This is a genomic window from Bacillus cereus group sp. BfR-BA-01383, assembly GCF_022663495.1.
Classification (GTDB): domain Bacteria; phylum Bacillota; class Bacilli; order Bacillales; family Bacillaceae_G; genus Bacillus_A; species Bacillus_A cereus_AU.
In genome coordinates, this window is the sequence record NZ_JAKUFP010000009.1 from 115,344 (window position 1) to 173,014 (window position 57,671).

Consider the following 57,671-nt stretch of genomic DNA (forward strand, 5'->3'; position numbering starts at 1 on the left):
ACTTCATTTCTACTGTAATTTGAAAAGTATCATTCTCTACTTTTGACCTTCCAAATCCCGTCATACTACAAATCATCTTTATCACATCCAAGCCATGAAATAACTCAATGAAAAAGGTAATAGAGACAAGGCTCTACTACCTTCTGTAAATTATATCACATTTTCATTTCATTGACTATTTGAAGTTTAATCCCTTCTTATATAATACTGGCTTTTTCTTCTTCCCTTTTTTCCCTGTTAATAAAGATCCTACTAGTAAGAAAGTCGGAATTGATGACAACCCTCCAATTAACAACCAATCTCTTGCTTGTATTGGCATTGTGCTAAAAATCGGTTGTAACGGTGGATAATATATAACCACTAGCATTAACAGTAAAGAAATGATAACCGCTCCAACTAAATACACGTTCCCAAATGGATTGCGGTGGAAGACAGAATGTTCACTACGACAATCAAACACATGAATAAGTTGAGCAAGCACCAACGTCGCAAATGCTACAGTTTGCGCATATTTCAGTTCATTTGGATGTTGATTATATGCAATAATAAACGCCACTAAAGTCACTGCCCCAATGAGAAATCCTCGGCTAATAATTTTCCACGCAAGTCCTCTAGCGAATACTCCTTCTTTCGGATGGCGCGGCGTTCTCTTCATCACATCTCCCTCAGCTTTATCCAAGCCCAATGCCATCGCTGGTAAACCGTCAGTAACTAAATTCACCCATAGAATTTGAATTGGAACCATCGGCAGCGGTAATGCAAGTAACATTGCAAATAGCATTACTAAAATTTCTCCAACGTTTGACGCTAGTAAGTATCGAATAAACTTACGTATGTTCTCGTATATATTTCTGCCTTCTTTAATTGCTGATTTTATCGTCGCAAAATTATCGTCTAGCAAAACAAGTGAAGAAGCTTCTTTCGCAACATCTGTCCCTGTAATTCCCATCGCTATCCCGATATCTGCTGTTTTTATGGCCGGGGCATCGTTCACTCCATCACCTGTCATCGCTACTATATGCCCTTTATTTTGCAGCGCCTTAACAATTTTCAATTTATGTTCAGGTGATACGCGAGCAAATACATACGTATCTTCTACAATATTTTCTAGTTCCCCGACATCCATATTCGCAAGTTCTACTCCTTCAACAACGCGTCCACCAGTCGGTAAAACCCCTAATTGTTCCGCAATTGCCATTGCTGTCACTTTATGATCTCCTGTAATCATCACTGTTCGAATACCAGCTTCTTTACACTCTTTTACCGCCTGTTCTACCTCTGGTCTTGGCGGATCAATCATTCCTTGTATCCCGACTAACATAAAATCTTTTTCAACGTCTCTTTCATGCTCAATAGAGTCAGTTGCTTTTAATGGCTTAAATGCAACTGCAATTGTTCGAAGTGCTTGACTCCCTAAACTATGAATAGCCGCCTGTACTTCTTTTCTATACAACTCACTTAATGGTTGCTGCTTATCCGCCCATAAGATCGTTTGACTCATTTGCAAAAGGACATCTGGTGCTCCTTTTGTCACAACAAACTTTTTCCCCTCTCGATCTCGCACAATTACACTCATCATTTTTCGGGTCGAATCGAATGGAAATTCACGAATAATTTCAAATTTCCCTTTCAGTGCCTCACGCGTAATCCCCGCTTTCATTGCTGCAGCTACAAGCGCTCCTTCTGTCGGATCTCCATCTAACACATACGCCTTTTTCTTTTGAATAATATTTGCATTGTTACATAATGAACCAAATGTAAGTAATTGATAAAGTGCTTTTGTCTTAGCTGGATCCACTTCTTTTTCACCTTTCATAAAAGATCCATTAGGTTCGTATCCTTGACCTGTCACTTTCCATAACTCTCCACCTGACCACATATGTGTTACCATCATTTTGTTTTGCGTCATTGTTCCCGTTTTATCAGAACATATAACAGAAGCGCAGCCTAACGTTTCTACAGCTGGTAACTTCCTTACAATCGCTCTCTTTTTTATCATACGCTGTACACCAAGCGATAAAGCTACTGTAACGATTGCTGGTAATCCTTCTGGAATAGCAGCAACAGCTAGCGACACGCCTGCTAAAAACATATGGTATACTTCATTCCCTTGATACACACCGGCTAATACAACGAGCGCTGTCAAAATAAGAGCCACAATAATTAATATTTTTCCGAGTTGCTCTAACCTTCTTTGTAGTGGTGTTTCCATTTGCTCTGCATTTTGTAACATATTTGCAATTTGGCCCATCGCTGTATTCATACCAGTTGCCACAACGACCCCTGTTCCAGATCCTCGCGTAATCATCGTACCCATAAAAGCCATATTTTTTTGATCACCAATTGAAACGTCTTGCCCCTGCAATACTTCTACCTTCTTTTGCACAGGTACTGACTCTCCTGTCAAAGCAGACTCTTCAATATATAAACTAGATGCCTCAACGAGACGTACATCAGCCCCAATACGATCGCCACTGGAAAATTTAATAACATCACCTAAAACAAGCGCTTTAGATGGTGCCTTTACCCACTTTCCATTCCGCAGTACAGTAACTTGCGGGGCGGCTAGCTCTTTTAAGGCTTCCAATGATTTTTCGGCTTTTCTTTCTTGAAAAAAACCGAGAATACCATTGATAATAACAATGGCAACAATAGCGATAGAATCAATATATTCACCTAAAAAAGCAGAAACAATTGTTGCGCCAAACAAAACGAGTACCATAAAATCTTTAAATTGCGCTAAAAATACCATTAGTGCAGAAGGCCTTTTTGCTTCATCTAATTCATTTGTACCAAATTTCTTGATTCGCCCTTCTGCTTCTTTCTCCGTAAGTCCAACCTTCACATTCGTATTCGTTCTTTCTTCCACTTCATGTGCCCGCATTCCATACCAGTTCATCCTACTATCGACCTCCTGATTCCAGACATACTCTATTGAAAGCTTATTCAGCCTCGTCCAAAAAAATGCTATAATTAACTTTTAGTTAGAAAGGAGTGTTCATTTATGGCATTCGATGGATTATTTACAAGAGCGATTACACATGAAATTGCAAATTCTCTTTACACGGGAAGAATTTCAAAAATATATCAACCTTCAAAATACGAAATTTTATTACATATTCGAGCAAACGGAAAGAACCAAAAACTGATTCTCTCCGCTCACCCGACATATGCGCGGTTACACTTAACAAATCAAAATTACGATTCACCTGCACTTCCGCCAATGTTCTGTATGCTTCTCCGTAAGCATTTAGAAGGTGGGTTCATTGAAAAAATAGAACAAATCGATTTAGAACGCATTATTCAAATCACAGTGCGCAGCAGAAATGAAATTGGTGACGAATCACAAAAAACATTAGTAATTGAAATAATGGGACGACATAGTAACATCATTTTAGTAGATACAAAAACAAATAATATTTTAGATAGCTTAAAACACGTTTCTTTAGCAGTAAACCGACATCGAACTGTATACGCTGGAGCCGAATATATTGCACCGCCAGCACAACATAAAATTAACCCACTTCAGATTGAAACAGATGCTGAATTTATTAGACCTCTAGACTTTCTATCTGGAAACATGGATAAACAGCTTGTCGGCACTTTTACAGGAATATCACCGTTATTTGCAAAAGAAGTTGTGAAAAGAGCAGGTATGGTAAATGAAAAAGCTTTATCTGAAGCATTTTTCTCCATACAAAAACCATTACTAACTCATACATATACACCAACGATGATTACTGCAAACGGGAAAGAATTCTTTTATCTTTTCTCACTTACACACTTACACGGAGAAGAAAAAACTTTCTCATCTGTTAGTGAATTGTTAGACCGTTTCTTTTTCGGAAAAGCAGAGCGCGACCGTGTAAAGCAGCAAGCTCATGATTTAGAACGCTTCATGCAAAACGAAAAAAACAAAAATGAGAAAAAACTCATCAAACTAGAAAAAACATTACAAGATGCTGGAAAAGCAGATAAATATCAACTATTTGGAGAACTACTTACAGCCAATATGTATGCTTTAAAAAAAGGTGATAAAGATATTGAGGTCGTTAATTATTACGATGAAAATGGCGGAACTGTAAAAATCACATTAGATCCTTTAAAAACACCATCTGAAAATGCGCAACGTTACTTCCAAAAGTACCAAAAAGCAAAAAATTCGGTTGTAGTTGTAGAAGAACAAATCGAAAAAACAGATGAAGAAATCCTTTATTTTGATAGCTTACTTCAACAAATGGAAGCTGCTTCTTCAAAAGATATTGAGGAAATTCGTGAGGAGCTAGCTGAAGAAGGTTATATGCGGAATCGTAAGACGAAAAACGCAAAGAAAAAGCCTACAAAACCAGTATTGGATAAATATTTAGCTAGTGACGGTACAGAGATTTTCGTTGGTAAAAACAATAAGCAAAATGATTATTTAACAACGAAATTTGCCCGTCGTGATGAAATTTGGTTACATACGAAAGACATACCTGGTTCTCACGTTGTCATTCGTTCTTTAGAACCTGCTGAAGAAACTTTACTGGAAGCTGCAAAAATTGCTGCGTATTACAGCAAAGCAAAAGAGTCTAGCTCTGTACCTGTTGATTTCACGAAAATACGTCATGTCAAAAAACCGAGTGGTGCAAAACTTGGTTTTGTTACGTACGACAATCAGCAAACTGTATATGTAACACCGGATGCTGATACTGTAATGAAATTAAAAGCATAAACATTAAAAAATGCGTTGCTTGCAAGCGACGCATTTTTTTATTATTTTCTAGTTCATATATCCATTCACTAATTCATAACATCTTTCTTTTGTCATCTTATATTTTTCATCTGCAGCTTCGATATATCTCATCGTTCCATTATTTTCATCCGTAGCAATTGCTTTAACTCTAATTTCCTTTTCTAACTTCAATATTGTCAAAAAATTTGACAACGCTACTTCATATTTGTATAAATTTTTTTACAGTGTGTAAAGAAAGTGAGTCTTGAGTGGATGTTTTTTCATTCTCCCACTGCTAATTGAAGGAATATGTATTTCACGAGTAGCCCACCGTCCACAAATAATGGGCTAAATTGCTTATTTTCTCTAAAACATATGTAATTCTCACTATCTTTTCTCTAAAGATATTTTTTGGCACGCTATTTGCTTTATTCAATACTGTGAATAGGGGGAGGAATTAACATGACTTTACAAATTAATAAAATCCAAAAACAACTACAAAACTATGGGATTGACGGGTTACTCATTACAAAGAAAGAAAATCGCCAATATGCAACAGACTTTACAGGTAGTGCTGGCGTCGTCTTAATCTCTGCGGATACAGCTGTTTTTATAACTGATTTCCGCTATGTAGATCAAGCAAAATCACAAATAAAAGAAGCTGAAATCATTATGCATAATGGGAATTTAGAAAAAGAAGTTGCAAATCAAGTATCAAAATTAAATATCCAAAAACTTGGCATTGAAGAAAACAATATAACTCTGCAACAATTTAAGAAACTACAAAAATATATACATACGGAAATGGTTCCAGTTTGCGAAATCATTGAAAATATTCGCCTTATTAAAGACACACCCGAAATAGAAACAATGAAAATTGCAGCTACTATCGCTGACGATGCATTTCACCACATCCTTACATTTCTAAAACCAGGAATAAGCGAAAATGATGTAAGAGATGAATTAGAATTTTTCATGCGAAAAAAAGGCGCTACATCTTCATCATTCCAAATCATTGTAGCTTCTGGCGTTCGTTCGTCACTTCCTCATGGAGTTGCATCTGATAAAATAATCGAGCATGGCGATATCGTTACATTAGATTTCGGTGCACTTTACAATGGTTATTGTTCCGATATAACACGTACTATAGCAATCGGCGAGCCATCAGAGGAATTCAAAAAAATATACAATGTTGTACGAGAAGCATTAAAACGCGGAACGGAAGCAATTAAGCCTGGAGAAACTGCGAAAAGTATCGATGATGTAACGAGAAATTACATTACAGAACATGGATATGGTCAATATTTTGGTCACTCTACGGGGCACGGTCTTGGTTTAGAAATACACGAACCTCTTCGCCTATCCCAAGAAAGTAAAGCTACTTTAGAAGAAGGTATGGTTGTTACAGTAGAACCAGGTATTTACATACCAAACTGGGGCGGTTGTAGAATTGAAGACGATATCGTCATTACAAAAGACGGATATGAAGTTATTACAAAATCAAATAGAGAGCTAATTGTTATTCCTTGTTAAAATTATGAACTTTTTAACAGGAATTTCCCTTCGCACATAGAATTCCTACTCTGGAGTATTCGTCTAAAGAGGGGGAATTTTAATTGAACTTTGTAATCGATAAAATAGATGGTTTACAAGTTGAATTTTCAAAACTTGTTTCCATGATGAATTACGCTCGTTACACAACGATGCAAGCGGTGGAAGGTTTAACAATTGAAGAACTTGATTATTTATATGATGATGAAGCAAATTCAATCGGCATGCTATTGTACCATATGGCTGCTGTTGAATTTTACTACCAGATTCATACTTTTGAAGACCGTGAACCAACAGACGCCGAATTAGAGCGGTGGTTACCTGGCGTCGAGCTAGGGAATCTTGGACGTGAGAAAATAAAAGGAAACTCTATGGAATTTTACATCAATACATTGCAAGAAGTACGTTCCAAAACGATTGAAACTTTTCAATCGTTACCTGATGAATGGCTATTTAAAACGACAGATTTTTGGTATGACAAACCAGCTAACAATTATTTCAAATGGTTCCACGTATTTGAAGATGAGATCAATCACCGCGGACAAATTCGTTTGATTAAGAAGATGCAAAAAGCTCATGCAGTGAAATAAGGAAGTGCCACCGAATAAGGTGGCATTTTCTTTTATTCATTTACAGTACATGAAATTTCATTTTTATTCTTTTTCCTATACTCACATACTTTCACCGCTTTCATACAATGAACTACACGAACGCCTAAAGGATGTGAATGTTATGGGAGTTGAATTAACGCTTTTACATGCTCTCTATGTTCTTTGTTTACTGACTATCATTACCTTCTTTATTCTTCGAAAAGATACGACGATTATTTGTATCGTTTTTATCTTTTTGTTAGCACTAACCGCAACAAGTTCTATCCCTCTTGCCATTAGCGGTATTTTTCAAAGTTTCATTTACGCCATTACTGAATTATTACCAACTATATTAATCATCTTCATTATCGTATCAATGAGCAATCTACTCGTTCATACCGGCATAAATGATACGATGATTTCACCGTTTACAAAGATGATTCGTACCCCTACCCTCGCCTACTGGATTATCGGTCTTTTAATGATGACAATTTCTTTCTTCTTTTGGCCCTCTCCTGCTGTCGCCTTAATGGGAGCTATTTTATTACCAGTCGCTGTACGCGTCGGCCTTCCTCCGATTGGAGTCGCAATTGCTATGAACTTATTTGGACACGGCATCGCCTTATCTGGCGACTTCGTTATTCAAGGTGCTCCGAAATTAACAGCGGACGCTGCTGGTCTCCCTGTTTCCAGTGTCGTATCTGCAAGTGTTCCCCTCGTTATTGTTATGGGCGTTGTTACAACTTCTGTCGCTTTTTTCTTCTTACGAAAAGAATTTCATACAGGATTATCGTTGCAAAATTCCTCTTCATCAACTGAACCATCTAAAACTACTATTTTTTTATCTCCTCGCATAAAGAAATGGCTCGCTATATGTATCCCTATCGTATATATCATTGATATCCTTTGTATGATGCAGTTTAAACTACAAGGAAGCGATGCTACAGCGCTTATCGGCGGAACGACAGTTATTATGATTATTATCATTTCTCTCATCGCCTACAAAGGAAATGGCCTAAATAAAACGACCGATTATTTTATAGAAGGGCTCCAATTTGGATTTAAAATTTTTGGTCCAGTTATTCCGATTGCAGCACTTTTTTATTTAGGGGATAGTGGATTTGTAAAAATTATTGGAGACTATTTACCGAAAGGTTCACATGGAATCATAAACGACTTAGGAATCGCATTATCTCAAACGGTTCCTTTAAATCAATATGTATCAGCTGGGACATTAACTATCGTTGGTGTTATAACAGGCTTGGATGGATCTGGTTTTTCAGGTATATCACTCGCTGGTTCAATTGCCAATCTTTTCGGAACAGCACTTGGCCATGGAACAGCTACATTAACAGCACTCGGGCAAATTGCAGCTATATGGACCGGGGGCGGAACCTTAATTCCTTGGGCGCTTATTCCTGCCGCTGCTATTTGTAAAGTAGATCCATTTGAACTTGCACGCCGAAACTTTTTACCAGTTGTAATTGGTTTAATTGTCACCACGATCGTTGCGATGTTTATCCTATAACGTAAGCAAATATTCTCTTGCTTACGTTTTTTTATTGTACAATTCATCATAATGTACTGACTTTCAAAAGGGATTAGTTATTACTTAGCGAAATTATATTAGGAGAGTAATTCTTTTAAAACGTTTACGAAAAACAGATTACTGCAATTAGAAAAGGGGACATAACTATGAATGAATTGATTTTCGTCTTATTAATTTGTCCATTACTTACCTTTATCGTTTCTGTTATTGGAACACGTAGAACGAAAACATATTACGTAATGCCGATTGTAACGTTTGCTAGTTTTTTAATAATAGGTGTTTTCGCCTTTACTTCAAAATTTTTCTTTTGGGTTGGTATGTATAGTATCTTCTCATTTATTGTTTCTTATATGACTCTCTTGTTTGTGAGAGGATATGAAGTTGTAGAAAGTAATAAGTAGTTGTTAATAAGGGGATTTTAATATGATTTTCTTTGATATTGATGGAACTTTACTTGAATTTATATAAAAAAACGACCGCGTTCCCCCGCGGTCGTCTTTTTTCGTGTTACGCTGTGATCCAAGCTTCGTTAGCTGGATTTTTACGCCACTCTTGTAATTTTTTCGTTTCAGCTTGTCCGATCATACCTTTTTCTGCTGCAACTTCAGTTAATGCGCTGTAGTCACTTAAAGAATATGACGCTACGTTTGCTGCTTCTAGTTTCTCTTTTCCTGACTCAAGCTCGTATGTGAAGATTGATACGATTCCTAATACTTCACAGCCAGCTTCGCGAAGTGCTTCTACACATGTAATTGCACTACCACCAGTTGAAATTAAGTCTTCTACTACTACTACTTTTTGACCTTCTTCAGCTTTTCCTTCGATTTGGTTCCCTTTACCGTGACCTTTTGCTTTACTACGTACGTAGCACATTGGTAAATCCATACGATCGCTTACCCATGCAGCGTGAGCAATACCAGCAGTTGCTGTTCCTGCAATAACTTCTACAGCTGGGAAGTGCTCTTTAATTAACTCTTCTAATCCAGCTGCAATCGCTTGGCGTACTTTTGGATAAGATAAAGTTAAACGATTATCACAATAAATTGGTGATTTCATACCAGAAGACCACGTGAATGGATCATTCGGTTGTAAAAATACTGCTCCAATTTCTAATAAATGCGATGCGATTTCTTTTTTCATACTGTTACACCTTCCCACTGTTGTTTTACTGTTTTATACGCTTCAAGCGGATTTTCTGCTTTTGTAATACTACGTCCAACTACGATATAGCTTGAGCCAAGTTCCCTCGCACGTTTCGGTGTTGCTACGCGCACTTGATCATTTACATCATCACTAGCAAGACGAATCCCCGGTGTTACTGTTACAAATTCATTTCCGCATACTTCACGTAATTTTGGAACTTCAAGTGTTGAACAAACAACGCCATCAAGTCCACTTTCTTTCGTTAATTTTGCATAATGAGCAACCGCTTCTTCTAACGTTTTCTCAATGCCGATCTCTTTTTTCATCATAGCTTCCGAAGTGCTTGTTAGTTGTGTAACTGCAATACAAATCGGTCTCTCTTTTCCTTCTTGCTTACCTTCCTCTAATCCCTCAATCGCAGCTTTCATCATGCTACTTCCCCCAGCAGCATGAACATTTACCATATCAACCTCTAGACTAGCTAGGCTACGCATAGCGCTTTTTACTGTATTCGGAATATCATGAAGTTTTAAATCTAGAAAGATTTTATGTCCTTTTTCTTTTAAGTACGTAATAATTGCAGGGCCTTCTTTGTAAAATAACTCCATACCAACTTTGACAAATAACTCTTCCCCTTCAAAGTGGTGTAAAAATTGTTCTACATCTTGTTTCCCTGGAAAATCTAGTGCAACGATTAACGACTGTGACATGTTTGCTTCCAGCTCCTTCCTTGACATTCCGAAATGTGATCAAATCCTAATTCATCTAGTAATGCTGGTAATTCTTCAATAATTGTCGGACATACGAACGGATCGATAAAGTTCGCTGTACCTACTGCAACTGCACTTGCACCAGCGTAGAAGAATTCAATTACATCTTCAGCTGTTTCAATACCACCCATTCCAATAATCGGAATGTTAACCGCTTGGCTTACCTCATGTACCATACGAATTGCTACTGGCTTAATCGCAGGACCTGATAGTCCGCCTGTACGGTTTGCTAAAATTGGTTTAGCTGTTTTTAAATCTAGACGCATACCAAGCAATGTATTAATCATCGTTAAACCGTCTGCACCTGCATTTTCAATCGCTTTTGCAATTTCCACAATGTTTGCCACGTTCGGTGACAACTTTACATATACAGGCACTTCAGAAACCTCTTTTACTCGCTTCGTTAAATCAGCAGCAATTTCAGGATTTGTACCAAAGGCGATACCACCTGTTTTTACGTTTGGACAAGAAATATTTAATTCTAGTGCATGGACATTAGGCGCTTTAGAAATTTCCTTTGCAACTGCTACGTAATCCTCAGCTTGTGAACCTGCAACGTTTGCAATAATCGGAAGGTCAAATTGCTCGAGAAAAGGTAATTCAGAATTCATTACTTTTTCTAGCCCTGGGTTTTGAAGTCCGATGGCATTTAACATGCCGCCTGGTGTTTCAGCAACACGAGGCGTCGGATTTCCATAGCGTGGTTGTTCTGTCGTCGCTTTAATCATGATTGATCCTAGTACACTTAAATCGTAAAACTGTGCATATTCACGACCAAATCCAAAGCATCCAGATGCCGGTATAATTGGATTTTTTAATGATAATCCTGGTAATTCAACTTGCAATCTGTTCATAGTACAACCTCCCCGATTGGAAATACTGGTCCGTCGCTACACACCTTCTTGTAAGAATGTCCACTTGGATCTTCTTGCAAGTGGCATACACATGCGAAACAAGCTCCAATACCACAACCCATACGTTCTTCTAATGAAATATAGGCTTTTTTCTCTTTGTAACGTCCTTCTAATGCACGAAGCATCGCTAACGGGCCACATGAATAAAGAATGTCAAAGTCAATTCCGTAATTATCAATTACATCTGTGACAAATCCTTGTGTACCGTGTGTACCATCTACTGTCGCAACATACGTATCACCAAGTTCTGCGAATTTTTCTTCATAGAAAACAACATCTTTCGTTTGAAAACCTAAGATGTGAATCACACGTACACCTTTTGCAACGAGGCGCTGTGATAATTCATAAAGTGGTGGTACACCAATTCCCCCGCCTACTAATAAAGCTGTTTGTCCAGCTTCCGCTTCTTCTACAGGAAAACCGTGTCCTAGTGGTCCTAGTACATCTACCATTTCACCTTGTTTTCTAGTTGCTAATGTTTTTGTCCCTTGTCCTTCCGCACGATATAGCATTGTAAATTCGTTCTTCTCTTGATCTACATTACAAATACTAATTGGGCGGCGCAGAAGGGGCGCAATGCCCTCTGCTACCTTAATGTGTACAAACTGTCCTGGTTCGTTCATTTGCTGTACTAACGTTCCTTGAAGCACTAATTCGTAAATGTTTTTTGCGATTTCTTTTTGGTTAACGACGATCATATTTTGCTTTTGCATCATGCATGTACCACCTCGTGACGCTTTGTTTGCGTAATTTCTTTCATTGAATGAGCTGAGAATGTCATAGATTCTAATACTCGTAAGATTGCTCTCGTTGTATCAAGTGATGTTAAGCAAGCCACACCATTTTCTACTGATTCACGGCGAATGCGGAAACCATCACGCGCTGGCTGTTTTCCTTTTGTTAATGTATTGATTACAAACTGTGCTTTTCCTTGACGGATAATATCAAGTAAGTTGTATTCTTCAGAATCAATTTTGTTTACAACTTGCACTGGAATATTTTGCTCTGCTAACGATTGTGCTGTTCCAGCTGTTGCTAATAAGTTGTAGCCGATTTCGTGGAAACGTTTTGCAATTTCCATCGCCTCTTCTTTATCTTTATCCGCTACAGTAATGATTACTGATCCGTGCGTTGGAATATTAATTCCAGAAGCAACTAGCCCTTTGTATAATGCTTTTTCAAGTGTTAAGTCTTTACCCATTACTTCCCCTGTCGATTTCATTTCAGGTCCTAATGTTGTATCAACTGAGCGTAATTTCGCAAATGAGAATACCGGCGCTTTTACATATACTTCTTTCTCTTCTGGGTGATAGCCAGTTCCGTATCCTTGCTCTACTAAATCTTGACCTAAAATAACTTTCGTTGCGACATTCGCCATCGGTACACCTGTAATTTTACTTAAGAATGGTACTGTACGGCTCGCACGTGGATTTACTTCAATTACATACACTTGCTCTTCGAATACTACAAACTGGATATTTAGTAATCCAACAATGTTTAAACCTTTTCCAAGTGCAATTGTATGTTCAATAATTTGTTCTTTTAGTTTTTCAGATAAGCTTTGTGGTGGATATACTCCAATTGAGTCACCAGAGTGAACTCCAGCACGTTCAATATGTTCCATAATACCTGGAATGAATACATTTTCACCATCTGAAATTGCATCTACTTCAATTTCTTTACCAACCATGTAACGGTCGATTAATACTGGGTGATCTGCGTGAACTTTAACCGCGTTCTTCATGTAGTGCAGCAGTTCTTCTTGACGATATACGATTTCCATCGCACGTCCACCAAGTACGTAAGATGGTCTTACTAATACTGGGTAACCAATTTTATCAGCGATTGCTACCGCTTGCTCTACAGTTGTTGCTGTTTTACCAACTGGTTGCGGGATACCAAGCTTTGTTAGAGCTGCTTCGAACTTATCACGATCTTCTGCACGGTCTAAATCTTCAAGTGATGTTCCTAAGATTTTCACACCGTGTTCTTCTAATTTAGCTGCTAAGTTAATTGCCGTTTGTCCACCGAATTGGACGATAACACCTTCTGGTTTTTCTAAATCGATAATGTGCATTACATCTTCGATTGTTAATGGTTCAAAGTATAATTTGTCAGAAATACTGAAGTCTGTTGAAACTGTTTCTGGGTTGTTATTAACAATGATTGCCTCATATCCAGCTTCTTTAATTGCCCATACAGAGTGAACTGTTGCGTAGTCAAACTCCACACCTTGACCGATACGGATTGGACCAGACCCTAGTACAACCACACTCTTACGATCTGTTATAACCGATTCATTCTCGTCACCATATGTGCTGTAGTAGTATGGTGTTGCAGATTCAAACTCTGCCGCACAAGTATCTACCATTTTATAAACAGGAGTCATATTGCTTTCTTTACGCATATCGTAAATTTCACGCTCTGTTTTGTTCCAAGCATTGGCGATGTAATGATCACTGAAGCCCATTTCTTTCGCAGATTGTAACACTTCCATATTTCCTACATTTTCTTTTACTTCGCGTTCCATGTTTACGATGTTTTCAACTTTTTGTAGGAAGAAGAAGTCCATTTCACACCATGAATTAATTTCTTCTTTCGTTACACCTTGACGGATTGCTTCTGCTACAATAAACAATCTCTCATCATCAGCTTTTATAATGCGTTTTTTCATTGTCTCTTTATCAAGCTCTTTTAAGTGATCTAATTCTAAGTGATAGATACCTAGTTCTAAAGAACGAACCGCTTTTAATAATGATTGCTCTAAGTTACGTCCGATTGACATAACTTCACCAGTTGCCTTCATTTGTGTACCAAGTGTTCTGTTTGCTGATTCAAACTTATCAAATGGCCAACGTGGAATTTTTGAAACAACATAGTCTAATGCTGGCTCGAAGCAAGCGTATGTTTTTTGTGTTACTGGATTTATAATTTCATCTAATGTTAAACCGACTGCAATTTTTGCCGCTAGCTTCGCAATTGGATATCCAGTTGCTTTAGATGCTAGTGCAGATGAACGACTTACACGCGGGTTTACTTCGATTACATAGTATTGGAAGCTATGTGGATCAAGTGCAAGCTGAACGTTACATCCACCTTCAATTCCTAATGCGCGAATAATTCGTAATGAAGTGTTTCGTAACATCTGATACTCACGGTCACTTAATGTTTGGCTCGGTGCTACAACGATAGAATCACCTGTGTGAACCCCAACTGGATCGATATTTTCCATGTTACATACTACAATCGCGTTATCATTCGAATCACGCATTACTTCATATTCAATTTCCTTACAACCAGCAATGCTCTTTTCTAATAAACATTGTGTTACTGGACTATGTTTTAATCCACCTGATACGATTTCAATTAGTTCTTCTTCATTACTACAGATTCCGCCACCTGTTCCCCCCATTGTAAATGCTGGGCGAACAATAACTGGATAACCAATTTCTTTTACAAATTCATATGCTTCTTCTAGCGTATGAATAATCGTACTAGATGGAATTGGTTCATTTAATTCCTGCATTAATGTACGGAATAAATCACGATCCTCAGCTTGCTCGATTGCTGATAACTTTGTTCCTAAAATTTCAACTCCGCACTCTTCAAGTATGCCTGATTTCGCAAGTTCAACAGCCATATTTAAGCCAGTTTGACCACCTAATGTTGGTAGAATTGCATCTGGACGTTCTTTACGAATGATACGGCTTACGAATTCTAATGTTAATGGTTCTATATATACTTTATCTGCTGTCGCAGTATCTGTCATAATTGTTGCTGGGTTAGAGTTAACAAGGATTACTTTGTAACCTTCTTCTCTAAGAGATTGACAAGCTTGTGTACCAGAGTAGTCAAACTCTGCTGCTTGCCCAATTACAATTGGTCCTGATCCGATTACTAAAATTGTGTTAATGTCTAGGCGTTTTGGCATAACTCTTCCCCTTCTTTCTTGAAGTTTTCAATCATTTCTAAGAAATCTTCGAATAAATCATTTGCATCTTCTGGTCCTGCTGAAGCTTCTGGGTGGTATTGCACTGTAAATGCTGGGAACTTCGTATGACGAAGACCTTCTACCGTTCCATCATTTAAAGCAACATGTGTAATTTCAAGCTCTGTATTTTCAACTGATTCTTCTTCTACTGCATAACCATGGTTTTGAGAAGTAATTGCTACTTTTCCAGTTGCAAGATTTTTCACTGGATGATTTAAACCACGGTGACCGAATTTTAACTTACTTGTATTTGCACCAGATGCTAGAGCGAACAATTGATGTCCTAAGCAAATTCCGAATAAAGGAACTTTACCGATGATGCCTTTTAACATTTCAATTGCTTCTGGTACATCTTTTGGATCCCCAGGTCCATTACTTAACATAATTCCATCTGGGCTAAGGCGTAAAATCTCTTCTGCTGTTGTATTGTAAGGTACTACAATTACATCACAGTCACGCTTATTTAATTCTCGTAAAATACCATGTTTCATTCCGAAGTCTACAAGTACAACGCGATGACCACGGCCTGGACTTGGATATGGATCTTTTGTTGATACGCGTTTTACATGATCTGTAAAGACAGTTGCTTTCAATTGGCTAACGATGTCCTCTACATCCACATCCATGTTACAAAGACGTCCGCGTAATGTACCGTATTGACGGATTTTTCTCGTTAATTTTCTCGTATCAATTCCTGCCAATCCTGGGATGTTTCTTTCTTTTAAATAATCATTTAACGAAATTTCATTACGGAAGTTTGATGGGTGATGACAAATTTCGTTTACAATTAAACCATTTACAGACGGGTGAATTGATTCAAAATCGTCACGGTTAATGCCGTAGTTTCCGATTAATGGGTACGTAAATGTTACGATTTGACCGCAATATGATGGATCAGATAATGTTTCTTGATATCCAGTCATTCCTGTTGTAAATACAACCTCACCTGACTTTTCGATTTCTCCTCCGAAACCTTTTCCAATTAATACTGTTCCATCTTCTAAGATAAGTTGTCTTTTCATACTAATGCACTCTCCTTTTGCCATGCGATCTTACCACCAACGATTGTCATTACCGGCCATCCTTGGCATTTCCAACCTGCGAATGGTGTATTTTTTCCTTTTGATAAGAATGTTGTTGGGTCAATCTCTTCTTCTTGTTCTAAATCAATGATTGTAATATCAGCTGCTCTACCTTCTTTCAGGCGACCTGCTTCTAAGCCGAATGTATCAGCTGGCTTTTCTGTTAAATATTGAATTAACTGCTCTAGTGTAATAATTCCTTTTTTCACAAGGTTTGTGTATAGAAGTGGGAATGCTGTTTCGAAACCAGTAATTCCGAATGGCGCTCTTTCAATTCCTTGTGCTTTCTCTTCCGCTGTATGCGGTGCATGATCAGTTGCGATCATATCGATTGTTCCATCTAGCAACCCTTCAATTAACGCTGCGTGATCTTCTTTTCCACGAAGCGGTGGGTTCATTTTGAAGTTTGGATCAGCTGATGGGATATCATCTTCACATAACACTAAGTGATGCGGTGTTACTTCTGCTGTTACTTTAATTCCAGCTCGTTTTGCATCACGGATTACACGTACAGATCCTTTCGTACTTACGTGACATACGTGATAGTGACAATCTGCCGCTTCAGCAAGCAAGATATCCCTTGCAATATGTACAGATTCACATACTGATGGGATACCGTTTAATCCGTGTTTCTCAGAAAACTTCCCTTCATGTACACAACCTTTATTAATAAGTGTATTTTCTTCACAGTGTGCAACTACTGCCATATTCAGTTTCGCTGCACGCTTCATAGCAGCTAACATCATGCTTGCATCTTGTACGCCTACACCGTCATCAGTGAAAGCAAATGCTCCAAGTTCTTTTAACGTTTCGAAATCTGTCATTTCAGAACCTGCTTGGCGTACTGTAATTGCTCCGTATGGTAGTACGTTGACATGCGCTTTTTCTTGAATACGTTTTTGCAGGTCTTCCATATGTTCTCTGCAATCTGGCACTGGACGTGTGTTTGGCATTGCGCAAATTGTTGTAAATCCACCTTTTGCTGCTGCAAGTGTACCTGTTTCAATTGTTTCTTTATGTTCACCACCTGGTTCACGAAGATGTACGTGTACATCTACTAATCCAGGTGCGATTAACTTTCCGTTCACATCGATTACTTCAGCATTATCTGCCGTAATATTTTCTGCTACTTTCGCAATTTTACCGTCTTGTACGAGAAGATCTGTTGCTACGATTTTTCCTTCTTCATTCATATAACGACCATTTTTAAACAAGTAATTCATGTTTCATTCCTCCTAATACATTTGGTAAGGCGCGTTTTAGTACAGCCATTCTTACGTAAACTCCATTTTCCATTTGTTTGAATATGCGTGAACGCTCACACTCAACAAGCACACTTGCAATTTCAACATCACGGTTTACAGGAGCTGGATGCATAATAATGCTTCCTTTTTTCATACGCTTTTCTCTTTCTACTGTTAATCCATGTTTCTCATGATATTCTTTCATAATGTCTGTTTCATAATGATCATGGCGCTCATGTTGTACACGAAGTAACATCATTACATCCACTTCTGGAACAAGTTCATCTAAGTCTTTGTAAGTTCCAAATGCGTTCTCTTCATCTTTCCATTCTTCTGGGCTCGCAAAGTAAATTGTTGCACCAAGTTTCGTTAACGCTTCTGCATTAGAACGTGCTACACGGCTATGACGAACATCTCCAACTATCGCAATCTTCAATCCTTCAAAACTTCCAAACTCTTGTTTAATCGTTAAAAGGTCTAGTAAACATTGCGTTGGATGATTTCCACATCCATCACCTGCGTTTAAAATTGGGATATTTACCTGATCTTTTAGCTCATCGAAGTAACGATCCTGCTCATGGCGAATGACCACTGCTTTTGTTCCGATTGATTCTAGTGTTCTTATCGTGTCGTATAACGTTTCTCCTTTTTGTACGCTAGATGAATCTGCTGAAAAGTTTAACACGTCAAGTCCTAATCTCTTCTCAGCAACTTCGAAGCTAAATCTCGTTCTCGTACTATTTTCAAAGAACAAGTTTGCTACAAATGTTTGCTCTGTTGTTTTTCTCTCTTTTCCATTCGCAAAATCTTCTGCGTCTTTTAGGATTTCTGAAATTTCTTGCTCCGATAATTCACTCATCGTTAACAAATGGCTCATCGTCATCCCTCATCTTTCTGATTTTTATGATAGCACTTATGAATTTTTATAACAACATTTGTATAAAAATACCCTAGTCATGTAAGACTAGGGTGCAAGGAAGAAGCCACCCTTTTCTGTCTCACAGGACTGATTTAAAAGGTTGTTTTTATGAAGCAATCTGCTTAGATTGTTTTGTATTTTTTACTTGTTTTGTTTCTGGTAGTAGTAGATTTAACAGTACACCTACAATTGCTGCTAGTGCCATTCCTTCTACTTGGAACGATTCTCCTACTTTAAGTACCGCTCCACCAATGCCGATTACTAGTATTACTGATGCAATCATTAAGTTGCGTTTGTCGCTTAAGTCTGTTTTATCGTCTACCATCATGCGTAACCCACTTGATGCGATTACACCGAATAGTAAGATTGATACACCGCCCATAACTGGTGTTGGTATGGAGTGGATCAGTGCGGAAATCTTACCGACAAACCCGAATATGATTGCGAATACTGCTGAACCGATGAATAAGTATACACTGTACGCTCTCGTAATCGCTAGTACACCGATGTTTTCACCGTATGTTGTATTCGGTGGTCCACCTATTAGTGAGGCGATTAATGTTGCTACCCCATCACCGAAGATCGAACGGTGTAAACCTGGTTTTTCAATTAAATCCCTTTTAATAACATTTCCAAGTACAATTTGATGTCCGATATGTTCTGATATTGTCACTAGTGCAACTGGTACCATTAAGAGCACAATCTTCCATGAAAACTCCGGTGTGTATGTTACAAACGGTACTGTAAAATCTGGTACAACAAACCATTTTGCCTCAGCTACCGGCTTTAAATCTACTAGTCCTTGGAAGTAAGCAAAGATGTAACCTCCGATGATTCCAAGTAAAACTGGTATGATGCTGAAGAATCCTCTTCCAAATATGGAACAAATGATTGTAATTGCTAATGTTACTAATGCTACTGAAAAGTGTGTAAAACTGTACTTACCATCCGCACCGTTCATCGCCATGTCTACTGCTGTATGTGCTAAAGCTAAACCGATTACCATTACGACTGGACCAACTACGATTGGCGGAAGTAATTTCATAATCCACGCTGATCCAGACTTCTTAATTCCGAGTGAGATTAAGATGTACACAAGTCCTGCAAGTAAACCACCAAGCATTGCTGCTCCCGGTCCACCTGCTGTTTTCGCTGTTATAATCGGTGCGATAAAGGCGAATGATGATCCTAGATAGGCAGGTACTTGACCTTTCGTTATAAGAAGAAACGCTAACGTTCCTAATCCGCTTGATATTAATGCTACTGATGGATTCAATCCTGTTAAAAACGGAACAAGCACTGTTGATCCAAACATCGCGAACAAATGTTGTATACTTAAAAATAACCATTTTCCCGGTTTCGGTACTTCATTAACGTCTAACACTGGCTTTTGTTCCATTGTTACATCCTCCTTCAGTTTTAATGTTTGCAATAAAAAAACTCTTTGTGCCTGTGCACAAAGAGTCCTACACTTTCGTATGCCAAATTTGACATATGAAAGCCAAGACCCTTTGGCAGCCTCACAGGACTACATTTAAAAGGGCTTTACTTATCGTATATGCTTACTCGATCTTGTTGATCTGTCTCTTGCAAATCAACTTCGATACGCTCTTCACTCGATGTTGGAATGTTCTTTCCGACATAATCAGCGCGAATTGGTAGTTCACGATGACCTCTATCAACAAGAACAGCCAATTGGATTTGTGATGGTCTACCTAAATCCATAAGAGCATCCATTGCTGCTCGAACTGTTCTTCCTGTATACAATACATCATCCACAAGGATAACTTTTTTCTTCGTAATATCTACAGGAATATCAGAACCTTTTACAAGTGGTTCTTTGTTTTTTGATTGTAGTGTTAAATCATCACGATATAACGTAATATCTAACTCGCCTACTTCCATTTCTTTTCCTTCAATTTGACCAATTCGTTCTGCCAAACGTTGTGCAATAAAAATTCCACGTGTTTTAATTCCGACAAGAACACAATTATCGACACCTTTATTTCGTTCCACGATTTCATGACTAATTCGTGTTAAAGCGCGGCGAATCATTTGGTCATCTAAAACGACAGCTTTCTCTTGCATGCTCTACACCTCCAAGCTTTTTTCTTGCGTGAGAGGAATGGTATAAAAAAAGTCCTCTCAGCGTGTGCGAGAGGACTTTTGAAAAAAGGGTACAGCATACCCTAAGTATTTCAAACCGTTACCTTCTCAACCTCACGGGGCTGTGTTAAAGGATCATTATTTAACTGTTGTCAGTATCTCAGTTTTCTTATGATTTGTCAATACTATTTTCGTAAAATATTTAATGCATCTTCAAACACTTCTGGAATAGGTGCTTCAAACTGAATATATTCACCAGTACGAGGATGATCAAATCCTAAAATACCTGCGTGAAGTGCTTGTCCATTCATATCCAATGTTTTCTTCGGACCATACTTTGGATCCCCTGCAAGTGGATAGCCAATATATTTCATATGAACACGAATTTGGTGCGTACGTCCCGTTTCTAAGCGACATTCTACAAGTGTAAAGTCTTTAAAACGTTCTAACACTTGGAAGTGCGTAACAGCATTCTTACCATTTTCATCAACTGTCATACTTTGACGTTCTTTCTTATCGCGACCAATTGGAGCATCGATAGTTCCCTTATCATGCGGAATCACGCCGTGTACAATCGCTTTATAGCGTCTCGTTACTGTTTTTGCTACAAGTTGATTTACAAGTGATTCATGTGCCATATCATTTTTTGCAACCATTAGTAGTCCAGATGTATCTTTATCAATACGATGCACGATACCTGGACGCATTACACCGTTAATACCTGATAGATCTGTACAATGATGCATAAGTCCGTTTACAAGCGTACCGCTTGTATGCCCTGGGGCTGGATGTACAACCATACCACGTGGCTTATTTACAACGAGTACGTCTGCATCTTCATAATAAATTTCTAAATTCATATCTTCTGGTTGAATATCTAACTCTTCTGGTTCAGGAATTGTTACTGTAATTTCATCATTTGCTTTTACTTTATAATTCCCTTTAACCACTTTCCCATTTACTGTTACAACAGCATCTTTAATCCATTGCTGCACTTGTGAACGTGACCATTCACTGTTTATTTCTGCAACGAATTTATCAATTCGCTCGCTTTTTTGTTCTTCTGCAACTGTTACTTGTACTACTTCACTCATTCAATTACTCCTTCGTTTTCTTTCCTTCTAATACTGTTTGAATAATAATTAATACAACTCCAATACATAATGCTGAGTCAGCTATATTGAATACTGGATAGTTGTACGAGAAAATATACACGTGAATGAAATCCACTACTTCTTGTCTAAATACACGATCAATAAAATTGCCAATTGCTCCGCCTAAAATGAGACCTAATGAAATACCTAGAAGTTTGTCCGTTTTTGCATATTTTTTCATATAAAATACGATAAATACTACGAAAACAACTGTAATAATGTAGAAGAACCACATTTTATTTTCTAAAATACCCCAGGCAGCTCCTCTATTTCGATGTGATGTTATGTATAATACATTATCGATAATCGGAATGCTCGTACCCAATTCCATGTTCTTTACAATTAGCCACTTCGATATTTGATCGATGGCAATGACAAATAACGCTATTACATAATATATCATTTTCATTTCCCCCATAAAGACAGTGTACCTCAAAATTTTAGCATAGCTGCTATCTTTTCACAATGAACCTTTATAGAAGAATAAAATAAATTAAAAAAAGGTAATATAATATCGTTGTGCGTATTCATACATTTATACATTTACCTTTTCATAAAAAAATTCATGAATCGTACGAGCAGTCGGCATTGTTTTCATTTGTTTTGTAGGAATCGCTCTTCCCGTTTCTTCACAAATACCATACATATCTATTTCCATTTTAAACAATGCACGTTCTACATCTTTTAAATCCTCTTTTATATCATGTAATAGCATTTTTTTCTTTATTTCTTCCTTAACTTCATATCCAAGCTCTTGGCTGAACTCTGTATCATATTTGTGCATGACTTCTTTAGCTAGTCTCTCTTGCAACTCTTTTCTCATCAATTGCAATTCTTCTTTTATTTCCATGTAAATTTCATTCACGTGTACATTCCTCCCAGCTGCAATGTACAATTAGTGTGTCCGAAATTCTCATGCTTACCTCACACACATTTTTCCTTCATAGGAAAGAGAGTAGAAATTATTTCAATATACCGTTAATAATAAAAAACTGACTGCACCTTACGCGCAGTCAGTTTTTTATTATTTTACATAGTTTTCTTTAACAACTGTTGCACAACGCTCACATAATGTTTCATGTTCTGCATCTTTACCAATTGTTTCTGAAACAACCCAACAACGTTCACATGTCTCACCTGTCGCCTGTGCTACAACTACAGCTGTATGCTCATACTTCGGTGCTTCTGTTGGCGCTTCTTCAATTGTACCACCAAGTTTATACTCTGAAACGATAAATAGCTGTTTTAAATCTTCACTAATAGACTCTAACATAGCCTTCATTTCTACAGTCGGATATAGCGTAATGCTTGCGTTTAATGACTTACCAATTACTTTCTCATTACGAGCTACTTCTAACGCTTTTAAAACGTCATCACGCAGTGTCATAAATGCGTCCCATTTCACTTTTAATGCTTCTGCACCATCTACTTCTACAGCGTCTGGCATATTAGTTAACTGTACGCTTTCTTCTTCTGCACCAGGAACATATGGCCATACTTCATCAGCTGTATGCGGTAAGATTGGCGTTACAAGTTTCGTTAATGCAACAAGAACATCATATAATACTGTTTGAATCGCGCGGCGATCTTCGTGATTTGCACCTTCAATGTATAAAATGTCTTTTGCAAAGTCTAAGTAGAATGAACTTAAATCAATTGTACAGAAGTTATGAATTGCATGATATACAGCAGCAAAGTCATATGTTTCATATGATTCTTTTACTTTTGTAATTAAGTCATTTAATTTCACTAACATGTAACGATCTACTTCACGAAGTTCAGCTACCGCTACTGTATTTTCACTTGGATTAAAGTCATCTAAGTTTCCTAATAAGAAACGGAACGTGTTACGGATTTTACGATACACTTCTGCTACTTGTTTTAAAATATCATCTGAAATACGTACATCAGATTGATAATCAACAGAAGATACCCATAAACGTAAAATGTCTCCGCCTAATTGATCCATAATTTTCTTCGGTACGACGATGTTTCCAATCGACTTACTCATTTTACGCCCTTCACCATCTAGTACGAAACCATGGCTTAGTACGCCTTTATATGGAGCTTTACCTGTTACAGCAACCGCTGTTGATAATGAAGAGTTAAACCAACCACGATACTGGTCAGATCCTTCTAAATATAAATCAGCTGGACGTTGTAAGTCTTCACGCTCTTCTAATACCGCTTGGTGAGAAGAACCTGAATCGAACCATACATCCATGATGTCAGTTTCTTTACGGAATTCACCATTTGGGCTACCTGGATGTGTAAATCCTTTTGGTAATAGATCATTCGCTTCACGCTCGAACCATACGTTAGAACCGTGTTCGCGGAATAAATCTGCTACATGGTTAATTGTTTCATCGGTAATAATTGGATCACCATTCTCAGCATAGAATACAGGAATTGGTACACCCCATGCACGCTGACGAGAAATACACCAGTCACCACGGTCACGAACCATATTGTGAAGACGAGTTTCTCCCCATGCTGGTACCCATTTCGTTTCTTCAACAGCTTGTAATAACTCTTTACGGAACGCTTCGATAGATGCAAACCACTGTGCTGTTGCACGGAAAATAATTGGTTTTTTCGTTCTCCAATCATGTGGGTATGAATGCGTAATAAATGTTAATTTTAGTAACGCGCCTACCTCTTCTAATTTTTCCGTAATTGGCTTGTTAGCTTTATCATAGAATAAGCCTTCAAATCCAGGTGCTTCATTTGTTAATACACCTTTATCGTCAACTGGGCAAAGTACTTCTAAGCCGTACTTTTTACCAACAACAAAGTCATCTTCCCCGTGTCCAGGTGCTGTATGAACACAACCAGTACCTGCATCTGTTGTTACGTGCTCTCCTAGCATAACTAATGAGTCACGATCGTAGAATGGGTGTTTTGCAACTGTATACTCAAGTTCACTACCTTTTACCGTTTTCACAACTTCAGCATTTTCCCATTCTAACGTTTTTGCAACTGTCTCAAACAGCTCAGAAGCGATGATGTATTTCTCATCATTTACTTTTACAATGCTATATTCAAGCTCTGGGTGAACAGAAATACCTAAGTTTGCAGGTAATGTCCAAGGTGTTGTTGTCCAAATGATAAATTTCTCATCACCTTCTAATACGTTCTTTCCGTCTTTTACAGGGAATGCTACGTAAATAGATGCTGATTTTTTATCTTGATATTCAATTTCAGCTTCTGCTAAAGCTGATTCACTCGTTGGAGACCAGTAAACTGGCTTTTGCCCTTTATAGATATAACCTTTTTTCGCCATATCACCAAACACTTTAATTTGTTGTGCTTCATAAGCTGGCTCTAAAGTAATATATGGATTATCCCAATCTGCACGTACACCTAGACGCTTAAATTGTTCACGTTGACGTTCTACTTGCTCATATGCATACTCTGCACATAACTTACGGAACTCAGCAACTGTCATTTCTTTACGTTTTACACCTTTATTTGTTAAAGCTTGTTCAATTGGTAAACCGTGCGTATCCCAACCTGGTACATACGGTGCACTGAAACCAGTCATTGATTTATAGCGAACAATAAAGTCTTTCAATACTTTATTTAATGCATGTCCCATATGAATGTCACCATTCGCATATGGAGGTCCATCATGCAATACAAATAAAGGACGACCTTTTGTATGTTCTTGTACTTTTTCATAAATGTTCATTTCAGCCCATTTTTCTTGCATTGCAGGCTCACGTTTTGGTAAATTCCCACGCATTGGGAACTCTGTTTTTGGCATTAGTAATGTATTTTTGTACTCCATGCTCAATTCCTCCTTACATGTATAAAAGAAAGACCTAAAAAACGGAATAAAAAAGAGACTTTCTCATCCCAAAAAGGGACGAGAAAGTCTCCCGCGGTACCACCCTAGTAGATCCTATACATATGTATAAAATCCTCTTTATATTCTTAACGCGAATATACGCCTACGCTTACTCCATTCGTTCAGCGCGGAACTCCAGGGTGATATTCCCATATCTCCTTATCCTGAGCTTACACCATCCTCAGTTCGCTATATAAGGTATGAAAAGGTACTTATCCCTATCTTCGTTTTTCTTAATAAATATGTTGTTTAAAATTATATGTAATAATGAGAAAAACGTCAAGCTTACACTGTTTCTTCTTTTTTCAACAGCTCATCTACTTCGTCTTCTAACTCAATTAACTTATCCCAATCATCGTTGTTTAACATTTCAAGCTGTGTTTCTAAAAGCATACGGAAACGAGTTCGGAATACTTTTGCTTGTTTCTTTAGCTCTTCAATATCAAAAGCAACTTTTCTTGATTTTACTAAAGCTTCGTTAATGATACGATCTGCATTCTTTTCAGCTTCACGTACAATTAATTTCGCTTCTTTTTGCGCATTACGTTTTACTTCTTCCGCTGCTTCTTGTGCAACAACGATAGATTTGTTTAACGTATCTTCAATATTAGAGAAATGATCTAACTTTCCTTCTAATTGCGCAACTTTTTCTTCTAAAGCTTTTTTCTCACGAATGACTAATTCATAATCTTTGATAATTTGATCAAGAAACTCATTTACTTGATCTTCATCATAGCCACGGAATCCGCGACCAAATTCTTTGTTATGAATGTCTAATGGTGTTAACGGCACAACGCCACCTCCAAGTAGTTATCTAAATTTCCTCTTTCAATTATATCTTTTCTTCGACAAAATAGGAGGATTTCCTTCTAAAAAACCAATCATTTTAGTATACCATACAAAATTCTCCATTTGTCGCGTTTTGTTCTACCTTCTACAGAAAATAATTTACTTCGTCCATACCCTCTCACTGAAAAAACATCTCCTGGATAACATTCATAAGAAGTTTGTTCCACTGTTTTCCAATTGACTTTTACTAAACCATTTTTTATTAAAGGTTGTATTTTCTGTCTGGATATATGTAACATTTCAGCTAACATAACATCTAAACGAAGTGAAGAAACCGTTCCAGATTTCTCTCCCCACGTTTCATTAATCTGGAGAATTTGTTCTCCTTGTACTGATGATAAGGAGACTTTTACTTTCCCTATTGATTGTAAGTTCATCTCAATATACGATACGATTTCTTTTTCAACTACAATTTGGGCACGATTTTCTTGAAGCAAAATATCACCACATTTTTCTCTCGTCAAACCAAGTGACATAAATGTACCTAATATTTGCCTATGCTCTAGCGTATAAAACTTGGAAGGATAGTCAATTTCTAATACTTCTAGTTGAAATTCTTCATCATTTAATTCTAGATAGTCTGGATAAATGAGTGCTCTTTTACGCTCCGCGTGAGGCGTTGCACCATCGAATTGCACAGCAACATCTCCTTGTCCTATTACCATAGAGACAATTTGTTGCTGTCTTGGATCAAGGAAATCTGTTAATTTCACTTGATGGTACTCCGCCGTTCGCTTCCACTCTAACGCTTTATCCACAAAGACCTCTTCATCAGGTCTGAAATGTTCGTAAATGCTCATGTATTTAACCTCTTACTATAAGAAATAGCCGAACAAACTGAACAAACCAATTTTAGCAAGTTTTAACGCAAAAATCGCAACGAGTGGAGAAATATCAATCATACCAAGCGGCGGAATAAATCTGCGGAATGGTTCTAAATACGGTTCACAAATACGCGCCAGGAAATCTCCAAAAGATGATTCCTTTGCACCAGGAAACCATGATAGGAGAATATAAATAATAAGTGCCCACGAGTAAATCTCGAAAGCATAATTTAACACCATTAAAACTGTTGTCATGGCGTATTACCACCTCTTTATATTTGTTTCTTCTTCTTCACCGAATAACTCTGAAATTGCACCAACAATATCTACATTTTCAGGTGTACACATAAATGTTTTCGGTCCTATTTTTTGAATATCCCCGCCTATAGCGTATACAGTACCACTTAAAAAGTCAACGATACGTACCGCTTGATCAGTAGACATTCTTTGCAAATTAATTACAACAGCTCGTCTACCTTTTAAATGGTCCGCAATACCTTGTGCTTCCGAATATGTGCGTGGTTCTAATAAAACAACTTTTGAAGATTGCTTTGCCGTTTCAATGCTCACAACATTTTGTTTCGTTTGCGCTTTTGGAAACGTAACATCTTGTTGTTCTGGCGGATCTTGCTGTTTCTTCATGTCTGTTTGCTCCTTTTCATAGCTATATTGAGCTGCTTCTTTTTCTTCTGGTGTATCAAAAAAGAAGTATTTTACTTTTGACCAACTCATAATAAGATTCTCCTTCCTTTTACGCTTTTCCTACTAAAATCGTTCCCAAACGAATATATGTAGCACCTTCTTCAATTGCAATCGTGTAGTCGTTAGACATCCCCATTGATAATTCTTTACATGGCGCATGTAACAATTCTAGTTCCTTTATCTTTTCTTGTAGCATACGCAGCTCCTTAAAACAGCGCCTGATTTCTTCCTCTTCTTCTGTAAACGGAGCCATCGTCATTAATCCTACCACTTCAATCTTATCCAATTCTTGCAAACTTTGAATAAAAGAAACAGTTTCTTCTATTGCCAACCCTTGCTTCGATTCTTCAGATGATGTTTTCACTTGAATAAAGCATTTAATTTTCTTATCAGCACGTTTCTGAATTTCTTTCGCCAGGGAAAGGCGATCTAAAGAATGTAAATAATCAATTTCATTAATGATTTCTTTTACTTTTCTCGTTTGTAATGAGCCAATAAAATGCCAATTAACTTTTGAGCCGAAATGCTCATATTTCTGTAAGAAACCTTCATTTCTATTTTCACCTAAATCGATAATTCCAGCTTCAATTACTTCGTTTGTCTTTTCAATCCCTACAGTTTTTGTAACTGCAATAAGTTTAATATCTTGCAACGAACGTCCAGATCGTGTGCAAGATTCTTTAATAGCTTCGTTTACAATTACTAAATTTTCTTGTACTGTCACTTGCTTCCTTCCTCCTTAAAACCTATGAAACTCAACATTCTCCCTGTCTTCCCTTGATCACGACGATGAGAGAAAAATAGTTGTTCTTCACAGCTTGTACAAAGAGATGACATTACAATATGTTCTTCTTTTATGCCTGCTTGTACACATAATATACGATTAATTTCTTTTAAATTAATTGCGTACTGCCCATCAGAAATTTTTTTATACGGGACAGAACCGTTTACTACTTGCTGCGCCGCTGTTAATACTCTATCATCAACAACATAACAACAAGATCCTATTGCCGGCCCTATTGCAACATGAATTTCATCACTTGAAATCCCTTCTGCATTCCACTTTTGAATCATTTCATTTGCAATTTCTTTTACGGTCCCTTTCCACCCAGCATGCGCAAGTCCTATCATACCATGTGATGGTGCATAAAAATAGAGTGGAACACAATCCGCGTAACAAGACGTTAAAAGAACATCGTTATTCGTCGTATAAATGCCATCTGTTTTTGAAATGCCATCCTCATATGAATAGACGCCACTTCCTTTTTCTTGTTGTCCTACTTTTTCAACATGGTGATCATGAACTTGTTCAGAGCAAATCCAGTTTTCCAATGGTTTTTGTAACTTATTTGCTAAAATGCGTCTGTTTTCATGAACGTTCTCCACGATATCATTCACATGTAATCCTAAATTCATCGCATGAAAGGAGCCCGTACTTATCCCACCATCTTTTGTCGTAAATCCAGCAGTAATGTTTCCAAGTTCTTTCCACGCTTGTAAATACAGTATACCGTCTACATATTTAAATGGTTCTCTCATAAAGCGGCTGCTACTAAAAACATAGACAAATGTATATTCTTAGAGTATTCCTGCTTCTACGTGTCCTGTCTCGCCAATCACTCGCTACTACAGTTTGCTGTAACACTCCACAGGCGTAAATTCCGATGTAGCCCACCGTACATATATACAATCTATTTACGTTAGTATTGTATATTCTTTTGCTTGTAAAAGATTGATCGCTGCGTTCAAATCTCTATCCATTACATTGCCACATTCACATTTATAAACTCGATCAGATAGTTTTAAATCTGCTTTTTTTTGGCTACAACATGAGCACAACTTTGACGATGGATAAAACCGGTCTACTTGACGTAGTTCAATTCCATATTCCTCACATTTCGTCAAAAGCCACATTTTAAAAGCATAAAAAGACTGCTTGGCAATTGTTTTAGATAGATGTTTATTCTTCAGCATACCTTTCACATTCAAATCTTCCACTGTAATAAACGTTGGCTTGGTTTTCACCACATTCGTTACAATAGACTTTACATACTCTAGTCGAATATTCGCTAATCGAACGTGCAGCTTTTGCACCCTAAGAACATTTTTATCTATATTCGCTCTTTTATTAGTAACAGATTTCCCACCCCTCTTTTTTAGGTTTTCAAATTTACGCGCTAAAGAGCGTTGTTCACGTTTTAACCGTTTTTCTATCTTTTTTACTTTGACTGTTTTATTTATATTTTTGTGAGTTTTTCCATCGCTACGTACAGCGAAATCCTTCAGCCCTAAATCAATCCCTAGACCTATTTTATTCAGCATTGGTTTTACCCTTACTTCTTCTCTTTCACAAAGTACAGATACAAAATATCTTCCTGCTCTTTGATATACTGTGCCACTTTTTACAGTTGCATTTTTAGGGATATATCCATATTCTTTTAACCTTATCCAACCAATTGTGGGGATTTTTACTCTATGCCTTTCTACTGTCCAATCTGTTTTGTTGTTTTTAGGAAAATAGCACTTCACATCTTGCTTCTTCTTTTTCTTATATCGTGGAAATTTAGATAGACCCTTAAAAAATTGCTTAAAAGCTTTATCCCCATTCATAATCGCTTGTTTTACAGCTTTACTTGATACTCCTTTTATCCACTGATCACATTCTTTTGTATAGACATTGTTTAACCATTTAGAAAAGTCATACCCACCTAGAAACTTTCCTTCGGCTTCATACAGCTCTTTGTTTTTAGAGATATACAGGTTGTAAACATACCTACACACACCAATCGTCTGATTTATTTGGGTTATTTGTTCTTTTGTCGGATGGATTTCTATTAGATATGCTCTTTTCATAAATCTTCATCCTTCGATATTATCTTTTTGTATTTCCTTAACCCGTAAACTCTACAACTGAATACATGAACGATAATAATAAGTCTTGAATAAACTCTTCCTGTGGAGATAGTTTTTCATTATTTGTGTATATTTTATATAACTGTATTTAGCTCCTTTTAATTAAATTAACAGAAAAAAGCATGGTACTTCCTGTCTATTTTACCATACTTTTATTTTTTCATAGTACCAACAGAAAAAAAAGAGGAATTTGTAATATTCTTTATGAAATTGTCGGTGTTTGTATTGATTCTGTTACAGAATTAACAGGATTTACTCTTACAAGTATGACATCTTCTCCAATTTTCATGATTTCCTCCCAAGGAATTACAATTTCTATGTCTTTTCCAAAAATCCCTAGCATACGTGCCTGTTTGGAAATAATAATAGCCCCAATCTTACCGGTATTCATATCAATTTCAATATCTCCAATATTCCCTAGCCTTTTTCCATCTGAAATATTTATAACATCCTTCATCTGTAACTCTGAAATTCGTATCACTTTCATCCTCTCCCTTATATGGTGAATTGGAAGTACACAGATCACTGCTTCTCACATGAATAGGACTCATCCTCTACTAAAATCCATATTATTTTTCATTATATGAACACTGCATACCTACTATGAGTGCAAATAAAAAGGCCTCACCATAACTGGTGAGAACCTTATCCTTGAATCGTTTTATTCATTTGTTTAATAGCTGATTTCTCTAAACGTGATACTTGCGCTTGAGAAATTCCAATTTCTTCAGCAACTTCCATTTGTGTCTTTCCTTGAAAGAAACGTTTTCGAATAATCATTTTCTCTCGATCATTTAAACGCTTCATCCCTTCTTTTAGCGCTAATTCTTCAACCCACTGCTCGTCCTTTTGTTTTTCATCACTTAACTGATCCATAACAAAGATAGGGTCTCCCCCATCGTTATAAATCGGCTCAAATAATGAAACTGGATCTTGAATCGCATCTAAAGCAAAAACAATTTCTTCATGAGTCACTTCAAGAACTTTTGCAATATCCATTGCTGTCGGTTCTTTCGAGTTTTCTGCAATCAACTTTTCTCTTACTTGCAACGCTTTATACGCAATATCTCGTAATGATCGAGATACGCGAATTGGATTATTATCACGCAAATATCTGCGTATTTCCCCAATAATCATCGGCACAGCATACGTTGAAAATTTTACATTTTGGCCCAAATCAAAGTTATCAATGGATTTCATAAGTCCGATGCAACCAACTTGAAATAAATCGTCAACATATTCTCCTCTGTTATTAAATCTTTGGATGACGCTCAGTACAAGACGTAAGTTTCCATTCACTAATTTCTCTCTTGCGCTTATCTCTCCACTTTGCATTTCACGAAATAATTTACGCATCTCTTCATTTTTTAGTACTGGAAGTTTAGCTGTATCAACACCGCAAATTTCTACTTTGTTTCTCGTCAAAGTGTTCCCTCCTATCGGGAGTTGCTGTACAGTGTAAAGTATTTCCTTTGAAGGGGATTTTATGCATGCGGTTTTCTCTTCATTTTTCATTTTAGTTATCTATCCTAATACAGCTAAATAGAATAAGACCAGCCTAGATAACGGCTGGTCTTATTCTTTACACCATTTTATTAAATTCTTTTCGTAATCTTTTTATGATTCTTTTTTCTAAACGCGAAATGTATGACTGTGAAATCCCAAGCATATCCGCCACATCTTTTTGCGTCTTTTCCTCTTCCCCAGCAAGCCCAAACCTAAGTTCCATAATTTGTTTTTCACGATCATTTAATTGGTGCAATGCCTTCATTAGAAGATGACGATCCACAGTGGCTTCCAGATCTTTTGTAATAATATCATCATCCGTACCTAATACATCTGATAATAACAATTCATTCCCATCCCAATCAATGTTAAGCGGTTCATCAAAAGAAACTTCTGAACGATTTTTATTATTTCGACGCAAATGCATTAAAATCTCATTTTCTATACAACGAGATGCATAAGTTGCTAATTTTATTTTCTTTTCTGGATTAAATGTATTGACCGCTTTAATAAGACCAATTGTTCCTATGCTAATCAAATCTTCAATATTTATCCCTGTATTTTCAAACTTTCTTGCTATATATACAACTAGCCGTAAGTTACGTTCAATCAGTAATGACCTTGCCGCTTGATCTCCTTTTGGCAATTTATTCAAAAGAACTTCCTCTTCTTCTTTCGTTAATGGTGGTGGCAACGCTTCACTTCCACCAATGTAATAAATTTCATCGGTCTTAATTCCTAATTTCAGCAATACTTTATACCAAAGGTATACTAAATAAAATTTTAATTTCATCATATTATCCCACCCTCTCATAATTAAGCAATTACCATCTTTTGTGAAATTAACATTTTCGGATGCACAATGCATTGGTACTCTCCGTTGGTAGACAATTGTTGTGTATTTAAACCAATTAATACTTTGTTTACAACAATAGAACTGCCTTCATGATCAACTTGCACACTGTCTGGCTTAATTGCCCATAAAAATTGATTATCGACTCCAACTGCTCGGAAAGGAATTAAGCGTAATTTTGTCGCCCATCCAGAATCATTTTCTGGTATTTGAGGAATTTCTGTTTTGGAATAAATTTGTTCTGTTAACCAAACCGGTAAACAATACTCTAATGATGAAATATGCATAATCATAACTGGTGTTTTTGTTAACGGATCGTAAAGCTGATTCCCACTATCAATTAAGCCTGCTAGTTCTAGTTCTTCTTCCCCTACTCGAATCTTCACTTTCACAATTTGATCATAGTGTATTTTCGTAACCTCTACGCTTTCAATACGCTTTTTAGAAAAATAATAAATCACTGGAAAACCAAAAATAACAAACAACCAACTAATTGGATCACCGTAAGAAATTGATTGAGATTGAACCAATCCATTTACCATTTCATTCGTTTGCAAAAAGAAATGAGTTCCAATTAATCCTCCGCCAACCATAAAGGTTACAAAGTAAAACGTAAAAACAGTCTGTGTATAATTTCTAAACGTTGTAAACCCAAATGCTGTATACACAATAAGTAACGAGTACAGTAATTTCATAATTGGATGTGTCATCATAGAAGCAAAAGGAGTAAAGGCAAAAATAACAATGGTTGAACCTATAAATGCCCCTAACACAAGCCTCCATCTCTTGATCTTCTTTTTTAACACGGTAGCCGTTAATAAAAGTAAAAGAAAATCAATGCAGGCGTTTAACAACCAAACAATGTCGGCGTAAACAACCAAACAATTCACCTCTTTTTTTAAGTTGAGACTAGTATAATGCATATCCAATAGGAAAGTGTGTCAATTTGCGGAGGTGTTTTTTTGTTATTTTGTGATTTCTAGACATAATCTGTCGGTAAAAAATAAAAGTATAGTTTCATAGAGTGATATAATTTTTTTTATCAACAGATCGACTGAACTATATGTAACCAAAGTTAAATATCCTTTACTACACCTATAAAGCGAAACTTTAATCAGTGTCCCACTGATTATTTGCCTTCACCAATCGGGCTTTTATGGGCAATTATCTCCCACCTAATTTCCTCGCAATCGCCGAATTTTGAGGTGAGAGTCTTACTGCCCGCAAATAGCGGGATAAATTGAAATATGCGAAATAAAAAAAAGACCTACTTAGTAGATCTTTTCCATTTAGAAAACAAAAAAAGGAGCATGAAAGCTCCTTTTTTTATCGTCTACGACGGTTACGTAAAAATGCTGGAATATCGATATCATCTGAATCTGAATGACGCTCATGTACAACCGGCTCTTCACGCTTCATTTCACGTTTTACCTCACGTTGTTTTGAAGGTTGAGCTACTGGTTGTTGTGTATGATTCGCAGTCGGACGGATAATTGGTTTTGGTGGCTGCGTCGCAGCGCTATCATCAAAACCAGTTGCAATTACAGTTACAACGATATCATCTTTTAATCCTTCATTAATAACAGAACCAAAAATCATATTTACTTCTGGATCCGAAGCTGAAGCCACAATGTCTGCTGCTTCTTGTACTTCGTATAAGCTTAAGTTAGCTCCACCCGTAATGTTCATAATAACACCTTGAGCTCCATCAATAGATGTTTCTAGTAATGGACTAGAAATCGCTTTTTTCGCAGCCTCAGCAGCACGATTTTCCCCATTACCAGAACCGATACCCATTAAAGCAGAGCCTCTATTAGACATGATTGTCTTTACGTCTGCAAAGTCTAAGTTAATTAAACCTGGTGTTGCAATTAAATCAGAAATACCTTGAACACCTTGACGTAATACGTTATCTGCTTCACGGAACGCTTCTAACATCGGCGTATTTTTATCAACAATCTCTAGTAAACGATCGTTTGGAATTACAATTAACGTATCTACATTTTCTTTAAATGCCGCAATACCAGATGCTGCTTGCGTTGCACGCTTACGTCCTTCAAATGTAAATGGACGTGTTACAACACCAACTGTTAACGCACCTAATTCTTTTGCAACTTGAGCAACAACCGGAGCTGCACCAGTTCCAGTTCCGCCGCCCATACCAGCTGTTACAAAGACCATATCCGCACCACGAAGTGCTTCCTGGATCTGCTCTTTACTTTCTTCCGCAGCTTTTTTCCCTACTTCAGGGTTTGCGCCTGCACCAAGTCCACGCGTTAATTTTCCACCAATTTGCATTTTCGTTTCAGCTTTTGATAGATTTAATGCTTGTGCATCAGTATTCACAGCGATAAAGTCTACACCTTGTACACCGTGTTCAATCATACGGTTTACAGCATTGTTTCCGCCGCCGCCGACACCGATAACTTTTATATTCGCTAATTGATCTTGAGTAGTATCAAACTCTAACATGTCGAAATCCCCCTAGAACCTCATTTTTCGTGTCCAATTTTAATCCCATAAATAACGGAATACACGTTTTACTTTTGACATCATACGGTCATCATTTTGATTATTATTGTTTTGATTACGAGTTTTTTGTTTCGCAGGTTGCTGTTGTACCGGCATTGGTGCTGGTACTGGTTCAAAATGCTCTTGCTTTTCCTGCACGTTTTTCCCACGTAATTTAGCTTTTTGATAAGAGTGTTTAATTAAACCTACTCCAATTGTATATTGTGGCTCACGCACACCAATATAATCAGGAGTTGCTATACGAACATTTTCATGTAAAATATCATATGCAAGATCAAGAACACCTGGCATAGAAGCAATTCCGCCAGTCAGTACATAGCCAGAAGCAACTTGCTTTATTCCCAACTTACGTACTTCTTCCTGAACAAACATTAAAATTTCCTCTACACGAGCCTCTATAATATCCGATAATTCCAATTGCGAATACTGTTCTGTTTGATCACTTCCCATAATAGGAACCGTAAACATTTCTTCTTCAGATGCTGTATCATAAAAAGCATGTCCATATTTCAACTTAATTTGATCTGCATTTTCTGTTGAAGTTTTCAACCCAATCGCAATATCCTTCGTTATATGGTCTCCACCTAATGGCAATACGCTTGTCGCTTGTAACTCTCCATCTTTAAAAATAGATAAGGTTGTAGAGCCACCCCCAATATCAACAAGGGCCACTCCTCTATTTTTTTCATCTGAAGATATAGCAACTGTTGCAGCTGCTAAAGGTTGAAGACAAATATCTACAATTTCAAGACCTGCTTTTTCTACACAACGAAGTAGGTTATGTAGTAAAGTTCTCGAGCCTGTAATAAGTGTACCTTCCATTTCTAATCTTACACCGATCATCCCGCGTGGATCGTTAATCTCGTCAAGACCGTCTACAATGAACTGTCGAGGTACCACATCAATAAATTCACGTTCAGGAGCAATTGACACAACTTGTGCTGCATCTAGAACGCGTAAGACATCTTCATTTCCGATTTCACGATCTTCATTTGAAACAGCGACTACTCCGTGACAAGGAAGCAGCTGTACCTGGTTTGCATTGACACCTACTACAACTTGCTCAATGTGGATTCCCACCATGCGCTCAGCTTGTTCAATTGCTTTTTTAATTGATCGAACAGTCTCATCTATATCGACTATCGATCCCTTCTTTAAACCATTTGATTTTACATTTCCAACACCAATTATGTTTAAGCTGTCATTAACCATTTCACCAATGATGACTTTAACATTGGATGTACCGATGTCAAGACTAACATATATTTCATTGCTGTTCATTCTTTGGCACCTCCTTCTTTATTTATACCATACAACTCAATATATGGAACAACAATCGCAACTTTACTATTTATAAGAAAAATATTCAACGTCTTTATACGTTTCCCTTTTTTAACCCTATATTTTTCTTATTTTTATTTAACATTCGTTTAAGAATATCGCAGTAAACTATGAATAACTGCTTATCTTGAAATAATTCTATTTCAAGTGTAAAGATTACCGCCAAGTATAAGTCTACACTAAGATGTACTCATAGAAAAGTGAAACTTGTACCAATCCGAGTATGAATCTAAGAATTTCTACATATTTTTCATCAAATGAACCATTCTTGTAAATTCATATGCAGACAACAGAACGTTCGTTTCGTTTTTTTCTATAAATAACGTAGTAAAAACTATCGTTCTATTCTTTTTTTTCCTCCGCTCCTAACTCTTTCGTATATGCCCCTACTTCTAAGTCAATTAATACCTTCTTACCTGGCTCAATTGTTTTTAAAATAAGAGGATAAGCTTCCATACGCTTTGCAAAATTTTGAATCGTAGTGCTCACTTCATACCCTTCATTCATATATAAAGTAAGATGGTCTTCATTCGCATTCGTCGGTGAATAACGAATCTCAGAAATAGACCTTAAAATAGTCGGTGTTAATTTTTCTAACTCCGCAATTAACTCCTTCATTTTCTCCTCTTTAAACGGTTCAAAAATTGGTGCTGCAACAGGAAGTTTTCCGTTCGGGAGTACTTCAAGTGTTTTCCCATTTTCTAATAACGGTTGTAATTTTCCATCTTTGTTTATATAACCAATGGTTAAATATTCTTCAATATGAACATCAATTTTGTTTGGGAAACGTTTTTTTACATTTACTGCTTTAATTTCTTTTCGTTTCGTTAAGTTTTCTTCTGCTTTGTGTGCTGTTACTCGGAAATAACTCGTATCATATGTCACACCTGATTCCTTCATCACTTGTTCATCTGTCATATAATGATTTCCAAACACACTTATCTTTTTTATATTACTAAGCGGAGACCGAAAATAAATTAAAAAGAGTACTAATAAAAATAAAATTGATATGTATAAAATCAACCGATGATTAACATTTTTTTTGTTTTTTTTCTTTTGATTTTTCAACTTTGGTACACGATCTTGTAGTTTAATCACTTTACTATTTTTCATGTACGATCCCCCTATGTAACATAAAAAACGGCATGTTCCTCATGCCGTTCTTATCTTCTTATTATAACATAAATGATAATGAGCGGAACGAATAACCGTTATCTTCCAATGATTTCTACTTCTGTATGCATATCTACGCCAAATTTATCCTTAATTGTGTGTTTTATCAATGCAATTAAGGATAATACATCTTGCGCTGAAGCTCCACCAGTATTAATAATAAAATTCCCATGCATTTCAGAAATTTGAGCTCCACCTATTCGATAACCACGAAGCCCTGCTTTCTCTATTAAATGCCCTGCAAAGTATGGGGTTGGATTCCGAAATACACTTCCTGCACAAGGATGATTCCACGGCTGTGTTTCACGACGGTAATCTTTATTCTTTTGCATGTTTCTTACAATTTCCCCACGCTCTCCTACCTGCAATTGAAACTCAGCTTCCAAAACAATACCAGGACGTTTCGTTTGCAATACAGATGTACGATAAGAAAACTCCATTTCTCTATTCATTAACCACTCAATTGTTCCGTTTTCAAACAGAATAAGAGCCTTTGATAATATGTTTGATATATCTGATTTATGTGCTCCTGCATTCATATACACTGCGCCACCAACACTTCCTGGAATACCACTTGCAAATTCCAGTCCAGCTAATCCTTGGCGACTAAGTAAAGTTGACAATTTAATAAGGGGATATCCACCACCAACTCTTACTCTATGGTTTTCGACCTCTAAGTGGTCTAATCCTTCTCCTAAACGAATAACAACACCTTCTATACCTTGATCTGATACAAGAAGATTTGAACCCCGACCAATTACAGTCCACTTTGTTTTATATTTCTTTACTAACTGCAATGTTTTCTCAATACCGGTAACATGCTTTGGCACAATTAAAATATCAGCTGGTCCACCTATTTTCATAGTAGTGTAACGCGCTAACGGTTCGTTAACTAACACTCGACCAACATTCGCTTTTATAAGCTCATTTACTAATTGTTCCATAAACGATCTCCCCCATATAAAGTCTCCTTATTACAGTAGTATGCAGGGCGTTCACCTAACGTTATTTTTTTACAAGCTTATTCATTACTTCATACAGCTTATTTGCTGCATCCGGAATACCTAGTTGCTTAGCAGCTAGCTTCATATTTTGTAATGTTTGTGCATCTAATAAAATCTCATCAATATCACGAATTAGCGTTTCAGATGTTAAATCGTTTTCAAGTAACATTTTTGCTGCTCCTTTATCAACAACTGAACGTGCATTCTTTTCCTGATGGTTATTTGTTACGTACGGACTCGGAATTAACACACTTGGCTTACCTAACGCTGTTAATTCTGCAAGGGTTGTAGCCCCTGCTCTTGAAACAACAAGATCTACACCAGTCAGTACCTCTGGCATATTATGAATAAAAGGTTTAATAATAACATTATTCGGATTCCCTTTTTGTTTCACGGCTTCCATAACTTTATCATAATGTACTTCACCTGTTACATATAATACTTCGTAACTTTTATTCCCAAATTGTTCAATCGCTTCTACAAAAGCATCGTTAAGCGGTCTAGCCCCGCGGCTCCCCCCGAAAATAAGTACGGATTTTTTAGGAAGAGATAAACCTACTGAACGTTTTCCTTTCATTCCATTTTGATCCATTACCTCAGATGCACGTGGGTTACCTGTCATAACCACTTTTGACTGCGGAAAATGTTCTGCAGCTGCTTCAAAACAAACAGCAACCTTATCAACATAACGACTTAAAAATTTGTTCGTTACACCTGGTACACTATTTTGTTCATGTACAATAGTTGGAATACCTAATTTCGCTGCAGCATACACAACCGGTCCACATACATATCCACCCGTTCCAATTACAATATCCGGATTAAAACGACGAATATATCGTTTACTATCTTGTACACCCTTTAGGAAACGCATTACAGTTTTCACATTATCTAACGATATTTTCCGTTTAAATCCACTTATGACAATAGATTGAAACGGTATACCTGCTTTTGGAACGATAGTACTCTCTAAACCATTTTCCGTACCAATATATAAAAATCTTGCTTCCGGATTTAATTTTTTTATTTCTCTAATTAAAGCAAGGGCCGGATAAATATGCCCTCCAGTGCCTCCACCACTTACTAATACACGCACTACTAACTCCTCCGCTTCTCTTTTCTTATTTCAATCGTATTTATTTCTATATACATATTGTATTTTCACACACATACGAAAAACCCTGTCTTATAAACAGGGTTTAGTAGCGAGAATGGCGACTTATATTTAATAATACACCTACTGCCATTAACATTAATGTCAAACTTGATCCACCATAACTTAAAAACGGCAAAGTAATACCCGTAACAGGCATCAGTCCTGTTACAACACCAACATTAATCATTACTTGAATCGCAATCATCGCCACAATACCTACTGCTAAAAACGTACCATATAAATCTGGCGCTCCTAATGCTATGCGAATCCCGCGCCATAATAATAGACTAAATAATAATAACACAAATGAACCACCAATAAAACCTAATTCCTCTGATAAGATTGCAAATATAAAGTCTGTTTGTGGTTCAGGTAAATAAAGAAACTTTTGTCTACTTTGTCCAAGTCCAAGCCCGAATAATCCACCAGGCCCAATTGCGAGTAATGATTGGATAATTTGAAATCCACTTCCAAGTGGATCCGACCACGGATCTAAATAGGATGTAATGCGTTTCATTCGATACGGTGCTGATGCAATTAACCCTACAAACCCCGCTACGCCAACCAAACCAAACATTGCAAAGTGAAAGACCCTTGCTCCCGAAATAAATATCATAATGATACACGTCCCAACCATTACCGTTCCTGTACCAAGGTCTGGCTGTAACATAATCATCCCAAAAGCAAGAAACACAAAACTAAGAGCCGGTAATAAACCACGTTTAAAAGATGTAATTAATTTTTGCCGTTCCGCTAAAAATTTTGCCAAGAAAATAATCATCGCAAACTTCATAAACTCTGACGGTTGAATCGAAAATGCCCCGATTCCGATCCAACTTCTCGCTCCCCCACGAACAAGACCTACTCCAGGAATAAGAACGAGAATAAGAAGAATGAAGCAAACTAGCAAAATTACTTTTGAATACGTACGCCACACCCAATAATCAATTTTCATAATAAAAAACATAGCCACTACACCAAGACCTGCAAACAGTAATTGTCTTTTTGCAAAAAAGAATGAATCCCCCATTTTATAAGAGGCCCAAACCGCACTCGCACTATAAACCATAATCATTCCGATTGTCAACAACGAGAGTGTAACGATGATGAGAATAAAATCAGGCGTTTTCTTCATTACCCATAAACACCACCTCTTTGGACAGACACTTTTGCCCTATGTAACAAAACATCAGTAGGTGTTAGCCTACTGATGTTTTGATTTACTTTATATAAGTTTATGCACAGCTTGTATAAAAATGTCTCCTCTTTCTTCAAATGTTTTAAATTGATCCCAGCTTGCACATGCTGGAGAAAGAAGAATAACATCGCCGTCTGTAGAATGAGCATAAGCTTTCACTACTGCTTCATCTAGAGTATCGACACTTTCAATTATATCTAATCCCGCTTTTTCTGCCGCTCTTACTAATTTTGGTGCTGTTTGTCCAAATGTTACAATCGCTTTTACATTTTTGAAATATGGAATTAAATCATCGAACTCATTTCCACGATCAAGCCCACCTGCTAATAGTACAATCGGCTGTGTAAACGCAGATAAAGCTTTCTCAGTCGCTAACATATTCGTCGCTTTTGAGTCATTATAAAACTTACGGTTGTTAATAGTTGTTACATATTCTAAACGATGTTTTACACCTGTAAAACGTTTTAACACAACCGTAATTGCTTCATTAGAAACACCTAATAATTTCGCAATACTCATTGCAGCTAAAATATTTTCTAAATTATGCTGACCAGGTAAAACGATATCGCTTACTTCAACAACCTTTTCGCCTTTAAAATAAAGAGCATTATTTTTTATATACGCACCATCTTCAATTTCTTTCGTTGTCGAAAATAGTACTTTTTGACCTTTACTATAAGCAGATAAAGCCATCACATCTGCATCATCTGCATTCATTACACTATAATCGTTGTCTGTTTGGTTTTTAAAAATATTTGCTTTTGCTAAACCATATTCCTTCTTCGTCCCATGATAATCTAAGTGGGCCTCAAATAAGTTTAAAAACGCAGCAATTTTAGGTTGGAACGATTCTACTCCCATCAGTTGGAATGATGAAAGTTCTGTAACTACAACTTCATTTTCTTTTGCAGCCTGTGCCACTTCACAAGCTACTGTCCCTATGTTTCCTGCAATAACCGGATGCTTTTGTCCTTCTTTTAACATTTCAAATGTAAGCATTGTCGTTGTCGTTTTACCGTTAGACCCCGTGATCCCAACAAATGGCGCTTCTGAAATACGATATGCCAATTCTACTTCCGTAACAATTGGAATTTGCTTTTCTTTCGCAGCGACTAATATTGGATTAGAATACGGAATTCCTGGATTTTTTACAACAAGAGAAATATTTCTCTCTAACAATTCTAAAGGATGACCACCACATACAACGTCCATTCCTTTTGCTTGCAATTCTGCAGCAAGCACATTTTCTGCTAAAGGCTTTCCGTCATTTACAATAACATTTGCACCTAATTTTTGTAACAAGGTAGCTGCTGCATAACCACTTTTTGCAATGCCTAATACAAGAATATTTTTATTTTGAAATTCAGTTACAGTTTTCAATTACATCCACACCCCGATATAAATTCCTAAAACAGCTAATAAAAATCCTACAGACCAAAACGTTACAACGACGCGCCACTCTGACCAACCACATAATTCATAATGATGATGTAATGGACTCATTTTAAAGACACGTTTTCCTGTTGTTTTAAACGAAATAACTTGAATAATAACAGATAAAGTTTCCGCTACGAATACACCACCAATAACAACAAGTAGCAATTCTTGTTTTAATAAAATTGCCACAGCTGCGATTGCACCGCCTAAAGCTAAGGAACCTGTATCTCCCATAAATACTTTTGCCGGATTCGCATTGAATACTAAAAATCCAAGTACAGCTCCTACAACTGCCATACAGAATATCGCTACTCCAAATTGCTCTTGTGCTACAGCGATTATACTAAATGCTCCAAATGCAATAGCAGCTGTTCCTGATAATAAACCATCTAAACCATCTGTTAAGTTAACCGCATTTGATCCACCAATAAGCATAAATAATACAAGAACAAAATATGCCCAGCCTAATTCAAATTTAACATCCGTCCCCGGAATCATGATATATGTGTGAAATGCTTGCCCTTTTCCAATTAAAAAGAACGCAATAGCAATTACAAGCTGACCAATCAATTTTTGTTTTGATGTTAAACCAAGATTTCTTTTCTTTACTACTTTTATGTAGTCATCTAAAAATCCGATCAATCCGTATCCAAATGTAACTAATAATAACAATGATACTTCTGCACCTAAATGGTTAAATTTAATCGCCATAATAAGCGTAGTCACCATCATAGATACATATATGACAATACCACCCATCGTTGGTGTCCCTGATTTCTTTTGGTGTGACTTCGGTCCTTCGTCACGAATACTCTGTCCGAACTTTAACTTTCGTAAAAATGGAATAAATAATGGCGAAAGGGCAACAGAAATTAAGAATGCTACCCCAGCCGTTACTAATAAACCTTGTTCAAGCACATGTAGTCCTCCTCTCATGCTGTTACACTTCGTTGTTTAAACGCTCCGTAATTGCTTCTTTAGTGACTTCACGATCATCAAAATGATGAACTTCTTTACCAATAATTTGATATGTTTCATGACCCTTACCAGCAATAATAATGATATCTTCAGCTTTCGCTTTGGCAATTGCATGGTGTATCGCTTCTTTTCTATCAATAATTACTTCATAATTATTCCCATTTGCACCATGTACCATATCATCTAAAATAGCCACTGGATCTTCACTTCTTGGATTATCTGATGTATAAATTGCATGAGTTGCATATTTTGTTGCAACACTTGCCATTATTGGTCTCTTCGTTCGATCTCTATCACCACCGCAACCAACAATACAATATACATCACCTTTCGCAAACTGCTTTGCTGTTTTTAATACATTCTCTAAGCTATCTGGTGTATGAGCGTAATCAACAATAACTGTATAACTTTGTCCACCATCAACCACTTCAAAACGCCCAGGAACCCCGGCTAGTTTCTTTATAACATCAATGATTGTTTCTAAACTCACACCAGAAACAAGTCCCGCTGCTGTTGCTGCTAGTACGTTATATACATTAAATTTACCAATCAATTTCATCGTAACATTTACACTTTCATACGGTGTTACAAGCGTAAATGTAGTCCCGCCACTCGTCATAACGATATCTTTTGCCATAATATCACTTGTTGTATCAATACCATATGTTACAACAGTTGCCGCAGTACTTCTCATGTACTCCTCTGTTACAGCATCGTCGTTATTCAATACAGCGTACTTTTCACGATTATGATTATAACTATTGCCAAGCTGTGCAAATAGCAACCCTTTTGCATGTTTATATTCTTCCATCGTTTTATGATAGTCTAGATGATCTTGTGTTAAATTTGTAAACACCGCTACATCGTAATCACATCCGTGTACACGACCAAGATCTAAGGCATGTGACGAAACTTCCATTACTGTACTATCCACACCTTGTTCAACCATTTTTGAAAACGTCTGTTGAAGTGTTAGTGCATCTGGTGTTGTATTCTTCACCTCAAATGTTTCATCACCGATTTTCATATTAATCGTTCCAATTAGCCCCGTTTTATGACCATGTGCGCGCATAATTTCATCCATAATATGCGATGTTGTTGTCTTTCCATTTGTACCTGTAATTCCGATTAAATGTAACTTGTGTGTTGGTTGACCATAAAAATAATCAGCTAAAACCGCTAACGAACGAAAAGTATTTTTCACAAGTACAACTGGAACGTCAACATCAATTGGTCTTTCCGCAACAATAGCAGCCGCTCCTTGTGCCGCTGCTTTCTTAGCAAAATCATGGCTATCAACCGTATATCCTTTCATACATACAAATAAGCTTCCCTCTACCACTTTACGGGAATCAGCTTCTATAGATGTGATTTCTGGATTTTCTTTTGGAACAACTGGAAAATCATGCAAACATGATACAAGTGTATGCAACTTCATTTCACTAAACCCTCTCTACATTGTTTATTTATTTCTTTTTTAGTAAGCAACACGTTACCTCCTAATTATATAAAAATAGGAGGTAAGTGCTACTTCGTCTAATAAATAGACTTATTAATTAATGAGACACTTACTGTCTCAAATTAAGTAACGATTCTATAAAGAACTCACTTCCACCAATTGTACCATAAAACGTACTATGTTACCTTTAATTCCCGAAGTAAATTCTAATTTTTGAGCCTTCTTTTACTTTCGCTCCAGCTTCTGGTGATTGTTTGATTACTTTCTCCCCATCACCACTTATATCAAGCTTCAAATCGACAAGTTGCGTCTGTAAGTCTTTCTTTTTCATACCAATTAAATTTGGGACTTCCACAGTCGGTGTATCGCCCCATTTATATTCTTTCTCAACTTGTTCTTTTCTCGGTTTCACTCCCATAACAGGAAGTGCATCCCGAAGAATATTCCCAACAATCGGAGCCGCTACTACTCCACCAAATTGCGTGACTCCTTTTGGGTTATCAACAGCAACATAGACAACAATTTCAGGATCATCCGCTGGAGCAAAACCGATAAAGGATACAATATAGTTATTTTCTAAATATTTTCCATCCTTTACCTTTTGAGCGGTTCCTGTTTTTCCACCTACGCGATATCCATCAATATATGCACCTTTACCAGACCCTTTCGCTACAACATTCTCTAATGCATAACGAACTTTTTCTGAAGTTTCCTTGGAAATAACTTTTCTTTTCTCGACAGGTGTCTTTTTACTGACAACTTGATTATTTGTCGGATCAATAAATTCCTTAGCTATATACGGTTGATACAACGTTCCGCCATTTACAGCTGCTGCTACTGCCGCTACTTGTTGTATTGGTGTAACAGAAACACCTTGACCGAATGAAGTCGTTGCTTGCTCGACTGGACCGACTTTATCTAAATTAAATAAAATCCCGCTACCTTCACCTTGCAAATCAATGCCTGTTTTCTGTCCAAATCCAAAATTTCGAATATATTTAAACAATCGGTCTTTGCCAAGACGATCACCCAGTTCAATAAATCCTGGGTTACACGAATTTTGAACTACTTCTAAAAACGTTTGGCTACCGTGACCTCCTGCTTTCCAACATTTTAATCTAGCCCCACCAACTTCAGCTGCTCCATCATCATAAAACGTATCTTTCTCTAGGTCTACTAAATTTTCATTCAAAGCGGCCGCTAATGTTATGATCTTAAATGTTGAACCAGGCTCATACGTACTCCATACAGGTAAGTTTCTGTTATACACTTCTGGAGAAACACTTTGAAAATCTGCCGGATCAAAACTCGGTCGGCTTGACATGCCTAAAATTTCACCATTTTTTGGATTCATTGCAATTGCGATCATGCCATCTGGATTATACGTTGACTCCGCAATATTCATTTCTCTTTCCATAATTCTCGTAATGCGTGCATCAATTGTTAGTCCCAAATTCAAACCAGCTTCTGGCTTTTTGAAATCATCACCTATATTAGGCATTCTCTGCCCTTTCGCATCTGCAAAAAAACGCACATGGCCTTTATCACCATTTAGCTCTTTATCATAATATTTTTCTAGTCCCATTAACCCTTGATTGTCACTACCTGCAAACCCTAATACATGTGATAAAAAGTTCCCAAATGGATAGTACCGGATAGAATCCTCTGCAATATACACACCCTTTAAACTTAATCCTCTTACCTCTTTCGCTTTGTCATGTGATATTTTTCTTCCGCCTTTATCTAACCTTACAATCGATTCTTTTTTTGTAACCCTCTTATAAATCTCATCTTTTTCCACACCTAATACTGCAGCTAATTTCTCTGCAGTCTCTGCTGGTTTTTCAATTTGCCTCGGTACAACAAAGACAGTTGGGGCACTTTTATTCGTGGCAAGTTCCACACCGTTTCGGTCTAAAATCTTCCCACGTTCAGGTTCAAAAGTAATATTACGACTCCACGAATCCTTCGCACGATCCGTTAACATATTCCCAAGAAAAAACTGCACATATCCAAGACGAATATCGATGATAGTGAAAATAAGTATACCTGATATGAGTATAAAAATAAGTCTTTTTCTAACCGTTACATTTGATACACGCATATTGGAACAAGCCTCCCTTACGCCTAGCTTGTTCCAATATATGCTTGTACTTATTTAATTAGAACTTCTTCTCTTTTACCATTACGGTTTTTCAGCTTCTTGTTGTGGTTCAAGGGGCGGTACGAGCGTGACAGCTAACTCTGTACCAGGTTGCAATAACGTTCCTTCTGCCACACTTTGCTCTGTTACGTATCCGGTACCAGAAGGTTTTAAGTTAAGCTGTAATGTTTTTGCTAAATTCATAACATCACGCAGTGCCCAACCTTGTATATTTGGCATTGTAGGCTTATCTCCCACTAAGAAGACTCGATCACCTTTCAATGTTTGTTCAGTCGCTTTTGGTACTTGTTGTTGTACTTTCCCTTCACCTAATACGATTGGACGGAGTTTTGCTTTATCAATTGCTTTCCCAGCTTCAGCCATCGTTTTACCAGTTACATCTGGAACAGTAGTTTGTTGTTCTTTCAAATATTTTTTCGGATCTTTCACTTCATTTGGCTTAATCTTTAAATACTCTAAACTATTTTTTGTTACATCTTTAAAGATATCAGCTAAAGGCTGCGCTCCATTCTCATCATCTTTTAACTTCGGCTGTTTAACAGCTACATATACAACAAGTTGCGGATCATCTACCGGTGCCATACCTAAGAATGAGAATATATAATTCTCTCTTCCTGTCATATAGCCACCTTTCCCATCCGGAATTTGCGCTGTCCCTGTTTTACCACCAACTGAATATCCATCGACTTTATAAGCAGTTCCTGTTCCTTTAGGAGATGTAACAACGCGTTCTAATAACTGTCTTACTTGCGCTGCTGTTTCTTTTGTAACAGGCTTTCCTACTTCTTCTGGTTTATGTTCTAATTTTACTTTCCCTGTTATTGGATCTACAATTTTATCAATTGTATAAGGTTTCATCATTTTTCCGTCATTTGCAATAGCTGTTGCAGCTTGTACAAGTTGAATTGGCGTTACAGTAGAACCTTGTCCAAAAGCTGTTGTTACTTGCTGTATTTGCTGATCAAATAAAATTGTATTTGAACCTTCACCAGGTAAATCAATATTCGTTTTCTCGTCTAGTCCAAAAGCGTGAATATATTTACGAAAACGTTCTGGACCAAGTTTTTGATCACCTAAAATTGCAAATGCTACGTTTGAAGAGCGCTCTACACCTTCATCAAACGTGATAGAGCCCCAGCCAGCACCGCCGTTATGATCTTTTATTTTCTGGTTACCGACTTGATATGTACCAGACTGATAATAATCTTGCCCTTGATACACACCTTCATTAATTGCTGCCGCTAACGTGAAAATTTTCATTGTTGATCCAGGTTCAAATGCATTCGCAATTGCATCATTATAAAAATATTTATTATTCTCTTGGTTCGGATCATAACTAGGTTTACTAGACATCCCTAATATTTTCCCTGTTTTTGGATCCGCGACAATTCCTATTAAGCTTTCTGGTTCATAATGTTTACTCGCTTCTTTCATTGCGTCTTCTAAATAACTTTGAATACGTTGGTCAAGCGTTAAATATACATTATCTCCATTTTTAGGTGCCTTTACATTCACTTTTCCACCGTCAAGAGATACACCTTTACGATCGCCTGTATAAGCTACTTCTCCATTAGCAGCACCTAAATACTTATCCAAACTCTTTTCTAAACCAAATTGCCCTATAGCAATTCCGTCGTCATCCGGTCTCGCATGACCTACGACATAAGATGCGAAATCACCGTTTGGATACACTCTTGCATTTTCTGTAATAAAAGATATTCCTGGCAATTTCAATGCTTCTATTTGTTCTTTCTGTTCTTTCGTCAAGCCCTTACCTAAATTTCCAAATTCCACTTGACTTTTACCTTCTTTATTTAACGTAGCTAAAATCTTATCTTCGTCTTTTCCGAGTACTCCCGCGATTTTCTTCGCAGTATCCTCTTTATCCTTAACAGGATTAGCACCTTTTAATTCCGCTACAAGTTTATATGAGTTTGCATCTTGTGCTAACACATGGCCGTTTTGATCATAAATCGTTCCTCGATTCGCTTCGAGAACACCTGTTTTACTATGTTTTTGCTTAGCAAGTGCATCCAAATCATGATTATGCACTGTTCCTGTTGCTTGTATGTAAAAAAATCGGGCTAATAACAGCAAAAAGAGCAGGAGGAATAATATCATAAAATAACCTGCTCCCTTATTGGTATGAAATTTAGTCATATCTCTCTTCATCTTTCCTTCACACCTATTGCCTTACTTGAGGCCTTTCACATTATTCGCATTAATTTCTAGCCCGTGTTTTTTTGCAACTTCAGCGATTCGTTCATAACGACTTAACTTCTCTACTTCAGCCTGTAACTCTTGATTTTCTTTTTGCTGCTTCACAATTTTTTCTTCTATTGTCGCTGCTTCTACATTAACTTGATAAAGGCCTGCTTTATTTCCAATAAACGCTACACAGGCATACAATAAAAAGCCAATAAACGCTACATATAACAGTTTTTCGATTCTTGTAATCTTCGCTTTAGCCTTTGGTTTAATCATCTGCTGTGGGGGTGTTTGAATCTGTACCTCTTCTTGCGCTTGTTGTTTGTACTTTACAGCTAAGTTAGTCATACCTCTCTCCCCTTTTTATCGTTTTTCTGCGATTCTCAACTTCGCAGAACGTGCTCGATTATTTTCTTCTAATTCCACATCAGAAGGTAAAATCGGTTTTCTTGTAATAAGCTTTAATTTCGGCTTAAATTCCTCAGGAATAATCGGTAATCCTGGCGGCAATTGTGGCGTTGTACTATTTCGCTTAAACGTCGTTTTACAAATACGGTCTTCTAAAGAATGGAATGTTATAACACTAACTCTTCCACCAGGCTTGACCATCTCAATTGCAGATTCCAACGCTTCTTCAAATACTTTCAATTCATCATTTACAGCAATACGAATCGCCTGGAACACTCGCTTCGCAGGATGTCCACCAGTTCTACGAGCAGGAGCCGGAATACCTTCTTTAATTAGTTCTACTAATTCCCCTGTCGTTTCAATTGCTTTATTCTCACGATACGCTTCAATTTTCCTTGCTATTTGCTTTGAAAATTTCTCTTCGCCATACTGGAAGAAAATTCTTACGAGTTGTTCATATGACCAGCTATTTACAACATCATATGCTGTTAATGGGGCATCTTGATCCATCCGCATATCTAACGGTGCATCATGATGATAACTAAAGCCACGCTCTGGTGTATCTAATTGTGGAGATGAAACACCTAAATCGAATAAAATGCCATCTACTTCTGTTATACCTAATTCCTGAAGCTTTTCAGATAAATAACGGAAATTGCTCTTTACTGTTACAAACTGCTCACCGTATGAAGAAAAATTTTCTTTCGCATTTTGAATTGCTATCTCATCTTGATCAAACGCTATCAATTTTCCACCATCAGTTAATTGGGATAATAGATAAGAACTATGTCCTCCTCCCCCCAGTGTACAATCTACATATGTACCATCTGGCTTTATATCTAAGCCGTCTACTGTTTCTTTCAAAAGCACTGTTACGTGTTTAAACATTGTTGCACCTACTCTTTTTCCAATTAATTATGTTGAATGCATCCCTTCCTCTACACGTATATTTCACGATTAGAGAACGAAATACTACTAAAGAACGACTCATTTAACTTGCCTACAAAGGCAGCATACTATACAAATCGCTATTTTCTTTTATTATATACTAAATTTTATCATCTTTTGCGGGAAATTAAATAAAAAACTGTCGAAAAAGATAATAATACGTTTACATTTTGTGCTATTTTGTCATATATTTAAGTATCCTGCCTAAATACAATCTTGAATGGTTCTAAATTGATAATTCAGAAAAATTACACTTCACAGTAAATTCAACGGGATAAAAATAAAATCCTGCTCCAAAGAGCAAGATTCTATAGTTTTATAACATGATGTTTTCCATCCCAAGAAAATGAGTTTTCCATTACTCGATCAACAAAATCCAAACCGAACTGATTTAAATAATAACACACATTCCATACACGCTCTTGCGGCGCCCCTAATGGACGAAGCGCAAATTGTATACGACGAAATTTATTTAGCTGAACCTCATGTTTTTTCTCAACATTTTTTTTCAACATTCTTTCCAATAGTTCAATTTGTTCATTAATTTTCAATTCATTTTTCTCTGCGAATGTACTTAATCCTGGTTCTATTTTCTTCACAAACTGCTGTAACGATGTATGAATATCACTTATTTCCTTTTTCGCCTCTACAAATCGATCATCTATCGGTTCCTCTATTTGATTAGATAGCCAGTTTTCACGCAAGTTATCTACATTATTTAAAAATGGATCACTCTCTTGCAATTGTAAATCGGATACATCTGTCGCTATATCCCTCTCTACATAAGTAATCGTAATACGCGGAACGACCGGCGGCATACGGAAACCGACAGTATGAAATACTTGTTGCAATTCACTCCAGTAAGCTAATTCCCCCGGACCTCCAATAAACGCAAGTGTAGGAAATACATACTCTTGCATAAGCGGGCGTGTTACAACATTATTACTAAAACGTGCTGGATTTCTTTCTATCTCGTTGATCAATTCTTCATACGAAAAGGAATACGCTCCATCTTTCCCAACAAACTTCCCTTGATTATCTTCAAGCAGTATTCGCTCATTATCAATTTCCATAAATATATGCACCGCATTAAACTTTGTTTCAATAATCGGTTTATATCCTAATTCTTTAATTATTTCCTGTTGATTATGAAGCCCCTCTTGCACTTCTTTATACTTGCCAATAATTTGTTTAAAGAACGGTACTTCTAATTTTCTCAATTCAGGATGATGCGAATCGACAAGAATTAAACCAGAGTTAGCGAACATTTTAGTAATAAGGTAACCAAAGAAATCTACATACGTATTCGATTTTTTCAAAGAATCATCAATAAATTGTAATACGTCCTTTGTAAAATTCGTTTCTGGATATGTTTTAAAAATTTCTTCAATCCACTTTCTACAGTCTTCTACAGAAAGCTCAGACTCTGATGCACTCGCCTTTTTCGGATTACGATCATGAAAAATAGTCTTTTTTATTTTTTTATTTTTCGTTACAAAAGTATGATTAATTTCATCCATATCATGGTCTTCACCAGCAATCCAGAAAACAGGAACAACTCTAACACCTAAACTTTCTTCCTTTTCCTTCGCAAGCTGTAAAATTGAAATGATTTTATGAATTGTATAAAGCGGCCCAGTTAATAGCCCAGCTTGTTGTCCAGCTATAACAACATATGTATTTTCATCTCCAAGCGCTTTTACATTTTGAATTGTAGCTTCTCCCGCTTGTAATTTTGTATTATATTCTAATAAATGCGCTACTAAATCTTGACGGAAAAACTCCCTCTCACGCAAATCATGTAAACGCTGTTTAAAAGCATCTTCTGTTAACATGTAATCAAAACACGACTGTATCTCTTTTTTACCGTTCATATAGTCCGCTACAACACCTTGTTGCGGAACAGAGATTTCTTTTATCTCCATATAATTCTTCCTTTCGTATCCTGTTCTCTCACCAACCCACATTGTAGTCAATGTTTCACGTAAAAGCAAAGAAAAACACTTATACTTTTCCTTCTAATCCTTTTATTGCCTCAAACAAAAATTGAAGCGTCGGAACTGGTCGTTGCTGTTTCTTAGCTTCTTCTAATACATATCCAATAATCGCATTGATTTCCGTTTGTCTATTTGCTCTTACATCCGCCAACATAGATGATGTATTACGAGACGTCCTTTCACATACACGTTGTACCATTTGCCATACAATTTCTTTTTCTTCTTTAACAAGAAAAACGACTTCCTGAAATACTTGCTCCATCATTTGATAAAAAAACGGATTAGAAATCAACTCTCCGTTCTGAACTCGTAATAACGCTGTCAACGGATTGATACATACATTAACTACTAATTTTTTGTGCATAACGTCCTTCCAATCAGATTCGAGTTGAATCGGAAAATAAGGAAAAGAAAAGCACTTAAATATTTTTTGAAAATGCATAGATGGACCACGCACTACTCCAAACTTCGTAACACCTATACCAGTATGCTGAACTGTATGTATACCTTCCTTTTTTGCACCATGTTCTACAATCCCAACAGCTATATTTTCATTCTCTATTTTCTGCATAGCATGAAGATGTGACATCCCGTTTTGTAAAAAGATTAATGATGATTCTCTCTGCACAAAAGGTAGTATGTCAGTTATATGATATTGCTTCACGGCAATAAATATATAATCTAACTTCTGATTCGGCATACTTTCTATTGGTAAAACAGATGGAAATACCGTTTCACGTTCCCCATTCATAACACAGGTTACACCCGTTACAGTCAATTCCTCAGACTGTTTAGCCGTTCTTGTAAACAACGTAACATCTTGATTACTTTTTTGTAAATAAAATGTATACAATAGACCAATAGCTCCTGGCCCCACAATTCCAATTTTCATCTTCACACAAGGAACTCATATTAAAAAGTTATATAAGTTCTCTTGCCCTCCCTCCTTTATATCTTTCTAAATTACACTAATGCATCTATTGATTTCACTGTATCCCAACAAACAAATGCAACCTCTTCTTTCACTATGTATATACTACCTATTAATAGGCTTCTATTCTTAGTTTAGCAAATCCTCAAAAAAATAATAAAAGAAATATACTATTTTCTTCATAAAAATAAAAAAATGAGTTATAATATTATTATAAATATTTACACTTTTCTGCATTCAACAAGATAAGAAAGGGATGTGACGTAATGGGATTTCCAAAAGTTGAGCGTTTGCTCATCAATTATAAAACATTAGATGAATTTAAAAAATTTAAAGGTTGCGGAGCTCAAGAACTATCCATGCTAGAAGAATTACAAGCAAACATTATTGAAAATGATAGTGAATCTCCATTTTATGGTATCTATTATGGCGGATCACTAATCGCACGTATGAGCCTGTATATGAAAAGAAACGGTGGAGAACCATTCGAAATTACAGGTACTTACCTAGAACTCTATAAACTTGAAGTATTACCGAATTTTCAAAAACAAGGCTATGGACAAATGCTTGTAAATTATGCTAAACAACTAAAATTCCCAATTAAAACGATAGCGCGTATCCATTCAGCTGGTTTTTGGGATAAGTTAAATTTCAACCCTGTATCAGTAACTGATGGTGATTTTTATGTTTGGCACCCAGAAACAAATTTGAATGCGGTTACAAATGAAGAATCTGCTTAAGAAATAAAAAAAACAGCTACATAGCAGCTGTTTTTTTTATTTCTTTACCTTCTCTAATTCCCCATTCGAACGAGCACTATTTCTTTCCGCTACCATTACACTTCTTTTTTGATCAATATAATCAAGTAATGTTCTATATTCTTCCTCATATACTGATAATCGCTCCAAAAGACGTTCTCTCTCTGTTTGTAGCGATTCAATTTGTTGTTGCAATACCATCAAGGAGTTTTCATCTTTATAATTTTGCAAGAAATCAATAACATCATTCAATGTAATTGACGTAGGCTCTAATACCTTCGTCTCTTTCACTTCATAATTTTCCACTTTACGAAGTTGTTTTGCTTCTTCGATACGCTCTTTGTATTGCTTTCTTACATACGAATTCCACCTAAATCCACATGCTGCTGGTGTACGAGACAAATGTCTTCCCACTTCTTTAAAGGCAGAAAGTTGCGTTCCACCTTCTCGAATATGCCGGAGTACTACTTCTGCCAGAAGCAAATCTTCATCATCAGTCCAAGCATCTTGTCTTGTTGTCGCCATCTCTCTAGTCCTCCCTATGCATTTTTTATTAAGCATATGCAGTTACTAGAAAAGATAGAATACTACAACTAAAGAATAAGACAAAAAAAATAAACGCAGAAGATATCTTCTGCGTTTATTTTTTGCAATTACTTGCTGATTACTTCTTTACCTTTGTAAGTACCGCATGCTTTACATACACGGTGAGCTAATTTCGCTTCACCACAGCTTGGGCACTCTACCATACCAGGTACTGATAATTTGAAATGCGTACGACGCTTTCTTTTTACTGTTTTAGAAGTTCTTCTAAAAGGTACAGCCATTCTTCCCACCTCCTTAAAAGAAATAGTTATTTTCATATGAAGGCCTAAACCAGTCTTCCGATTATTTGTCAAAAAACTTTGCAAGTCCTGCTAATCTTGGATCAACAGTCTTTTCTTTGTTTTCTTCCGAAATCACTTGCCAGTCTTGACCTTGCATCGGTGCTCCACCAGAAACATCATCACTGAAAATTTGCATTGGAATCTCCAAAAGTATATTTTCCTTGATTACGGGCAGTAAGTCAAGTACTTCTCCTTCTAAAGAATGAATTTCAGCTTCTGTTTCAAATTCTTCTTCTGAAGTTTGGAACACCTCAGTTGTTTTAATGTCAAATGGTAATGTCACATCTACTAAAGAGCGAGAACATGGTAAAACCATGCTTCCAGTTATATGTAGATGAAACGTAAACTTACCGGAGCCAAAATCAACTCTTCCTGTTACATGAACAGGATCAATTTCACGAATATCTTTTTCGACCTCTTTTAGCTCACTTACATCTACCATCTCATCCAATGTCAATCCTTTATTTCTCAATTTATTCAATTGATGGATGGACCATTTCATATCATATCACCTCAAGGCAACAAACAAAATTATAGCTAGCCATTTTATATTTGTCAATGTTTTTTCTTTACACTATAATGAAGTCATCATAGTAAATAATATATAGAGTATCACGTTTTTCAAAAAGATGCTACATCGAAAGGAGAGATTACCATAAAAGCTAGTGGTATTGTTGTTGAATATAACCCTTTTCATAACGGTCATGATTATCATGTGCAACAAACAAAAAAGTTAACACACTCTGATATTACAATTGCCGTTATGAGTGGCCCTTTTTTACAGCGTGGTGAGCCGGCACTCCTATCCAAATGGTATCGTACCAAAATGGCCTTAGAAAACGGCGTAGACCTCGTTGTAGAGCTCCCATATGCCTTCGCCACACAAAAGGCTGAAACATTTGCAAATGGCGCTATTTCCATTTTAAACGCCCTACACGTTTCTGAAATTTGTTTCGGTAGTGAAGATGGACAAATCGAAAATTTTTATAATACCATCTCTGTACAAAAAAACGAAGAAGAGACTTTTAACCGTCTTGTAAAACAATTTATGGATGCTGGTAATAGTTATGCAAAAGCTACATCTGAAGCTTTTTTACACATTTTACCACCACAAAAAAACATAGATATGTCACAGCCGAATAACATTTTAGGCTTCCAATACATAAAGGCCATTCTCTCACAAAATAGTTCTATGCAAGCACAAACTCTAAAAAGATTTGCTTCTCATTATCATGACGAAACATTTAACGACCAACATATTGCAAGCGCGACAAGCATTCGTAAGCAACTCTTTAGCGAAGAGGGAGCATTTACAGCAATTGAACCTTTTATCCCGAAAGCAACCGCTTCGATTTTAGCAAATTACAAACAACAGTACGGGATATTACATAATTGGGAACAATATTTTTCATTTTTCAAATACAAACTCATGACGATGTCTCCTAAGGATTTACGCCATATATATGAAATAGAAGAAGGTTTAGAACATCGTATTTTATCAAAAATACAAAACAGTTCCTCCTTCTATTCATTCATGGAAGCATTAAAAACTAAACGGTATACATGGACTAGATTGCAAAGAGCTTGCACGCACATTTTAACAAACACCACAAAAGAAGAAATACATGAAGCAAATATAAAGCAGCATGCACCGTATATTCGTCTACTCGGCATGTCACAAAAAGGACAAACTTACCTTTCAAAAAATAAGAAAAAAATAGAACTTCCAATCCTTACACATACAAAAACTTTTAACCATCCCACTTTAGATATAGAGCGAAAAGCGAATTCTGTATATTTCTCCATCATGCACGAACCATTACGAACACAACTACTAAAACAAGACGTAATACACCATCCAATACGTT

At 36.8% G+C, this 57,671-nt stretch carries 52 protein-coding genes, 2 pseudogenes and 1 other annotated feature (2 of these 55 cut by a window edge); of the genes and pseudogenes, 7 read left to right on the top strand and 47 right to left on the bottom strand.

Features of this window, described 5'->3' with window-relative positions; all coding sequences use genetic code 11:
* On the bottom strand, positions 1-76 hold the 5' end (the start) of the coding sequence (locus tag MR065_RS11655) for a YicC/YloC family endoribonuclease (protein WP_097902967.1). The gene continues 800 nt to the left of window position 1, outside the view; the window shows 76 of its 876 coding nt (coding positions 1-76); the start codon lies at positions 74-76; the stop codon falls past the left edge of the window.
* A gap of 99 nt (positions 77-175) precedes the next feature.
* The gene (locus tag MR065_RS11660; RefSeq protein ID WP_242213762.1) at positions 176-2,899 is read right to left on the bottom strand and encodes a calcium-translocating P-type ATPase, SERCA-type; all 2,724 of its coding nucleotides are present in this window, start codon (positions 2,897-2,899) and stop codon (positions 176-178) included.
* Between the two features lie 105 nt (positions 2,900-3,004).
* Here MR065_RS11660 and MR065_RS11665 point away from each other — a divergent pair, with 105 nt between their 5' ends.
* Complete coding sequence (locus tag MR065_RS11665; RefSeq protein WP_242213763.1) at positions 3,005-4,714, top strand: Rqc2 family fibronectin-binding protein; 1,710 nt, start codon at positions 3,005-3,007, stop codon at positions 4,712-4,714.
* A gap of 48 nt (positions 4,715-4,762) precedes the next feature.
* On the opposite strand, the pseudogene MR065_RS11670 reads toward MR065_RS11665, so the two are convergent.
* A pseudogene (locus MR065_RS11670) lies at positions 4,763-4,897 on the bottom strand (lysozyme inhibitor LprI family protein); the annotation flags it as partial.
* A gap of 279 nt (positions 4,898-5,176) precedes the next feature.
* Here MR065_RS11670 and MR065_RS11675 point away from each other — a divergent pair.
* The 4 genes from MR065_RS11675 (at position 5,177) to MR065_RS11690 (ending at position 8,805) form a co-directional block, all read left to right on the top strand.
* The gene (locus tag MR065_RS11675; protein WP_242213764.1) at positions 5,177-6,247 is read left to right on the top strand and encodes a M24 family metallopeptidase; all 1,071 of its coding nucleotides are present in this window, start codon (positions 5,177-5,179) and stop codon (positions 6,245-6,247) included.
* Positions 6,248-6,330: 83 nt separating this feature from the next.
* Positions 6,331-6,855, top strand: coding sequence for a DinB family protein (locus MR065_RS11680; protein WP_242213765.1), 525 nt, complete (start codon positions 6,331-6,333; stop codon positions 6,853-6,855).
* A gap of 142 nt (positions 6,856-6,997) precedes the next feature.
* Entirely contained in the window at positions 6,998-8,383 is a 1,386-nt protein-coding gene (locus MR065_RS11685) for a hypothetical protein (protein WP_242213767.1), read from the top strand.
* A 167-nt stretch (positions 8,384-8,550) separates the two neighbouring features.
* Entirely contained in the window at positions 8,551-8,805 is a 255-nt protein-coding gene (locus MR065_RS11690; RefSeq protein ID WP_242213769.1) for a YbeF family protein, read from the top strand.
* Positions 8,806-8,911: 106 nt separating this feature from the next.
* Here the strand turns inward: MR065_RS11690 and pyrE are convergent, their stop codons facing one another.
* The 41 genes and pseudogenes from pyrE to panE all read right to left on the bottom strand — a co-directional run bounded on the left by pyrE (position 8,912) and on the right by panE (position 54,125).
* Positions 8,912-9,544 (bottom strand): orotate phosphoribosyltransferase, encoded by a 633-nt coding sequence (pyrE, locus tag MR065_RS11695; RefSeq protein WP_242213771.1) that lies wholly within the window; start codon positions 9,542-9,544, stop codon positions 8,912-8,914.
* On the bottom strand, positions 9,541-10,257 hold the full coding sequence (gene pyrF / locus MR065_RS11700; RefSeq protein WP_097830931.1) for an orotidine-5'-phosphate decarboxylase: 717 nt from the start codon (positions 10,255-10,257) through the stop codon (positions 9,541-9,543). Before pyrF ends, pyrE begins: the two co-directional genes overlap by 4 nt.
* Complete coding sequence (gene pyrD, locus MR065_RS11705) at positions 10,242-11,171, bottom strand: dihydroorotate oxidase B catalytic subunit (protein ID WP_001081053.1); 930 nt, start codon at positions 11,169-11,171, stop codon at positions 10,242-10,244. Before pyrD ends, pyrF begins: the two co-directional genes overlap by 16 nt.
* Positions 11,168-11,947, bottom strand: a complete 780-nt coding sequence (pyrK, locus tag MR065_RS11710; protein ID WP_242213773.1) for a dihydroorotate oxidase B electron transfer subunit — start codon at positions 11,945-11,947, stop codon at positions 11,168-11,170. Before pyrK ends, pyrD begins: the two co-directional genes overlap by 4 nt.
* Positions 11,944-15,162 (bottom strand): carbamoyl-phosphate synthase large subunit, encoded by a 3,219-nt coding sequence (gene carB / locus MR065_RS11715; RefSeq protein ID WP_242213775.1) that lies wholly within the window; start codon positions 15,160-15,162, stop codon positions 11,944-11,946. Before carB ends, pyrK begins: the two co-directional genes overlap by 4 nt.
* Positions 15,147-16,244 carry a carbamoyl phosphate synthase small subunit gene (locus MR065_RS11720; RefSeq protein WP_242213778.1) on the bottom strand — a complete coding sequence of 366 codons (1,098 nt, stop codon included), beginning with the start codon at positions 16,242-16,244 and terminating at the stop codon, positions 15,147-15,149. Before MR065_RS11720 ends, carB begins: the two co-directional genes overlap by 16 nt.
* Complete coding sequence (gene pyrC, locus MR065_RS11725) at positions 16,241-17,527, bottom strand: dihydroorotase (RefSeq protein WP_242213779.1); 1,287 nt, start codon at positions 17,525-17,527, stop codon at positions 16,241-16,243. Before pyrC ends, MR065_RS11720 begins: the two co-directional genes overlap by 4 nt.
* Complete coding sequence (pyrB, locus tag MR065_RS11730) at positions 17,511-18,425, bottom strand: aspartate carbamoyltransferase (RefSeq protein ID WP_098267880.1); 915 nt, start codon at positions 18,423-18,425, stop codon at positions 17,511-17,513. Before pyrB ends, pyrC begins: the two co-directional genes overlap by 17 nt.
* A gap of 148 nt (positions 18,426-18,573) precedes the next feature.
* Complete coding sequence (gene uraA / locus MR065_RS11735) at positions 18,574-19,866, bottom strand: uracil permease (protein ID WP_141436415.1); 1,293 nt, start codon at positions 19,864-19,866, stop codon at positions 18,574-18,576.
* Positions 19,867-20,012: 146 nt separating this feature from the next.
* Positions 20,013-20,555, bottom strand: a complete 543-nt coding sequence (gene pyrR, locus MR065_RS11740; protein ID WP_001156491.1) for a bifunctional pyrimidine operon transcriptional regulator/uracil phosphoribosyltransferase — start codon at positions 20,553-20,555, stop codon at positions 20,013-20,015.
* Between the two features lie 203 nt (positions 20,556-20,758).
* On the bottom strand, positions 20,759-21,667 hold the full coding sequence (locus MR065_RS11745) for an RluA family pseudouridine synthase (protein WP_000005845.1): 909 nt from the start codon (positions 21,665-21,667) through the stop codon (positions 20,759-20,761).
* Positions 21,668-21,671: 4 nt separating this feature from the next.
* A complete protein-coding gene (gene lspA, locus MR065_RS11750) occupies positions 21,672-22,130 on the bottom strand; it encodes a lipoprotein signal peptidase LspA (protein WP_000642182.1) in 459 nt (152 codons plus the stop codon).
* 132 nt (positions 22,131-22,262) lie between these two features.
* Entirely contained in the window at positions 22,263-22,592 is a 330-nt protein-coding gene (locus MR065_RS11755; protein ID WP_097904413.1) for a TraR/DksA C4-type zinc finger protein, read from the bottom strand.
* Positions 22,593-22,751: 159 nt separating this feature from the next.
* Positions 22,752-25,517 (bottom strand): isoleucine--tRNA ligase, encoded by a 2,766-nt coding sequence (ileS2, locus tag MR065_RS11760; protein WP_242213780.1) that lies wholly within the window; start codon positions 25,515-25,517, stop codon positions 22,752-22,754.
* 71 nt (positions 25,518-25,588) lie between these two features.
* Positions 25,589-25,811: a binding site (T-box leader), on the bottom strand.
* 51 nt (positions 25,812-25,862) lie between these two features.
* Complete coding sequence (divIVA, locus tag MR065_RS11765; protein WP_001131611.1) at positions 25,863-26,369, bottom strand: septum site-determining protein DivIVA; 507 nt, start codon at positions 26,367-26,369, stop codon at positions 25,863-25,865.
* Positions 26,370-26,458: 89 nt separating this feature from the next.
* Positions 26,459-27,226: a YlmH family RNA-binding protein gene (locus tag MR065_RS11770; RefSeq protein ID WP_242213781.1), complete on the bottom strand. Its 768-nt coding sequence runs from the start codon at positions 27,224-27,226 to the stop codon at positions 26,459-26,461.
* Positions 27,227-27,241: 15 nt separating this feature from the next.
* Entirely contained in the window at positions 27,242-27,505 is a 264-nt protein-coding gene (locus MR065_RS11775; protein WP_097904416.1) for a YggT family protein, read from the bottom strand.
* Between the two features lie 6 nt (positions 27,506-27,511).
* On the bottom strand, positions 27,512-27,982 hold the full coding sequence (locus tag MR065_RS11780) for a cell division protein SepF (RefSeq protein WP_097904417.1): 471 nt from the start codon (positions 27,980-27,982) through the stop codon (positions 27,512-27,514).
* A gap of 19 nt (positions 27,983-28,001) precedes the next feature.
* Complete coding sequence (locus tag MR065_RS11785) at positions 28,002-28,676, bottom strand: YggS family pyridoxal phosphate-dependent enzyme (RefSeq protein ID WP_097904418.1); 675 nt, start codon at positions 28,674-28,676, stop codon at positions 28,002-28,004.
* Positions 28,673-29,491 (bottom strand): peptidoglycan editing factor PgeF, encoded by an 819-nt coding sequence (gene pgeF, locus MR065_RS11790; RefSeq protein WP_097904419.1) that lies wholly within the window; start codon positions 29,489-29,491, stop codon positions 28,673-28,675. Before pgeF ends, MR065_RS11785 begins: the two co-directional genes overlap by 4 nt.
* Positions 29,492-29,647: 156 nt before the next feature.
* Positions 29,648-30,805 carry an RNA-guided endonuclease InsQ/TnpB family protein gene (locus tag MR065_RS11795; RefSeq protein ID WP_242213782.1) on the bottom strand — a complete coding sequence of 386 codons (1,158 nt, stop codon included), beginning with the start codon at positions 30,803-30,805 and terminating at the stop codon, positions 29,648-29,650.
* Positions 30,802-30,938, bottom strand: a pseudogene (locus tag MR065_RS11800) (IS607 family transposase); the annotation flags it as partial. The pseudogene MR065_RS11800 and the gene MR065_RS11795, both read right to left, overlap by 4 nt.
* A gap of 129 nt (positions 30,939-31,067) precedes the next feature.
* On the bottom strand, positions 31,068-31,352 hold the full coding sequence (locus tag MR065_RS11805; protein WP_097904420.1) for a YlmC/YmxH family sporulation protein: 285 nt from the start codon (positions 31,350-31,352) through the stop codon (positions 31,068-31,070).
* Positions 31,353-31,510: 158 nt separating this feature from the next.
* Positions 31,511-32,290: an RNA polymerase sporulation sigma factor SigG gene (gene sigG, locus MR065_RS11810; RefSeq protein WP_000197755.1), complete on the bottom strand. Its 780-nt coding sequence runs from the start codon at positions 32,288-32,290 to the stop codon at positions 31,511-31,513.
* A 157-nt stretch (positions 32,291-32,447) separates the two neighbouring features.
* Positions 32,448-33,167, bottom strand: a complete 720-nt coding sequence (gene sigE / locus MR065_RS11815; protein ID WP_000976947.1) for an RNA polymerase sporulation sigma factor SigE — start codon at positions 33,165-33,167, stop codon at positions 32,448-32,450.
* 20 nt (positions 33,168-33,187) lie between these two features.
* Positions 33,188-34,105, bottom strand: coding sequence for a sigma-E processing peptidase SpoIIGA (spoIIGA, locus tag MR065_RS11820; RefSeq protein WP_141436416.1), 918 nt, complete (start codon positions 34,103-34,105; stop codon positions 33,188-33,190).
* 445 nt (positions 34,106-34,550) lie between these two features.
* The gene (gene ftsZ / locus MR065_RS11825; protein WP_097904422.1) at positions 34,551-35,696 is read right to left on the bottom strand and encodes a cell division protein FtsZ; all 1,146 of its coding nucleotides are present in this window, start codon (positions 35,694-35,696) and stop codon (positions 34,551-34,553) included.
* A 39-nt stretch (positions 35,697-35,735) separates the two neighbouring features.
* Positions 35,736-37,037, bottom strand: coding sequence for a cell division protein FtsA (ftsA, locus tag MR065_RS11830; RefSeq protein WP_097904423.1), 1,302 nt, complete (start codon positions 37,035-37,037; stop codon positions 35,736-35,738).
* 402 nt (positions 37,038-37,439) lie between these two features.
* The gene (divIB, locus tag MR065_RS11835) at positions 37,440-38,210 is read right to left on the bottom strand and encodes a cell division protein DivIB (protein ID WP_097904424.1); all 771 of its coding nucleotides are present in this window, start codon (positions 38,208-38,210) and stop codon (positions 37,440-37,442) included.
* Between the two features lie 98 nt (positions 38,211-38,308).
* A complete protein-coding gene (murB, locus tag MR065_RS11840; protein WP_242213783.1) occupies positions 38,309-39,214 on the bottom strand; it encodes a UDP-N-acetylmuramate dehydrogenase in 906 nt (301 codons plus the stop codon).
* Positions 39,215-39,275: 61 nt separating this feature from the next.
* Complete coding sequence (gene murG, locus MR065_RS11845; protein ID WP_242213784.1) at positions 39,276-40,370, bottom strand: undecaprenyldiphospho-muramoylpentapeptide beta-N-acetylglucosaminyltransferase; 1,095 nt, start codon at positions 40,368-40,370, stop codon at positions 39,276-39,278.
* A 103-nt stretch (positions 40,371-40,473) separates the two neighbouring features.
* Positions 40,474-41,565, bottom strand: coding sequence for a stage V sporulation protein E (spoVE, locus tag MR065_RS11850; protein WP_098267891.1), 1,092 nt, complete (start codon positions 41,563-41,565; stop codon positions 40,474-40,476).
* A 90-nt stretch (positions 41,566-41,655) separates the two neighbouring features.
* The gene (gene murD, locus MR065_RS11855) at positions 41,656-43,008 is read right to left on the bottom strand and encodes a UDP-N-acetylmuramoyl-L-alanine--D-glutamate ligase (protein ID WP_242213785.1); all 1,353 of its coding nucleotides are present in this window, start codon (positions 43,006-43,008) and stop codon (positions 41,656-41,658) included.
* The gene (mraY, locus tag MR065_RS11860) at positions 43,009-43,983 is read right to left on the bottom strand and encodes a phospho-N-acetylmuramoyl-pentapeptide-transferase (RefSeq protein ID WP_097904429.1); all 975 of its coding nucleotides are present in this window, start codon (positions 43,981-43,983) and stop codon (positions 43,009-43,011) included. It abuts the gene before it with no gap.
* Positions 43,984-44,005: 22 nt separating this feature from the next.
* Positions 44,006-45,481 (bottom strand): UDP-N-acetylmuramoyl-L-alanyl-D-glutamate--2,6-diaminopimelate ligase, encoded by a 1,476-nt coding sequence (murE, locus tag MR065_RS11865; RefSeq protein WP_097904430.1) that lies wholly within the window; start codon positions 45,479-45,481, stop codon positions 44,006-44,008.
* Positions 45,482-45,689: 208 nt separating this feature from the next.
* Positions 45,690-47,606 (bottom strand): stage V sporulation protein D, encoded by a 1,917-nt coding sequence (locus MR065_RS11870; RefSeq protein ID WP_097904431.1) that lies wholly within the window; start codon positions 47,604-47,606, stop codon positions 45,690-45,692.
* Positions 47,607-47,687: 81 nt separating this feature from the next.
* Positions 47,688-49,838: a penicillin-binding protein gene (locus MR065_RS11875; RefSeq protein WP_472927161.1), complete on the bottom strand. Its 2,151-nt coding sequence runs from the start codon at positions 49,836-49,838 to the stop codon at positions 47,688-47,690.
* Between the two features lie 21 nt (positions 49,839-49,859).
* Positions 49,860-50,222: a cell division protein FtsL gene (gene ftsL / locus MR065_RS11880; protein ID WP_242213786.1), complete on the bottom strand. Its 363-nt coding sequence runs from the start codon at positions 50,220-50,222 to the stop codon at positions 49,860-49,862.
* Positions 50,223-50,237: 15 nt separating this feature from the next.
* Positions 50,238-51,170 carry a 16S rRNA (cytosine(1402)-N(4))-methyltransferase RsmH gene (gene rsmH / locus MR065_RS11885; RefSeq protein ID WP_242213787.1) on the bottom strand — a complete coding sequence of 311 codons (933 nt, stop codon included), beginning with the start codon at positions 51,168-51,170 and terminating at the stop codon, positions 50,238-50,240.
* A gap of 368 nt (positions 51,171-51,538) precedes the next feature.
* Positions 51,539-53,155: a bacillithiol biosynthesis cysteine-adding enzyme BshC gene (gene bshC, locus MR065_RS11890; protein WP_242213788.1), complete on the bottom strand. Its 1,617-nt coding sequence runs from the start codon at positions 53,153-53,155 to the stop codon at positions 51,539-51,541.
* A gap of 79 nt (positions 53,156-53,234) precedes the next feature.
* Positions 53,235-54,125: a 2-dehydropantoate 2-reductase gene (panE, locus tag MR065_RS11895; RefSeq protein ID WP_242213789.1), complete on the bottom strand. Its 891-nt coding sequence runs from the start codon at positions 54,123-54,125 to the stop codon at positions 53,235-53,237.
* 299 nt (positions 54,126-54,424) lie between these two features.
* Between panE and MR065_RS11900 the strand changes: the two genes are divergently transcribed.
* Positions 54,425-54,898: an N-acetyltransferase gene (locus MR065_RS11900; RefSeq protein WP_242213790.1), complete on the top strand. Its 474-nt coding sequence runs from the start codon at positions 54,425-54,427 to the stop codon at positions 54,896-54,898.
* A 36-nt stretch (positions 54,899-54,934) separates the two neighbouring features.
* Here MR065_RS11900 and MR065_RS11905 read toward each other — a convergent pair whose 3' ends face one another.
* From MR065_RS11905 to MR065_RS11915, 3 genes are all read right to left on the bottom strand, one after another.
* Positions 54,935-55,441, bottom strand: coding sequence for an RsfA family transcriptional regulator (locus MR065_RS11905; RefSeq protein WP_097904438.1), 507 nt, complete (start codon positions 55,439-55,441; stop codon positions 54,935-54,937).
* A 128-nt stretch (positions 55,442-55,569) separates the two neighbouring features.
* A complete protein-coding gene (gene rpmF, locus MR065_RS11910) occupies positions 55,570-55,743 on the bottom strand; it encodes a 50S ribosomal protein L32 (RefSeq protein ID WP_001984764.1) in 174 nt (57 codons plus the stop codon).
* 61 nt (positions 55,744-55,804) lie between these two features.
* Positions 55,805-56,305: a YceD family protein gene (locus MR065_RS11915; RefSeq protein ID WP_242213791.1), complete on the bottom strand. Its 501-nt coding sequence runs from the start codon at positions 56,303-56,305 to the stop codon at positions 55,805-55,807.
* Positions 56,306-56,458: 153 nt separating this feature from the next.
* Here MR065_RS11915 and MR065_RS11920 point away from each other — a divergent pair, with 153 nt between their 5' ends.
* Positions 56,459-57,671: the 5' portion of a nucleotidyltransferase gene (locus MR065_RS11920; RefSeq protein WP_313895158.1), read on the top strand. Its footprint extends 29 nt past the window's final position; the window shows 1,213 of its 1,242 coding nt (coding positions 1-1,213); its start codon is at positions 56,459-56,461; its stop codon lies beyond the right edge, outside the window.

What these genes read in the sequence shown, in the direction of transcription:
- MR065_RS11660 (WP_242213762.1), bottom strand. Translation starts at nt 2,899, where the DNA reads ATGAACTGGTATGGAATGCGGGCACATGAAGTGGAAGAAAGAACGAAT.
- MR065_RS11665 (WP_242213763.1), top strand. Translation starts at nt 3,005, where the DNA reads ATGGCATTCGATGGATTATTTACAAGAGCGATTACACATGAAATTGCA.
- MR065_RS11675 (WP_242213764.1), top strand. Translation starts at nt 5,177, where the DNA reads ATGACTTTACAAATTAATAAAATCCAAAAACAACTACAAAACTATGGG.
- MR065_RS11685 (WP_242213767.1), top strand. Translation starts at nt 6,998, where the DNA reads ATGGGAGTTGAATTAACGCTTTTACATGCTCTCTATGTTCTTTGTTTA.
- MR065_RS11690 (WP_242213769.1), top strand. Translation starts at nt 8,551, where the DNA reads ATGAATGAATTGATTTTCGTCTTATTAATTTGTCCATTACTTACCTTT.
- pyrE (WP_242213771.1), bottom strand. Translation starts at nt 9,544, where the DNA reads ATGAAAAAAGAAATCGCATCGCATTTATTAGAAATTGGAGCAGTATTT.
- pyrF (WP_097830931.1), bottom strand. Translation starts at nt 10,257, where the DNA reads ATGTCACAGTCGTTAATCGTTGCACTAGATTTTCCAGGGAAACAAGAT.
- pyrD (WP_001081053.1), bottom strand. Translation starts at nt 11,171, where the DNA reads ATGAACAGATTGCAAGTTGAATTACCAGGATTATCATTAAAAAATCCA.
- pyrK (WP_242213773.1), bottom strand. Translation starts at nt 11,947, where the DNA reads ATGATGCAAAAGCAAAATATGATCGTCGTTAACCAAAAAGAAATCGCA.
- carB (WP_242213775.1), bottom strand. Translation starts at nt 15,162, where the DNA reads ATGCCAAAACGCCTAGACATTAACACAATTTTAGTAATCGGATCAGGA.
- MR065_RS11720 (WP_242213778.1), bottom strand. Translation starts at nt 16,244, where the DNA reads ATGAAAAGACAACTTATCTTAGAAGATGGAACAGTATTAATTGGAAAA.
- pyrC (WP_242213779.1), bottom strand. Translation starts at nt 17,527, where the DNA reads ATGAATTACTTGTTTAAAAATGGTCGTTATATGAATGAAGAAGGAAAA.
- pyrB (WP_098267880.1), bottom strand. Translation starts at nt 18,425, where the DNA reads ATGAGCCATTTGTTAACGATGAGTGAATTATCGGAGCAAGAAATTTCA.
- uraA (WP_141436415.1), bottom strand. Translation starts at nt 19,866, where the DNA reads ATGGAACAAAAGCCAGTGTTAGACGTTAATGAAGTACCGAAACCGGGA.
- pyrR (WP_001156491.1), bottom strand. Translation starts at nt 20,555, where the DNA reads ATGCAAGAGAAAGCTGTCGTTTTAGATGACCAAATGATTCGCCGCGCT.
- MR065_RS11745 (WP_000005845.1), bottom strand. Translation starts at nt 21,667, where the DNA reads ATGAGTGAAGTAGTACAAGTAACAGTTGCAGAAGAACAAAAAAGCGAG.
- lspA (WP_000642182.1), bottom strand. Translation starts at nt 22,130, where the DNA reads ATGATATATTATGTAATAGCGTTATTTGTCATTGCCATCGATCAAATA.
- ileS2 (WP_242213780.1), bottom strand. Translation starts at nt 25,517, where the DNA reads ATGGAGTACAAAAATACATTACTAATGCCAAAAACAGAGTTCCCAATG.
- MR065_RS11770 (WP_242213781.1), bottom strand. Translation starts at nt 27,226, where the DNA reads ATGAGCATTTACGAACATTTCAGACCTGATGAAGAGGTCTTTGTGGAT.
- MR065_RS11775 (WP_097904416.1), bottom strand. Translation starts at nt 27,505, where the DNA reads ATGACAACAGTTTTAATGGTGTTAAATTATGCTTTCGAGATTTACTCG.
- MR065_RS11780 (WP_097904417.1), bottom strand. Translation starts at nt 27,982, where the DNA reads ATGAGTTGGTCAAAAGTAAAATACTTCTTTTTTGATACACCAGAAGAA.
- pgeF (WP_097904419.1), bottom strand. Translation starts at nt 29,491, where the DNA reads ATGAGAGAACCATTTAAATATGTAGACGGTATACTGTATTTACAAGCG.
- MR065_RS11795 (WP_242213782.1), bottom strand. Translation starts at nt 30,805, where the DNA reads ATGAAAAGAGCATATCTAATAGAAATCCATCCGACAAAAGAACAAATA.
- MR065_RS11805 (WP_097904420.1), bottom strand. Translation starts at nt 31,352, where the DNA reads ATGAAAGTGATACGAATTTCAGAGTTACAGATGAAGGATGTTATAAAT.
- sigE (WP_000976947.1), bottom strand. Translation starts at nt 33,167, where the DNA reads ATGATGAAATTAAAATTTTATTTAGTATACCTTTGGTATAAAGTATTG.
- ftsZ (WP_097904422.1), bottom strand. Translation starts at nt 35,696, where the DNA reads ATGTTAGAGTTTGATACTACTCAAGATCAATTAGCGAATATAAAAGTT.
- ftsA (WP_097904423.1), bottom strand. Translation starts at nt 37,037, where the DNA reads ATGAACAGCAATGAAATATATGTTAGTCTTGACATCGGTACATCCAAT.
- divIB (WP_097904424.1), bottom strand. Translation starts at nt 38,210, where the DNA reads ATGAAAAATAGTAAAGTGATTAAACTACAAGATCGTGTACCAAAGTTG.
- murB (WP_242213783.1), bottom strand. Translation starts at nt 39,214, where the DNA reads ATGGAACAATTAGTAAATGAGCTTATAAAAGCGAATGTTGGTCGAGTG.
- spoVE (WP_098267891.1), bottom strand. Translation starts at nt 41,565, where the DNA reads ATGAAGAAAACGCCTGATTTTATTCTCATCATCGTTACACTCTCGTTG.
- murE (WP_097904430.1), bottom strand. Translation starts at nt 45,481, where the DNA reads ATGAAGTTGCATACACTTGTATCATGTTTGCATGATTTTCCAGTTGTT.
- MR065_RS11870 (WP_097904431.1), bottom strand. Translation starts at nt 47,606, where the DNA reads ATGCGTGTATCAAATGTAACGGTTAGAAAAAGACTTATTTTTATACTC.
- MR065_RS11875 (WP_472927161.1), bottom strand. Translation starts at nt 49,838, where the DNA reads ATGAAGAGAGATATGACTAAATTTCATACCAATAAGGGAGCAGGTTAT.
- ftsL (WP_242213786.1), bottom strand. Translation starts at nt 50,222, where the DNA reads ATGACTAACTTAGCTGTAAAGTACAAACAACAAGCGCAAGAAGAGGTA.
- rsmH (WP_242213787.1), bottom strand. Translation starts at nt 51,170, where the DNA reads ATGTTTAAACACGTAACAGTGCTTTTGAAAGAAACAGTAGACGGCTTA.
- bshC (WP_242213788.1), bottom strand. Translation starts at nt 53,155, where the DNA reads ATGGAGATAAAAGAAATCTCTGTTCCGCAACAAGGTGTTGTAGCGGAC.
- MR065_RS11900 (WP_242213790.1), top strand. Translation starts at nt 54,425, where the DNA reads ATGGGATTTCCAAAAGTTGAGCGTTTGCTCATCAATTATAAAACATTA.
- MR065_RS11905 (WP_097904438.1), bottom strand. Translation starts at nt 55,441, where the DNA reads ATGGCGACAACAAGACAAGATGCTTGGACTGATGATGAAGATTTGCTT.
- rpmF (WP_001984764.1), bottom strand. Translation starts at nt 55,743, where the DNA reads ATGGCTGTACCTTTTAGAAGAACTTCTAAAACAGTAAAAAGAAAGCGT.
- MR065_RS11915 (WP_242213791.1), bottom strand. Translation starts at nt 56,305, where the DNA reads ATGAAATGGTCCATCCATCAATTGAATAAATTGAGAAATAAAGGATTG.